This window comes from Streptococcus parasanguinis (genome assembly GCF_901875555.1).
GTDB classification, from domain to species: domain Bacteria; phylum Bacillota; class Bacilli; order Lactobacillales; family Streptococcaceae; genus Streptococcus; species Streptococcus parasanguinis_H.
In genome coordinates, this window is the sequence record NZ_CABFMD010000022.1 from 114246 (window position 1) to 171916 (window position 57671).

The window sequence follows — 57671 nt, forward strand, 5'->3', positions numbered from 1 at the left end:
TTACAAGAACCTTTGTTTGTTCCAGAGACCATTTTTGTGGATGATCTTTTGAAGGAATTGCGCAATACCCAAAATCAAATGGCTATTCTGCTTGATGAATACGGTGGGATGTCTGGTTTGGTTACTCTTGAAGACCTCTTGGAAGAAATCGTCGGTGAAATTGACGATGAGACGGACAAAGCAGAAATTGATGTCTTTGAAATTGCGGACAATACCTATGTCGTACAAGGAGCCATGTCACTAAATGACTTTAACGAATATTTTGATGTTGAGTTGCAAAGTGATGATGTGGATACCATTGCAGGGTATTATCTGACAGAGGTTGGGCGAATTCCAACCTTGAAAGAGCGACTCAGCTGCGAAGTCGATAGTCAAAAGAAACACCTCATTTTGACAAATGACAAAGTAAAAAATGGTCGTGTGACGAAGGTGAAAGTTGAAATTTCTGAAATCGTCGAGGAAGATGAAGAAACCAAATCAAAAGAAGAATAGAAAATAGAGGCCTGGATGTGTTCCAGCCTCTGTTTTTTTCTTGTCAGGACCAGTTGAATTTTCAAAAAATTTCAAAAATTTCTGAAATAGTCTTGACATCAAAAAAAAATTACGGTAAGATAATACCCATAAATAAAGAAAGCAGAAAATAAACATGAAACAACAAGCCATTTCCATTCAAAAATTTTACTTTAGCTACTTTAGATAGTGTTTGTAGACATGATCTCATGGATGCAAACAACCCAAGCAATTTGTTTGTATCTATGTGGCTAAGATTTTTGAAGTTGGTCCATAGAGCTAGTATCTAAATGGACCAAGGTTTTGTAACTTGTTGGAGAATTTCAGGCATCCGTTTAGAGAATCATCTAAGCGGATTTTTTGTTTATTTTGCAGAAAAGGAGTCAAAAAATGAAAGTAGTGAAGAAATTACTAGCACCTGTCCTGGTTGTAGGACTTCTGTTAACATCATTGGTGACTTTACACCATCTAAAGGATGCTAAAAAGGATAATGTCTTTCGAATTGGGATTTCCCAGTACATCACCCATAAGTCGCTCGACGCGACACGAAAAGGATTTATCGAAGAGTTGAAGAAAGAGGGCTATGTGGATGGGAAAAATATCCAGATTGATTTCCAAAATGCCCAAGGGGAGCAACGAAATCTGAAAAATATTTCCAAACAATTGGCGGAAGAAAGTGATCTCGTCTTTGCGATTGCAACCCCTTCTGCACAAAGTTTGGCAAATACCACTAAATCAACACCTATTGTTTTCTCTGCTGTGACCGATCCATTGGCAGCCAAGTTGGTGAAAAACTTGAAAGAACCAGGTGGCAATATCACAGGGACAAGTGACCAGTCAGAAGATGCAATCGCTACACAGGTAGATATGATTAAGCAAGTACTTCCAACGGCGAAAACAGTTGGGATCCTCTATACGCAAAGTGAGCCTAACTCCGTCGTCCAAAAAGACAATGCGAAGAAGATCTTAGAAGCTAAAGGCTATCAAGTGGTTGAAAAAACCATCCTCGATAGTAACAATGTGAAAGCTGCAGCAGACAGTATTATGTCAGAAGCAGATATCGTCTTTGTTCCGACGGACAATATTATCTCTTCTACAATGGACACTGTCAAACAGGTCTCTATCAGCCATAAGGTGCCAGTTTTTGGTGGATCTGCTGAAATGGTGGCTACTGGTGGCTTGTACAACTTTGGTACTGATTATGAGGAATTGGGAAGACAAGCTGCTCGGATGGCCATTCGCATCATGAAGGGTGAGAAACCTGGCAAAGTCGCTGTTGAAACACCTGAAAAATTAGAATTGCATACCAATAAAGAGATGGCAAAAGAGCTTGGAATTGATATTAGCTCGTTGAAGGTAGAAAAATAGGAGGTTTGAGATGAATTTCGTTTTATCAAGTTTATCAGAAGGTTTATTGTGGTCGATCATGGCGATCGGTGTTTACTTAACATTTCGAATTTTAGATATTGCCGATATGACGGCAGAAGGAGCCTTTCCACTTGGGGCAGCAGTCGTTGCTTCACAGATCCAGGCAGGACGCAATTCTTGGCTAGCAACTCTCTTAGCGTTTGGAGCTGGGATGATAGCAGGCTTGGTCTCTGGGATTCTCCATACAAAAATGAAAATTCCAGCCCTCTTGACAGGGATTGTCACTTTGACGGGTCTCTACTCTATCAATATCAAAATTATGGGAGGAGTACCCAATCTCTCTATTGGCGATGCCAGCACCATTTTCAAAAGTGTCATGAAATTGGGCTTGTCCAACGAAGAAGCTGTCTTTTTGATTAGCATTTCTTGCTTGATTATCGTCTGTATCTTGTTGACCCTCATAATGAAGACGCAACTTGGTTTGGTTTTGCGCTCGACTGGTGATAACATTCCAATGAGTGAGGCAAATGGGGTCAATGTCGATCACATGAAGATGTTGGGTTACATGATTTCCAATGGTTTGATTGCCCTTTGTGGAGCGATGTTTGCGCAAAATGATGGTTTCTCAGATGTGACTTCTGGTACAGGGACGATCGTGGTCGGCTTGAGTGCGGTGATTATCGCAGAAGTCTTGATTCACGATTTAACCATTGGTTGGCGCTTGCTTTCCATCGGGGTTGGGGCTATTGTGTACCGTTTGATTATCTTAAATATTTACGAGATCCCAAATCTCGATCAAAATATGGTTCGTCTCTTCAATGCGATCTTACTCGCGATTGTCTTGTTCGCTCCTGAGGCGCAAAAACGTCTTCGGGTTCGCGGATTGAAGTTAGGAAATAAGTAGGAGAAAAGTATGGCAACATTATTATCAATTGAAGGAATTCATAAGACATTTGAAGCAGGAACGGTTAATGAAAACCACGTCTTAAAAGGCTTGGATCTCCAAGTGGAAGAAGGAGATTTCATTTCGGTCATCGGTGGAAATGGAGCTGGAAAATCAACCTTGATGAACATCTTGGCAGGAAATCTGGTCGTGGATGAAGGGGATATCTTGCTAGAAGGTGACTCTATCAAAAATACGAGTGTTCGTAAGCGTGCGAAGGATATTGCGCGTGTCTTCCAAGATCCTAAGATGGGGACGGCTTCTCGTTTGACCATTGAAGAAAATATGGCCATTGCCCAACGTCGTGGTAAATCTCGTGGTTTGGGCTGGGGGGTTCGGGAGAAGGATCGCGAGTTATTCCGTGATGCCTTGAAGGAACTGAATATTGGTTTAGAGAACCGTCTCAAAGTCGATACTCAATATCTATCTGGTGGGCAACGCCAAGCTTTGACTTTGGTCATGGCAGCCTTGGTTAGACCCAAACTCTTGCTTCTGGATGAACATACCGCAGCGCTTGATCCCAAGACCAGTGAAATGGTCATGGAATTGACACAAAAGATCGTGGAAAGCCATGATTTGACAACCTTGATGATTACGCATGATATGAACCATGCTATTGAATACGGCAACCGCTTGATCATGCTCTACCAAGGTAAGATCGTTGTCGATGTCAAAGGAGAAGAAAAGAAAAACCTAACGGTTGAAGATTTGATGCGCCTCTTCCAACAAAACAGTGGTGAAACTTTGGTGAGTGATGAATTGGTCTTAGGATAAAATAAAAGAGAGTGGGACAGAAATCGGTCATTCGTTAGAATTCGATTTCGTCGTCCCACCTCCGCACAGTTGAGTAGGGCTGTAAAAGCTGATGAAATCAGCTTTTACAGCCCACTCAACCACTGCGTCTTGCTCGACAATACAAAGATAACTGAGAGGCTAGGACTTTTGTACCAGCCTCCTTTTTTATTTCCTCCGCTCTGCATAGTCGACAAAATGAAATTTGTCTAATTTGTGTCGGTTTTCGGTGAATTGGAATTGTCGTCCGTCTGCTAGGTGAACTTGTGAGCGGACCGATACCACGTGTTGGTCTTTTCCAAGATCCAGTAAGATCTTATAGCGATTATCGATTGGTGAAATCAAAATTTCTTTTTTGGCATAGCCAATCTGCAAATTCAAGTCTTCTTCTATATATTGGTAGATAGAGCGCTGGGCAATTTTCTTGGTTAGGCCAGGGATCCGCTCTCTATCCAGGTAATCAATATCTAAGACAGAAGAGACGCCATCCACCACTCGTTGCCGGGTCACTTTCCAAACCAAACGGTGAAAGGGAAAGCCAGTTTTTTTGGCTCCTTTTTCATCGATAGTGATCTTTTCAAAACGAATGACATTGGTTTCTGACTGAAGACCAGAAGCTTTGACGATTTCTTGGTAGCTGGTTAATTACGAGACAGGAAAGTCAAAATGGGATTGCCTACAAATTTGCGACCCCATCCCTTGAACAGTCTCGATAAAGCCTTCCTCCTGCAAGAACTTGAGGGATTTGCGGATGGTATCTCGGCTGACCTGGTAGTGTTCTTTTAAGTCTTTTTCGCTAGACAGAAAATCCCCGACTAGATATTTTTCTTCTAATATTTGCTCTTTTAAAATTTGATAGATATGTTGGTATTTTTTCATGATTTGGACTCGTTTGTCCGTTTTTTTTGAAAAATATTTTTGAAAGCGCTTGAAAATGTAAAACCATTCCCTTATAATAAAAGAGGAAAACTTTTTAGGGATGGAGAAAAGCATGAGAAATAACGGTAAAAAGATTCGTTTACTGGGAGTGGCTACCTTATTGGCTAGTCAGTTGGGAGTCTTTAGTAGTGTCTTTACAGTAGTTGCAGACGAGACCACAGCTTCGACTTCAGAGCCAGCGCTGGTAACGAGCACTAGCAGTGAGGAAGGAACGACAAATCATTCGACTTCCGCTACAACAACTACAGAAACTACGACAAGAGCCTCGAGTGATAAAGAAGAGTCAACGAGCAGTTCCTCAGACGATACTGAGGAGAAAACGGTTAAGATTGGGGAAATTCAAGGAGAATCGCAACGCTCTCCACTTGAAGGCCAAAAGGTAGCCATCAAAAATGCGGTGGTGACTAAAACAGACCGCTATGGTTTTTATGCCCAAGATATTGAATCGGATGGTAATAATCGGACTTCAGATGGGATTTATGTAGTTTCTAAATACAAGGTCAAGGTCGGTGACAAGGTAAAAATCACTGGTACTGTCAAGGAAGGTTATATGGAAGAAGTCACCTTGGGAGCTGGGAAGACCTTTAAGGAACCGACGAATAGTTTAACAGTGACCATGTTGGTTGATGCTTGGATCACAAAAGACGGGACAGCTCCTCTTCCAGAAGCTGTGAATATCACTGCGGGGATGCCGGCAGATGTGAAGCCTAATCCAACTGCTTATGCTCCAGAAACCGATGCCCTCGATTATTGGGAAAGTCTGGAAGGCATGCTCACTGTGGTAAAAAAACCTCATGTTCTAGGTCCTCAGTACAAAGGAGATATCTATGTATTGGGAGAAGATTTTACAGGCCTTCCTTTAAACAATATTGGAGGTTTGAATCTACGGCCACATGCGCAAAATACAGCGACAATCCCGGTTTATGTTGGTAATCAGTTTGTCGCAAAAGCCAAAGATTACTTTGCAGAAGATGTGACAGGAGTGGTAACGTATCGGAATAGCTTTTATAAGTTAGAGCCTACTCAACAGTTGACGGTCCAAGATGGTGGCTTGCAGCGTCAAGCAGCTCAAACCCAGCCAAGTGAGGACAAGCTGACCATCGCTTCCTACAATATTGAAAACTTCTCGGCCAACAATGCTAAAAATGAAACCCCAGAGGATAAGGTGACGCTGATTGCCAATTCCTTTATCCATGAGATTCACAATCCAGATATTATCACTTTGATCGAAGTGCAGGACAATAATGGTAGTGTGGATGACGGGACGACCAGTGGTGTTGAAAGTGGACGTAAACTAGCCAATCGGATCAAGGAATTGGGTGGCAAGAGCTATGAGTATACGGAGGTTGCTCCACTAGATGGCGCTGACGGTGGAAAGCCAGGTTCCAATATTCGCTTGGGAATTCTCTACAATCCGGAACGCGTGACCTTGGCCAAAAAAGAGGCAGCGACTAGCAACGAAGCAGCGCAATTTGACAAGGGACACCTGGTTAAAAACCCAGCTCGGATTGCCCCTAGCGATCCATCGTTTGATCATACTCGCAAGTCTTTAGCCGTTGAGTTTGAATTCAAAGGCCAACCAGTTGTGGTGATTGCCAATCACTTGAAATCAAAAATCGGAGATGATGCTATTTATGGGGCAAGCCAACCAGCAGTGGAACATACCTTGCCAACTCGTGAAGCACAAGCTAGTGTCATCCATCAATTCGTCCAAGAAGGATTGAAGCAAAATCCGAAGACTACCTTCGTTTTGACGGGTGATTTTAATGATTACGATTTCTCAACCACAGCACAGATCCTTGCGGGCAATGAACTAACCAACTTAATGTCCCAACATGACGCAGGTGATCGCTATTCTTATTTTTACCGTGGAAGCAATCAAGTTTTGGATAACATTTTTATCTCAAACAACATGGCAGCCAGAGCAAGGTTTGAACCAGTCCATATCAATGCTTCCTTTATGAAGGAACACGGTCGTGCATCAGACCATGATCCTGTCTTGGTCCAAATCGACTTTAGTGGAGCACAAATTTCAGGAACGCCGACGGATGATCAAAAAGGGAATTCAGGCCAACCAACGGAACAAACCAGCCCTTCTTCATCGAATACAGGAACTCAACTAGTCCCTCATCAGGAGCAAGCTAATGAACAAAAGAGTTCAACATCTAAGAACCTAGAGACTACCAAGGACGAAGATGAGAAGCAAGAAGACAAGGAAGAGGCAGCAACAGAAACTAAGACACCAGGCAAACGGAAAATCCTTCCATCTACTGGACAAGAAACAAGCTATCTAGCTCTTTTTGGGGTGGCAGTAGCTACGATGAGTCTGGTCTTGTATAAGAAAAAAAGGATGACTCACTAACGTGTTTCATAAGAAAAATCTAAAAAAGGAGTCGCTAGCTCCTTTTTGTTCCAAAATACAGGACAGATAGTTCCATATTGGAAACTGTACTAGGACAATGAAAAATCCTGAAAAGAACAGTTTCTTTTCAAAAAGAAGCTTAAACTCTTTAAAATAGATGGAATCGTGATATAATAAAATCATAAAACGTTTTCAAGAGAAGAGGTTCCTCAATGGAAAATGAAACAGTTGACTATGGAAAAGTAACAGGAATGGTACACTCAACAGAAAGTTTTGGAGCGGTAGACGGTCCAGGGATCCGCTTTATTGTCTTCCTGCAAGGGTGTCAAATGCGGTGCCAATATTGCCACAATCCAGATACATGGGCAATGGAAACCAACAAGTCCCGTGAACGGACAGTGGATGATGTCCTAGAAGAAGCTCTCCGTTATCGTGGATTTTGGGGCCAAAAAGGTGGGATCACTGTCAGTGGTGGAGAAGCCCTCTTGCAGATTGACTTCTTGATTGCTCTTTTCACCAAGGCTCAAGAGTTGGGCATTCATTGTACCTTGGATACCTGTGCTCTTCCTTTCCGGAATACGCCTCGTTATTTGGAAAAATTTGACCGCTTGATGGCAGTGACTGACTTGGTGCTTCTTGATATCAAGGAAATCAATGATGAACGGCACAAAATTGTGACCAGCCATACCAATAAAACGATTTTAGCTTGTGCCAAGTACCTATCTGATATTGGAAAACCCGTCTGGATTCGTCATGTTTTGGTTCCTGGGCTTACAGACCGGGATGATGATTTGATCGAGCTTGGAAAATTTGTTAAGACCCTGAAAAATGTTGATAAGTTTGAAATTCTACCCTATCATACCATGGGGGAATTCAAATGGCGTGAATTGGGCATTCCCTACAAATTGGAGGGTGTGAAACCACCGACAAAAGAACGGGTTCAAAATGCAAAAGATTTGATGGAAACAGAAAGTTACCAAGATTACCTGAAACGGGTCAAAGGATAAAAAGTATAGACAGTTGGGCCTTCCAGCTGTCTTTTTCTGATGAAAAGCATCACTATTCCCTTTCTTTAAATGGCAAAACGTGCTAAAATAGGGTAAATAGATAAATGAAAATAAAGAGGTAGAAACATGTCAAAAATTCTTGTTTTTGGTCACCAAAATCCTGACTCAGATGCTATCGGTTCATCAGTAGCCTTTGCTTATCTTGCAAAAGAAGCTTACGGTTTGGATACAGAAGCAGTGGCTCTGGGTACTCCAAACGAAGAAACAGCTTTTGTATTGGACTATTTTGGTGTGGAAGCACCACGCGTGATCACATCTGCTAAAGCAGAAGGCGCAGAGCAAGTCATCTTAACAGACCACAACGAATTCCAACAATCTGTTTCAGATATCGCTGAAGTAGAAGTTTACGGTGTGGTGGATCACCACCGTGTGGCTAACTTTGAAACTGCCAGCCCACTTTACATGCGTTTGGAACCAGTTGGATCAGCATCTTCTATTGTTTATCGCATGTTCAAAGAACACGGTGTAGCAGTGCCAAAAGAATTGGCCGGTTTGATGCTTTCAGGTTTGATTTCAGATACTCTTCTTTTGAAATCTCCAACCACTCACCCATCAGATAAAGTGATTGCGCCTGAATTGGCTGAATTGGCTGGTGTAAACTTGGAAGAATACGGTCTTGCCATGCTCAAGGCTGGTACCAACTTGGCAAGCAAATCAGCAGAAGAATTGATTGATATCGATGCCAAGACATTTGAACTCAACGGGAACAATGTCCGTGTGGCTCAAGTCAACACAGTTGATATTGCTGAAGTCTTGGAACGCCAAGCTGAAATCGAAGCAGCTATCCAAGCCGCAAATGCAGCTAACGGCTACTCTGACTTTGTTTTGATGATTACAGACATCGTCAACTCAAACTCAGAAATTTTGGCTCTGGGTGCTAATCTGGACAAGGTAGAAGCAGCTTTCAACTTCAAACTTGAAAACAACCACGCTTTCCTTCCAGGTGCTGTTTCACGTAAGAAACAAGTGGTACCACAATTGACTGAAAGCTTTAATGCATAATGATAGATGGGGAAGCCCATTGTTAAAAAGGAGTTTCGGCTCCTTTTTTGCTAGGAGGAGACCATGTTAGAAACAGGTGATTTGATTTTTGTAAAGGACCCGTCAGATATGGGACAGGCCATTCAGGCTTCAACAGGGAACTACAGCCATGTGGCTATCTTTTTGGACGGCTTGATTTATCACGCAACTGGGGAAGCTGGTGTTGTCTGTCAAGAACCGGTAGATTTCTTTGAGTCAGATCGAGTTTACGATCTTTATCGCTATCCGGGAATTGATCTCAAAGAGGTCAAAAAGAAAGCAGAGAGCCACTTAGGGGCTCCCTATAATGCTTCCTTTTACCCAGATGGAACCGGTTTTTACTGTTCCCAATATATTGCAGAAATCTTACCCATTTTTGAGACTATTCCCATGAAGTTTGGAGATGGGGAGCAGGAGATAGGTCCGTTCTGGGTGGATTACTACAGAGAACTCGGTCTAGCTGTACCTCTGAATCAGCCAGGAACCAATCCGAGTCAGTTATCATCCTCTCCACTGTTGAAATGTAAAGAAAGGAATCTTCATGATTCGGATTTTTAACCCATCTCGTTTGACACGTCAGCCTTTTTTTAAGGACTTGATCAACTATTTGGATCAGCATAACGATGTGATCCTGCGGCAGATCAAGGCTCAATTTCCAGATCAACCAGTGGATAAGCTGATGGAGGGATATATCAAAGCAGGCTTCATCCTAAGGGAAAATAAACGCTACACCCTCAACCTGCCCTTCTTGGAGTCAGCTGATCGGGTTGAACTGGATCAAGAGGTCTTTGTCCGAGAGGACAGTGCAGTTTATCAAGAATTAAAAGCCAAGGTTTTTCAAACGGAACTCTGCAACACGACCAATGAAGCGATTCTCATAGAGGAGACGGACTTTGCGCGAAATGCACAGACACTTTCCAATTACTTCTACAAGGTGAAACACCAATACCCTTTGACAGAGGACCAAGAAAAACTCTATATCATTTTAGGAGATGTCAATCCTGAGTATGCTCTCAAGTATATGACTAGCTTTTTGCTCAAGTTCCTCAAGAAAGAAGAAGTCCAGCAAAAGCGCAGAGACATCTTTGTCGATAGTTTAGAAGTCTTAGGCTATATCCGAAAAAATGATGAAGGCAAATATAAATTAGCAGTGGATTTGGACAAGGAAAGACTGATGTTTAGTAAACAATAGAAAAGGCTAGGAAAAGTTCCTAGCCTCTGATTGAAGACAAAGTCATCTTAAAAACTTTCCTTAGGTGAGTGCGGACGTCAGCGAACTTCTAAGAAGTTCCATGACTTAGTTTTGAACCTAAAGTTTTAAAACTCCCGAGTGCTTGAAACGTAACGTTTCAAGCACTTTTCTCACAGCGGAAAGTTTTGGTGTTTTCTTGATTCATTTTAAAAATTTGAACTGATTTTTTTCTAGAATCGCTTCACTTTTTTTATTTTTAACTAGTTTGTTTACATTACAAGGCCAGGAAAATTTCCTAGCCTTGTTTCGTTTGATTATAGGTACCGTTTAGCAATGGTGGCATCACCTGGATATGCTTCTTTTACGCCATTGACGATTTGGTAGCAGTCAGCTCCTTTTCCTGCGATAATGACGGCATCTTCAGGCTTGCTGGTCGTTGCCATAGCCACTTGAATGGCTTCTTCGCGATCTGCGATTTTCTCTACAGGGCGCGTGATGAAACTGCTAATCTCTTCAGCGATAGCCAAAGGATCTTCATAGTTGGGGTCATCCGCTGTGAGGAAGACTTGGATTTCAGGATGGTCTTCTAAGAGCAAGCCAAAGTCCTTACGGCGGCTCTCACCTTTATTCCCAGTTGATCCGAGGACTAGTGAAATGGTTCCCGTTTGATGGGTTTCGACAACTGAGAGCAGTTTTTTCAAGCTATCACCATTATGGGCGTAGTCGATGAAGACCTTAGCACCGTTTTGCTGAGTCAAGACTTCCATTCGGCCAGGAACCCGCGTCTTGGCAATTCCTTTTTGAATGTCCTCGAGGCTCGCTCCTAGGCGAAGGCAGGCGAGACCTGCTGCTACAGCATTTTCTTGGTTGAAGCGACCAATCAGTTGGATGTCATAGTCTCCAGCTAATTTACCAGTAGCTGAGAAACGAAAGGCTTTGGAGTTTTCAATTTGATTCTCAGACTGGCTACCATAGAAGTCGTGCTTCTGGTCCTCGACTTGTTCTTTCAAGACAGAGAAATGATCCATATCGCTATTGATGACAACAGCTTGGCTATTTTTCATCAAGAGACGTTTGTGGTAGAAATAATCCTCAAAAGTTGGATGTTCAATCGGTCCGATATGGTCAGGACTAATATTCAGAAAAACGCCGACATCAAAGGTAAGACCGTAAACCCGTTTCACCAGATAAGCTTGACTGGAAACTTCCATAATGAGGTGGGTCCGATCATTGGCTACTGCCTGAGCCATCATAGCAAAAAGATCAAAACTCTCTGGTGTTGTCAGAGCTGATTTAAAGAAGTTTTTACCATCCAGTGTCGTATTCATGGTAGACAGCATAGCTGGACGGTGGCTTTGTTCCAAAATATGGTAAGCAAAGTAGGCCGCTGTTGTCTTTCCCTTGGTCCCTGTGAAGGCTAATAATTTTAATTGTTTCTCAGGGTGCCCATAAAACTCCATGGCAATTAAGCTCATGGCTTGCTTGATATCATTGACAAGAATGGCAGGGATACCAACTTCATAATCTTTTTCAGAGACATAAAAGCCGAGCCCATTAGAAATAGCCTGTTCCAGGTATTCTTTTTTGAAGTTCGCCCCTTTGACAAAAAAGAGGGTGCTAGCAGACACCTTACGGCTATCATAGCTAATGGCATCAAAAATTGTTCCTTCTAGATGGTAATGGTATTCTCCATTTACTAGAACTTCTCGGAAATTTTGGTCATGTTTTAAAATGTTGAAGGTTTGTTCAATTGTAATCATAAAACTATTGTAAACCGAAAGTCTGAATTTTACAAGTAACATGGAAAAGTTTATAATGAAGAGAAGAAGAAACGAAAGAGGACGTTTATGAGTCACGAACAAAATGACCAGCAAGCCCAGATGCTACGCGGGACTGCCTGGATGACAGCTAGCAATTTTATCAGCCGTTTGCTCGGAGCCGCTTATATTATTCCTTGGTATATTTGGATGGGAAAATATGGGCCACAAGCCAATGGTCTTTTTACAATGGGATACAATATCTACGCTTGGTTTCTCTTGATTTCGACAGCTGGGGTACCTGTGGCTGTTGCCAAGCAAGTAGCCAAGTACAATACCCGGGACCAAGCCGATCATAGCTTTGCTTTGATTCGAGGATTCTTGAAATTCATGGGAATTCTAGGCCTTGGATTTGCCATTCTCATGTATCTTTTATCACCTGTCTTTGCTAGCCTTTCAGGTGGTGGAAAGGAGCTCGTTCCAATCATGCAGAGCCTTTCTTGGGCTGTCTTGATCTTTCCTTCGATGAGCGTGATTCGTGGTTTTTTCCAAGGTTTTAACAACATGAAACCTTACGCCATTAGCCAGATCGCAGAGCAAGTCATCCGGGTCATCTGGATGTTGCTTACGACCTTCTTCATTATGAAGATTGGCTCAGGAGATTATGTGCAGGCTGTTACGCAGTCAACCTTTGCTGCCTTTATCGGAATGGTAGCGAGCCTTCTGGTTCTCTTTTATTACCTTGGTAAGACAGGCTTGCTCTCATCTATTTTTAGAAAGCAAGAGGAAAGTGAGGAAATCGATACTCGTGCGCTTCTCGTGGATACTATCCGTGAGGCCATTCCTTTCATCATCACTGGTTCCGCCATTCAGCTCTTTCAGATTATCGACCAGATGACCTATAGCAATGTCATGTCTTGGTTTACCAACTTTAGTCGCTCAGAGCTCTTGGTTCAGTTCAGCTACTTTTCTGCCAATCCAAATAAAATCACCATGATCTTGATCGCAGTAGCGACTTCGATTGGGGGAGTAGGGATTCCTCTGTTGACTGAGAATTATGTCAAGGGCGACCTAAAAGCGGCAGGCAAGCTCGTACAGGATAACTTGACCATGTTGCTAGCCTTCTTGCTTCCAGCTACCTTTGGTGCAGTAGCAGTCGCAAAACCACTTTATACAGTATTTTATGGGCAACCAGATGACTTGGCTTTGGGACTCTTTATCGTAGCGATGTTGCAGACGGTGATTTTGGGTCTTTACACAGTCTTGTCCCCAATGATTCAAGCTCTCTTCCAAAACCGCAAAGCTATTCGCTACTTCCTCTATGGAGTAGTGGTGAAATTGGTCCTCCAAATTCCATTTATTCTGGTCTTTCGTTCTTATGGGCCGCTTTTGTCAACAACTATCGCCTTACTGGTACCAATCGTACTCATGTATCGGGAGATCCAAAGCATTACTCAATTTAATCGGACCATCGTCTTCAAGCGCACATTACTTGGCTCCATTCTAACGGTGGTGATGCTACTTGGAGTCTTGATCGCAGGCTTGATTTTGGGCTGGATTTTCCCACCAAATGGCCGTGTATCGAGCATGATTTATATCATCGTCATTGGAGGCTTAGGTGTTGCTATTTATGGAGCTTTAGGATTATGGCTACGGTATTTTGACCGCTTTATCGGAGGGCAAGCAGCACGTCTCAGACAAAAATTCCGCATCAAATAAATCAGAGGTTGGGTAAAAAGAACCCAGACTTTTCTTATAGTTTGAAACTATAGCTGGGTCTTGAAAATGGGAAAACCGCTCTCCTCATAATAGTGATAAAATAGTAAGCAGTTAGATTAATTGATTTTCGGAGGGCAATATGAGTAAAAAACGCAATATCAATACTATTTTAGCACAGGCAGGAATCAAGTCAGATACAGCTACTGGGGCTTTGACCACGCCTTTGCATTTCTCGACGACTTACCAACACCCAGAATTTGGTCAGTCTACAGGTTTTGACTATACCCGTACGAAAAACCCAACACGTGCGACTGCTGAAAAGACCTTGGCAGCTATCGAAAGTGCGGACTATGCTTTGGCGACAAGCTCTGGAATGTCAGCCATTGTGCTTGCTTTTAGCATTTTTCCTGTTGGATCGAAAGTTTTAGCGGTTCGTGACCTTTATGGAGGCTCTTTCCGCTGGTTTAACCAACAAGAGCAAGAAGGTCGCTTCTCTTTCACCTATGCCAATACAGAAGAAGAACTGATCCAACACCTAGAAAAAGATCAAGTGGATTTCCTCTATATTGAAACGCCAACTAATCCATTGATGTTGGAATTTGATATTGCTCATTTAGCCAAATTGGCCCATGCAAAAGGTGCCAAAGTCGTGGTGGATAATACTTTCTACAGTCCTATCTACCAACGCCCAATTGAAGAGGGAGCTGATATTGTGCTCCATTCAGCGACCAAGTACCTGGCTGGTCACAACGATGTCTTGGCTGGTGTTGTTGTGACAAATGATCCAGACCTGTATGACAAACTCTTTTACAATTTGAACACGACCGGTGCTGTTCTTTCACCATTTGACAGCTATCTCTTGATTCGTGGTCTCAAGACGCTCTCTATCCGGATGGAGCGCTCCACAGAGAATGCTCGCAAGGTGGTAGAGTTTTTGAAAACATCCCCTCAGGTCAAAGAAGTCCTCTACACTGGAAAAGGTGGAATGATCTCCTTTAAAATTCAAGATGAGAAAAAAATTCCCAACTTGCTGAATTCCCTTCAAGTCTTTACCTTTGCAGAAAGTCTTGGCGGAGTGGAGAGTTTGATCACTTATCCTACCACTCAGACTCATGCAGACATTCCTGCAGAAGTTCGTCATTCATATGGTTTGACAGATGATCTGCTTCGTTTGTCCATCGGAATCGAAGATGTGAATGATTTGATCGACGATTTGAAACAAGCATTGGAGGCTTAAGATGACCAGATATGATTTCACGACTTTACCCAATCGCTTGACCCACCATACCTACAAGTGGAAAGAAACAGAGACAGAACCAGAGATCATTCCGGCTTGGATCGCGGACATGGATTTTAATGTCATTCCAGAAGTACGAGAAGCTGTTATCGGTTATGCTGACCAAATGGTTTATGGCTACACCTATGCATCGGAAAGCCTCTACCAGTCGATCCTTGATTGGGAAAAAAATGAGCACGGCTATTCCTTTGACAAGGAAACTGTCGTCTTTATCGAAGGTGTTGTGCCAGCTATTTCAACAGCCATTCAAGCCTTCACCAAGGAAGGGGATGCTGTCTTAATCAATACACCAGTCTATCCTCCGTTTGCACGAAGCGTCAAGCTCAATCGTCGAAAATTAATCGAAAATTCGTTGATCGAAAAAGACGGACTTTTTCAAATTGATTTTGATCAGTTGGAAAAAGATATTGTGGAGCAAGAGGTTAAACTCTATGTTTTGTGCAATCCGCACAATCCTGGAGGCCGTGTATGGGATCGTGAGGTCTTGGAAAAAATTGGCCATCTCTGCCATAAACATGGGGTCCTACTCGTTTCAGATGAGATCCACCAAGATTTGGCCTTGTTTGGCCATCGTCATATCAGCTTTAACACAGTTGATCCAAGCTTTAAAGACTTTAGCTTGATTTTAAGTAGTGCCACCAAGACTTTCAATATTGCAGGAACAAAAAATTCTTATGTGGTTATTGAAAATCCAAAGCTTCGCACGGCTTTTAAACAACGGCAATTGGCCAATAATCAACATGAAATCTCAGGCTTGGGTTATATTGCAACAGAAGCAGCTTATCGCCATGGCAAACCTTGGTTGACAGAACTCAAGCAAGTCTTTGAAAAACACATTGACTATATTGTAGATGAATTGCATGAAAAGACCCAAATCCGTGTCATGAAGCCCCAAGGAACCTATCTACTTTGGTTGGACTTTTCAGCCTATCCTTATACCGATGATGAGCTACATGCTAAAATCCATGACCAAGCCAAATTGATTTTGAACCGTGGAACAGATTTCGGAAAAGAAGGAACCTTGCATGCCCGCCTCAATGTAGCAGCACCCTTCACCCTCATTGAAGAAATTACCAAACGATTGGTGGAAACTTTTCACAAATAGGTGTTGACTTTCTGCTCATGAAGGAGTACAATAAACTCGGAAAAACGGTAGGTGAGGCTACCACAAGGATACGGATGACTACCGCAAAGCAGTGGAGACACTACTCGTTGGTCAACAGTCCTGATCGCAAAGGTCAAGACTAAGCTCATTTCATCGCCTTGCGGAGCTAAAGCTTGGACGGTCAGTTTTTTGAGAGTTTTGATTGAAAAATAAATGACGAGTTTCATGAGTCCTACCGATCGAGGGTAGGACTCTTTTTTATGCCTTACCAAGAAAAGTGAAAGGAGAGAGCTATGATACAAATCGACGATCATCCCGAACCGCACCGAACCAGCCAATCGCTGATTTGTGTCCTAGGGACTCCAAAAGTGATTGGCTCCTGATTGAAAAAGGAGATACCAATGCAAACAAATAAAGAAAGACTCATTGCTGCTCTTCAAGAACCACTTGAGAGCACCTTTGCTACCTATAAAACCAGTGCCTATGGTTTAGTTGACGATCAAGTGGAAGAAAACCGCGATATTTATGGCGAAAATGTCATCACAAAAGGTCAAGAAGATTCCATGATCAAAAAGATCTACGAATCCATCATCAATCCTTTTACGGTGATTTTGTTGGTCATTGCGCTGGTTTCCTTCATCACCAATGTCTGGCTAGCGAAGCCAGGTGAGCAAGATCCAACGACCTCCATCATCATTGTGACCTTGGTCTTGATTTCTGGTGGAATTCGCTTTATTCAAGAATTAAGAAGTGACAAGGCTGCAAGTAACCTGTCTCGTATGATTGTCAATACAGCGACCGTTCTGCGTGATGAATCAGAACAAGAAATTCCGATCGATGAAATCGTTGTCGGAGATGTGATCAAACTGAGTGCCGGCGATATGATCCCAGCAGATGTGGTCTTGATGGATTCTCGTGACTTCTTTGTCCAACAATCTGGTCTCACAGGAGAAAGTGATGCTGTTGAGAAGATTTGTCTCAGAAAAGCCGACAGTCAAAATCTAGATAGTCTCTTGGAGAGTGAAAGCTTGGCCTTCATGGGGACCAATGTCATCTCCGGACGTGCGACTGCCTTGGTTCTGGTAGTGGGTGATGAGACGATGATGGGCGCGATTGAGCAAACCATCAACACCTATGACGAACCAACCTCATTTGAGAGAGAAATGAATACTATTTCTTGGCTTTTGATTCGGCTCATGTTAGTCATGGTGCCCGTCGTCTTTGTGATCAATGGCCTAACAGACGGTGACTGGTTAGAGGCAGGTGTCTTTGCCCTCAGCGTTGGGGTTGGTTTGACTCCTGAAATGCTACCGATGATTATTACAGCGAGTCTTGCTAAGGGCTCTATCATCATGGCCAAGGAAAAAGTCGTTATCAAAAAACTCAATGCGATCCAAGATCTGGGTGCGATTGATATTTTGTGTACAGATAAGACAGGAACCTTGACCCAAGATGAAATCGTTTTGGAGTATCCGCTTGATATCCATGGAGATTTGGATCTATCAGTCCTTCGCCGGGCTTACTTGAATTCCTATTTCCAAACTGGACTAAAAAATTTGATGGACCGGGCGATTATTAACCGGACACAAAAAGAAGCCAAGAAACATGAGATCGTTCGCGATCTAGATCAAACCTTCCATAAGATAGATGAATTGCCCTTTGATTTTGAACGTCGTCGTATGAGTGTCATCGTTAAGGATGAAGATGGTGTGGTCAGCATGGTGACCAAGGGGGCCTTGGAAGAAATGCTTTCTGTATCGACTTATGTTGAGTACAAGGGGGAGATTAAACGCCTGACAGATGAAGTCCGTCAAGAAGTTCTCGTAGAAGTTGCCCAGTTAAATGAACAAGGCCTTCGTGTACTTGGCGTCAGCTACAAAACCGACTTAGACGAAAATGACATCTTTAGTGTGGAAGATGAACGAGATATGATCCTAACCGGTTACCTTGCCTTTCTTGATCCACCAAAACCTTCAGCAGCTCCTGCTATCAAAGCTCTTGCAGAATATGGGGTCACAACTAAGATCTTAACTGGGGACAATGAAAAGGTCACCCAAGCTGTCTGTGAAAAAGTAGGACTAGATGTCGAGCGGATTCTACTAGGAAGTGAAATCGATACGATGACAGACCAAGACTTAGCGCAAGTTGTGGAAACAACAACGGTCTTTGCCAAACTGTCACCCGATCAAAAAGCACGGATCATTCTCTGCCTCAAGAACAATGGCCATAAGGTGGGTTACATGGGAGATGGGATCAACGATGCTCCATCCATGAAGGTGTCAGATGTTGGGATCTCTGTGGATACCGCTGTGGATATTGCCAAAGAAACGGCAGATGTCATTCTTCTGGATAAGGACTTGATGGTCCTTGAAAAAGGCTTGGTCGAAGGCCGCAAAGTCTATGCCAATATGACCAAGTACATCAAGATGACGGTATCTTCTAACTTCGGGAATATCTTTTCTCTTCTCTTTGCCAGCATCTTTTTGCCCTTCCTTCCAATGGCGCCCGTTCATTTGATTGTGCTCAATCTGGTTTATGATATTTCCTGTATTGCTCTTCCATTTGACAATGTCGATAAGGAATTTCTCAGAGAACCTCGGATTTGGGAAGCCAATTCCATTATGCGCTTCATGGCATGGATCGGTCCAATATCATCTGTATTTGATATTCTCACTTATATGCTCCTTTACTTTATCGTTGTCCCAATGATTCTAGGACATGGGTATGTGCATGGAGCAGCAGATGCGGCAGCCTTTATCATGGTTTTTCAAACTGGATGGTTTATCGAATCCATGTGGTCTCAAACCATGGTGATTCATATGTTGCGCTCACCAAAACTGCCATTTATCCAAAGTCGTCCAGCCTTCTCAGTTGTGGTGACCACCTTAGTCGGAGCCTCTTTTGTGACCTTCCTTCCATACAGCCCTTTGGCTTCTATCTTGAAGCTGAGCCAACTAAATGGATTGTACTTTGTTCTGTTGTTTGCTATTATTGTCCTCTACATGCTGAGTGTGACGGTTGTCAAACGTATCTATATTAAGAAATACAAAGAGTGGTTGTAATTTATTTGTAGAAAGAATGAGTCCTAACTTAAAAAATTAAGTGTAAGGGCTCTCTTTTTTTTGTAAAATTTGGTATAATAAGACGACTATAAAGTTGGAAATGATGGTTTCCAATGGTAACTTGTTTTCAAAGACGGAGTGAAAACGAAATGGGTTAGGGTTAGACACATTTCTTGCTCTTATTTGAAACAGAATGATTAGAAAGAAGGATCTCAAAAATGGGAAAACTAGAAGTTATTAAACACCCCCTCATTCAACATAAATTGTCTATTCTTCGTCGTACAGATACCTCTACAAAGGCATTTCGTGAATTGGTAGATGAAATTGCTATGTTGATGGGCTACGAAGTGTTGCGTGAATTGCCTCTTGAAGATGTTGAGATTGAAACTCCTATTACCAAAACCGTTCAAAAGCAAATCGCGGGTAAGAAATTGGCCATTGTTCCTATTCTTCGTGCAGGGATTGGGATGGTTGATGGTCTCTTAAGTTTGGTACCAGCTGCTAAGGTTGGCCATATCGGGATGTACCGTGATGAAGAAACCTTGAAACCTGTTGAATACTTGGTGAAATTGCCAGAAGATATTGATCAACGTCGTATCTTTGTAGTGGACCCGATGCTTGCTACGGGTGGATCCGCTATTCTAGCTATTGATTCCTTGAAAAAACGCGGCGCTAGCCATATCAAATTTGTCTGCTTGGTATCAGCGCCAGAAGGGGTGAAAGCTCTTCAAGAAGCTCACCCAGATGTTGATATCTTTACAGCAGCCCTCGACGATCATTTGAATGAACATGGTTACATCGTACCTGGTCTTGGGGATGCAGGTGACCGTTTATTCGGTACCAAATAAAGAAACCATTCATGATTCGTCCAAAAGGTGCTTTAGATTTGACCTTTTTTGACCATTGGTTTATAATAGCACATATACTTTGAACCTCACGAATCGTGAGAATGAATGGATACTAAAGGAGAAGAATAGATGATTCCAGTAGTTATTGAACAAACCAGTCGTGGAGAACGTTCTTACGATATTTATTCCCGTCTGTTGAAAGATCGAATTATCATGGTAACAGGACCAGTTGAGGACCAAATGGCTAACTCCATTATCGCTCAATTGCTCTTCTTGGATGCCCAAGATAATACAAAAGATATCTATATGTATGTCAATACACCAGGTGGCTCTGTCTCTGCAGGTCTCGCCATTGTGGATACCATGAACTTTATCAAGTCAGATGTCCAAACCATTGTCATGGGGATGGCAGCTTCTATGGGGACTGTCATTGCTTCAAGCGGTGCTAAGGGCAAACGCTTCATGTTGCCAAATGCAGAGTACATGATTCACCAACCAATGGGTGGTACTGGTGGTGGTACCCAACAAACGGATATGGCCATTGCAGCAGAACACTTGCTCAAAACACGGAATAACTTGGAAAAAATCCTTGCGGAAAATGCAGGTCAATCCATTGAAAAAGTGCATGCAGATGCGGAACGTGACAATTGGATGAGCGCGCAAGAAACTCTTGAATATGGCTTTATTGATGAAATCATGGCCAACAATAATTTGGGCTAAACCATCCTCTGGAATGGTCCAACAAGGCTAGGCACTGTCTAGCCTTTTTTGCTCTCATAAAAGAGTAGTTCTTTTTCTTGAAATTTGATATACTAGTAGTAGAACTAGAAAGGGATTGACCATGTTTGAGAAACAAGAAAGAACAGGCTTGATTGTCAAGTTGTATTACAATCGAGATGGGAAAAAATTACAATCTGTCGGAGATGTCTTGTACCATTCTAAGAAATGCCGTTATGTCCAATTGTATGTGGACAGTGACAAGGCCGATCAAGTCATGGAAGACTTAAAGAAAGAACATTATGTCAAAAAGGTCTTGCCTTGCCATCTCAAAGATTTAGATACGGATTTTGTGGGGAGTTTGCAGCGATTGGAGGCCCCATCCGTGGTCACAGAAGGATAGAAAACGCAATCATTTGGTAGATTGCGCTTTTTTTATTGACAATTGTCAGATAATTCGGTATATTCTTAATGTATTTATTTTAAGATTCATTTAAGGAGATCAAAACAAATGAAGAAAAAATTTGCTCTTTCATTTTTAACCATTGCAAGTGTCGCTCTTCTTGCGGCTTGTGGTGAAGTTTCTACTTCAGGTTCAAACACAACTGGTAACGAAATCGGCAAGGAACTAAAAGTCGGTTTTAACTTTGAAAAAACTGGTGAAGTAGCAGCCTATGGTAGTGCTGAACAAAAAGGTGCCCAATTGGCCGTTGATGAAATCAACGCTAAGGGTGGAGCCGACGGTAAGAAGATCGTTGTCACAGACAAAGATAACAAGTCTGAAACAGCTGAAGCAGCTACCGTTACAACTAATCTTGTAACCCAATCAAAAGTAAACGCTCTTGTAGGACCTGCAACTTCTGGTGCTACTGCAGCAGCCGTTGCCAATGCTGGTAAAGCAGGTGTTCCATTGGTAACACCATCTGCAACACAAGATGATTTGACAAAAGGTCAAGATTACCTTTTCCGTGCAACCTTCATCGATAGTTTCCAAGGAAAAATCATTTCAAAATATACAACGGATAACTTGAAAGCGAAGAAAGTCGTTCTTTACTACGATAACTCATCTGACTATGCGAAAGGGATTGCTGAAGCCTTCAAGAAATCTTTCAAAGGTGAAATCGTAGCAACAGAAACGTTCCAATCTAAGGATACAGACTTCCAAGCTGCCCTTACAAAAATCAAAGATAAAGACTTCGATGCCATTGTTCTTCCAGGTTACTACACTGAAACTGGTAAAATCGTAAACCAAGCGCGTGGTATGGGAATCAAACAACCAATCATTGGTGGTGATGGATTTAGCGATGAGAAATTCGTTGAACAAGCAACACCTGCTGCAGCTACAGACATCTACTACGTAGCTGGATTCTCTACTGAAGGTGAAATGACTGATAAAGCCAAGAAATTCGTAGAAGCATACAAAGCGAAATACAACGAAGAACCTTCAATGTTTGCAGCTTTGGCTTACGATTCAGTTTACATGATTGCTGATGCATCTAAAGGTGCTAAGAACTCTGTTGAATTGAAAGACAACCTTGCGAAGTTGAAAGACTTGGAAGGTGTGACTGGTACAATGTCCATCGACAAGAACCACAACCCGGTTAAATCAGCTCTCATGATTGGCTTGAAAGATGGTAAAGTTAAATCCGTTGAGTCTGTTAAACCTTAATTATCATTTGTTGTTTGTACAAGAGGCTAGGAGAATAAAGAATCCTGGCCTCGCTCTTTATTGTTAGAAAGGATGGTTCATATGCTTCAGCAATTAGTGAACGGTCTAATCTTGGGAAGTGTCTATGCACTCTTGGCCCTAGGTTATACCATGGTGTATGGAATTATCAAATTGATCAACTTTGCCCATGGGGATATCTACATGGTAGGTGCCTTTATGGGATATTTCTTATTGAATTCATGGAAAGTGAACTTCTTTGTAGCCTTGCTTCTAGCCATGGTTGGGACAGCTATTTTAGGGGTTGTGATTGAATACCTGGCTTATCGTCCGCTTCGTCATTCGACTCGGATTGCTGCCTTGATCACAGCCATCGGTGTCTCCTTTTTGCTCCAATATGGGATGGTCTTCTTTGTAGGAGCCAATACCCGTTCCTTCCCCCAAGTTATTCACACGGTTCGTTACAACTTCGGTCCGATTTCTATCTCCAACATTCAGTTGATGATCTTGGGAGTGTCTGTTTTCTTGATGGTCGCTCTTCAATTTATTATCCAAAAGACAAAGATGGGGAAAGCCATGCGGGCTGTATCTGTCGATAGTGATGCGGCTCAATTGATGGGGATTAACGTAAACCGGACCATCAGCTTTACCTTTGCTTTGGGATCAGCCTTGGCAGGTGCTGGTGGGGTTTTGATCGGTTTGTACTACAACTCGATCGAGCCTTTGATGGGGATGACACCAGGGATCAAAGCCTTTGTCGCAGCCGTTCTTGGAGGAATTGGAATCATTCCAGGTGCAGCCCTAGGTGGATTTGTTATCGGTTTGTTGGAAACCTTCGCTACAGCGATTGGTCTTTCAGACTTCCGTGATGCCATTGTATATGCCATCTTGATTGTGATCTTGCTTATCCGTCCAGCAGGTATCCTCGGTAAAAATGTGAAAGAGAAGGTGTAAGCCATGAAACAAAATTTAAAAGTGAATATAGTCTGGCTTGGTCTTTTGGTCGCAGGTTTTGCCTTGATCCAAGTCTTGGTTGCAGCGGGTGTGCTCAACCTCTTCTATATCCAAATTTTGGAACAAATCGGGATTAACATTATCCTTGCAGTTGGCCTGAACCTCATTGTTGGTTTCTCAGGTCAATTCTCACTCGGTCATGCCGGCTTTATGGCAATTGGTGCCTATTCTGCAGCCATTCTCGGTTCTAAATCGCCAACCTACGGTGCTTTCTTTGGTGCTATGGTTTTAGGTGCTTTGATTGCTGGTGTCGTTGCCTTAATCGTTGGGGTTCCAACCCTTCGGTTGAAAGGGGACTACCTCGCGATTGCGACACTTGGGGTTTCTGAAATCATCCGGATCTTGATCGTCAATGGTGGTACTCTAACAAATGGTGCCGCTGGTATCCTTGGTTTACCAGCTTTTACAACTTGGCAATTGGTTTACCTCTTTGTCGTGATTACAACGATCTTTACGATTAACTTCTTACGCAGTCCAATTGGGCGTTCTACCCTTTCTGTTCGTGAAGATGAAATCGCAGCAGAATCTGTTGGGATCAATACGACCAAAGTGAAAGTCATTGCCTTTGTATTTGGTGCGATCACAGCTGCGATTGCGGGATCTCTTCAAGCTGGCTTTATCGGTTCTGTTGTTCCTAAAGATTACTCTTTCACTAATACCATTAATGTCTTAATCATTGTCGTGTTTGGTGGTTTGGGATCGATGTCAGGAACAGTTGTAGCAGCTATCGTCTTGGGTATCTTGAACATGGTGCTTCAAGACTTCTCAAGCGTTCGTATGATCATTTACTCATTGGCTTTGATTCTCGTGATGATCTTCCGTCCAGGTGGTCTTCTTGGAACATGGGAATTTAGCTTGAAAAAACTACTCTCAAAAAAGGAGGCTAACTAATGGCACTTCTTGAAGTAAAAAATTTAACAAAAAACTTTGGTGGTTTGACAGCCGTTGGGGATGTGACCATGGAACTCAATGAAGGGGAATTGGTTGGTTTGATCGGACCCAACGGTGCTGGTAAAACAACCCTCTTCAACCTCCTAACAGGAGTATATGAGCCAAGTGAAGGAACCATTACTTTAGATGGGCACCTATTAAACGGTAAAGCACCTTATAAAATCGCTGCTGGTGGTCTGGGACGGACTTTCCAAAATATTCGTCTCTTTAAAGACTTGAGCGTTTTGGACAATGTCTTGATTGCCTTTGCCAATCACCACAAACCACATGTCTTTGCTAGTCTGTTCCGCTTGCCAAGCTATTATAAGAATGAAGAAGCTTTGAAAGCAAAAGCTCTTGAATTGTTAGCCATTTTTGGTTTGGAAAAAGAAGCAGATACCTTGGCCAAGAATTTAGCTTACGGACAACAACGTCACTTGGAGATCGTTCGTGCCCTTGCTACAGAGCCAAAAATCCTCTTCTTGGATGAACCTGCTGCAGGGATGAACCCTCAAGAAACAGCAGAATTGACCCAATTGATCCGTCGCATTCAAAAAGAATTCAATATTACGATCATGCTGATCGAACACGATATGAGCTTGGTCATGAAAGTAACAGAGCGGATTTATGTATTGGAATATGGTCGCTTGATTGCCCATGGTACGCCAGATGAAATCAAGACCAACAAACGCGTAATCGAAGCATATCTAGGGGGTGAAGCCTAATGTCTATGTTAAAAGTTGAAAATCTTTCTGTACACTATGGCATGATCCAGGCTGTCCGTGATGTCAGTTTCGAAGTCAATGAAGGGGAAGTTGTTTCTCTTATCGGTGCCAATGGTGCTGGGAAAACCTCTATTCTTCGTACCATTTCAGGTTTGGTGCGTCCAAGTGCTGGGAAGATCGAGTTCTTGGGTCAGGAGATTCAAAAGGTTCCGGCTCAAAAGATTGTAGCAGCAGGGCTCTCTCAAGTTCCAGAAGGCCGCCACGTCTTTCCAGGCTTGACCGTTATGGAAAACTTGGAAATGGGAGCTTTCTTGAAGAAAGATCGAGAAGAAAATCAAGCCAACTTGAAGAAAGTCTTCTCTCGTTTTCCACGATTGGAAGAACGGAAGAACCAAGATGCAGCCACCCTATCTGGTGGGGAACAACAAATGCTCGCAATGGGTCGTGCCCTCATGTCGACGCCAAAACTCTTGCTTTTGGATGAACCTTCTATGGGATTGGCCCCAATCTTCATCCAAGAAATCTTTGATATCATCCAAGATATCCAAAAACAAGGAACAACCGTTCTCTTGATTGAACAAAATGCCAACAAGGCCCTTGCCATCGCAGACCGTGGTTATGTTCTCGAAACAGGGAAAGTCGTTCTTTCCGGAACAGGAAAAGAACTCTTAGCCTCAGAAGAAGTCCGTAAGGCTTATTTGGGTGGATAAGATTTCTAAAGTTTGTTTGAAAGAAAAAGATAGCTAAATCTTTCTTCGTATTGATGACAAAGAAAATTTAGAAACTTTCCATAGGTGAGTACGGACGTCAGCGAACTTCTACGAAGTTCCATGACTTAGTTTTGAGCCCCTTCGCTTTTTAATTTCTAAGCTCAGGCTAAAACAGTTCCCCGAACTGTTTTACTCTCAAAACTCCCGAGTGCTTGAAACAATCTTGTTTCAAGCACTTTTCTCACGGCGGAAAGTTTCAATATACTCCCAAATGATTCAAAAAATAGCATAATTTCTATTATGAAGAATTATTAATCTTATATTATAGGAAAGATAGTTTTACAATATTCAAAAGAAAGGTCCTGGAGACCTTTCTTTTTTCATTTTTACTGGCTGAGATTTTTTCTTAGTAAAATAATTTAAAATATATAATTTCCTTTATTAATTTGGTAAAATAAACGTAATTACTAATGACTGAAATGGATTATAAGATATGCGCATAGATCGTAAAGTTCAATTGGGTGAATTATATAAGGAACTAAGAATTGCCAGAGGCTTAAAACAAAAGGATGTTGCTAGAAAAGGATTAAGCATAGCACAATTGTCTAAATTTGAAAATGGGCAAACGATGTTAAGTGCTGATAAATTATTAATAGCGATAGAATCAATCCACATGACTTTTGAAGAGTTTGGCCATAAATTAAATAATTATGAATTACCTAAAGATATTATTTTAGGTAAGAAGATATCCACTTTATTTTTGAAACAGGATATTAAAGGATTAGAGTATCTATTAACCGAAGTATTACAGAGTGAAGAGACGGATCGTTATCAAAGAATTCAGTCATTCATTATTGAAAACGCGATACATTCATTAGACCAAAACTATGAAATAAATATTGAAGATAAAAAAGTATTGGTAGATTATCTATTTTCAATTGAATCTTGGACATGGTTTGAATTATATGTATTTGGAAATACAATGACTTTAATTTCAGATGAAGATCTATTATTTTTTGGAGATCAGCTTGCGGAAAGGACTAAAGATTATAATTTTCTTAAACACAATTTAAGTTCTTTAAAATTAACGTACATAAATTTAATTGGCGAATTAATTTTAAGAAAAATTGATACTCAAGTTCCATTGTTTATACTCGAGCTAGAAAAACTTCTTTTCCCATATGATATGCTAGAAATCATGTTGTTAAAATTTTTAAAATTAGTAAATGGTTATTTAAAGTCAAAAAATTCTAAAAAGGAAATTAAACAATTTATAGAGTCTCTTCGAGTTGTTGGTGATAGTCAACTGATTAATATTTTAGAGGTAAAATTGGACCAGTTTGGGATACATATAAATTAGGAAAAAGATTAGATGTATGAGATAGGATATTTCATATTTGAAACTCTGTTAAATATTTAAAATTTAGTAGTAAACTATATTTAGATATAACAATTAAATTCTTCGATATTTTGTTAATTCATATAGAAGAATAAAATAATTCTAATAATAAATATTTTTATTAGAATTTAAGTCATGTCTATTAAGTATCTACTAGGAAGGTATTGCAGATGAAAGTCTTTTTTAGAAATATATTTTTTAGGAATCTAGTGTTGTCTAGTTTCTTTGATGATTTAGGGTCAACTATTTATAATCTTGTTTTTGTGGTTTTTGCAGCAAGTATGGCGAATAGTAAATTGGCAGTTGGTGTAGCGAGTTTTATACAATATATTCCAACGATTTTTGCTCTTTTTATTGCAATGCAGGCTGACAAAACAAAGAATAAGAAATTGTGGTTGCTATTATTAGGATATATACAAGCAGTATTATTTATTATAGTTGCGTTCTTATCGAAAGAAAATTCATGGCTAGTTTTCTCAATTGTATGTTTCATTAACATCCTATCAGATTGTATTGCAGAGTACAGAAGAGGCCTAGTGTTACCTATGTTTCAGTCCCACATTCCTGAAGAAGAACTGATGGAAGCATACTCTTTTGATCAAGTAATTAGTCAAATAACTTTGATTTCTGGTCAAACTTTGGGTGTTTGGTTACTAACGATTTCTCATAATAATTTCTTCTTTTTAGCTACAATAAATGCTATAAGTTTCTTATTATCATCGATGGTGTTGCTTAAAATTCAAAGACAATTGACACATCCAGAAGTTAATTATTCACCAGAAAATGGGTTTATCTCCCAAATTAAGAACCTTTACAAAAATAGTAAAAGTATATTTAAATATCAAGAGAAAGTACGTTTTGGTCTAATGATTTTTTCAATTTTAGGATTAAATTCGCTAGGCGGTGCTATTTTAATAATGTACAATTTGAAATTTACAGAAATAACTCCCTTTGGTTTATCTTTTGCTCAGTCGGTGTTTTTACTTCAAACAATATTATTTGTTTCAGCCCTAATTGGTGGAATGACCCCTAATGATTATTTTTCTAAGCTTTCACTTATTAAAATACTTCAAATAGATAGTGGATTATTAATTTTAATAGGAATATGTGGTTGGATAAATGGTTTGGAAATTATTTCCTTTAGTGTGTTGGCATTCATGATGTATCTTAGCAGTAAGGTAAATCCCAAATTAAATAGTCTATTAATGGCAAAACTTCCACCGGAAATTCTTGCACAAACTAGTAGTTTTTTTAAGGTTATATCAGTATTATCAATGCCATTAGCAACTATTTTGTTTACAAGTTTATCCATTTGGAACTTTCAGTTTGCTTGGGGTGCATTCTTATTATTATCTATTGTGGTATTTGTACTTTCCTTATTTTCTAATAAATCGGTTACTAGTGACTAAGATTAGTTTGCAAGATTTAAATGTTGAATAAAAAGGTACGTGTGTTTGATTTTTCTAAATTTTGAAAACAAGAGAAAACTGCTGAAAGCGTTTGAAATCATTCTTAAAATCAAGTATAATAAAACTAGTAAAAGCATAGGAGAACTTGTTATGGCTGTTAAAGATTTTATGACACGTAAAGTGGTTTACATTAGTCCAGATACTACAATTGCCCATGCGGCAGATTTGATGCGCGAACAAGGTTTGCACCGTTTGCCGGTTATTGAAAATGACAAATTGGTCGGCTTGGTGACAGAAGGTACGATTGCAGAAGCCAGTCCATCTAAAGCAACCAGCTTGTCTATTTTTGAAATGAACTATCTCTTGAACAAGACCAAGGTCAAAGATGTCATGCTTCGTGATGTCATTACTGTCTCAAAATTTGCAAGTCTAGAAGATGCGACCTACCTCATGTATAAGAACAAGGTGGGAATTCTTCCAGTCGTGGACAATGAGCAAGTATCCGGTGTCATCACGGATCGTGATATTTTCCGTGCCTTCCTTGAAGTTTCCGGTTATGGAGAAGAAGGAGTCCGTGTTCGCTTTGTGACAGAAGATAAGGTTGGCGTTCTAGAACAAATCATTCACTTGATTGTAGAAGAAGGGTATAACATCGCCAATACAGTCAATATCCCAACCAAAGACGATCGTGTCGTCATCGAAGTTCAAATTGATGGGGTGACAGATCTAGAAGGAATCCGTACTAAATTTGAAGCCAACGGTTTGAAAGTCGATGAAATCATTCGAACTAGCGCAAAAGCTATTTAATAAAAAATCAGGCTGGATGAACATCCAGTCTGGTTTTGTATAAAGTAATCTAATAAATTCTATAAAAATATTTATGATTTTATTAATTACCACGTGTATTCTAAGATTTTCCGCCGTGAGAAAATAGCATGAAACATACTTGTTTCATGCTTTCGGAATTCTTGAGACATTAGGCTCAAAAATTAGTCATGGAACTTTGTAAAAGTTCGCTGACGTCCGTACTCACCTAAGGAAAATCATAAATAGAAAAACAAAGCTAGATGAAAATCTAGCCTTTTTTTTATTAACGGGTAATGGGTTGTTTTTCTTTATCTAAAGTGAAGCCTTCGCCGAGAATTTCATGGGCTTCGGAAATCGTGATAAAGGCGAATGGATCAATACGATTGATGATGTCTTTCATTTGTTTCATCTCATTCCGCGAAACGACACAGTAGACGATATCCAGGTCCTTACGGCTGTAATAGCCCATCCCACGGATAAAGGTAATCCCGCGCCCCAGATCGTCAGATACCTTTTGGGCAATCTCTTCTGGTTTAGCTGTAACGATGAGGAAGCCTTTTCCAGCGAAACCACCTTCTCCAATCAAGTCGATCACAAGGGTGTCAATCAGGATGAAGAAGAGAGTATACATGGCGGTACGGACATCTTGGAAGACTACGACAACAGTTGTCAGAACAATGGCATCTACAATCAACATGAGTTTTCCCATACTGAGGGAAGTGTATTTATTAAAGATGCGAGCGAGGATATCTGTTCCTCCAGTGGTTCCTCCAGCATTGAAGATGATCCCTAGCCCCAAACCAAGGACAACCCCTGAGGTGATACAGGCAAGCAGAATATCTCCTTTAAAGGCGTCAAAGATGAAATGATGGTAGCGGTGGCTGAGGGGCATAGCTTCAAAAATAGCCATCCAAGCCGAAACCGAAAAGGTCCCCAGCAAGCTCAGATAAAGAGATTTCTTGCCCAGCAGCTTCCAAGCTAAAACGAAGAGAGGGATATTGATCAGCAAGTTCATGATGGATACAGGGATTTTGAAGAGGTAGTAGGTGATCAAGGTAATCCCTGTTGCTCCTCCTTCATAGAAGTGAAAGGGAATGACCAAAAAATAGATCCCAAACGAAAAAATGCCGGCCCCAAAAATGATAGCCAGAATATCTTTAAATTTAAACATGATAGGTTGTCTCCTAAAACTTTATAAGATCATTGTAACAAAAAAGTGAAAAAATGAAAATGACTTTGAAAAATTTTCTCTCCTAAAATACAAGATTTTTACCCTTATTTTTGGTAAAATAAAAAGAAGAAAAACAGAAAGAGGATACTATGGTAAACGGTACATTAATTTCATTTGAAGGTCCAGAAGGAGCGGGAAAATCATCGGTCCTAGAAGCCATTTTACCTCTACTTGAAGAAAAAGGAATTCCTTTCATTACAACCCGTGAACCAGGTGGTGTCGACATTGCCGAAAAGATCCGCCAAGTCATTCTGGATCCAGACCATACTAGTATGGATGCCAAGACCGAGTTGTTGCTCTATATTGCTAGTCGCCGGCAGCATTTGGTGGAACGTGTCTTGCCAGCTCTTGCAGCTGGGAAGGTTGTCTTGATGGACCGCTTTATTGACAGCTCGGTGGCTTATCAAGGGTATGGTCGCGGTCTGAGTGTGGAAGACATCGAATGGCTCAATCAATTCGCGACAGATGGTCTGAAGCCAGACCTAACCCTTTACTTTGATCTGGATGTCGAAGAAGGGCTTGCACGAATTGCGAAAAACCAAGAGCGGGAAGTCAATCGTTTGGATTTGGAAGGATTGGAACTTCACCAAAAAGTCAGACAAGGTTATTTGGCCTTGTATGAAAAGGAACCAGAGCGCATTGTGAAAATCGATGCCAGTCAATCCTTTGAAGCAGTCTTTACGGATGTCTTGGCTGTTTTAGAAAATCGCTTGGGGACATTGAAATGAATCTAGGAGAGATCCAACAGCTCCAGCCAGAATTGGTGGAGCGCTTCACCCATATCTTAGAGAATGGACATCTTAGCCATGCCTATCTCTTTACAGGCTCTTTTGCTAGTTTTGAGATGGCTCTCTTGCTAGCTCAAAGTCAGTTTTGCGAAGATTTGCAAGGAGTCTGGCCTTGTGGCAAATGTCGATCCTGTCGCTTGATTGCTGAAGAAGAATTCTCAGACGTGAAGATCGTGCGTCCAGTCAACCAGATCATAAAGACTGATCGTATTCGCTCGTTGGTTCAAGACTTTTCTCAATCCGGGTTTGAAGGAAGTCGGCAGGTCTTTATTGTCCAAGATGCGGACAAGATGCATACTAATGCGGCCAATTCCCTCCTGAAAGTTATGGAAGAACCTCAGAGTGAGATCTATCTCTTTTTGTTGACCGCTGATGAAAATCTAATCCTCCCCACCATCAAGAGTCGGGCCCAGCAGGTCCATTTTCCAAAAAATCAAGCCTATTTGACAGAGCTTTTGGAAAAAGAAGGTTTGGTCAAATCGCAAGCAAGGTTGGTGGCTCGATTTAGTTTTAGTCTTGAAGAGGCAGAACTACAAAAAAAGAATGCCTTATTTTTTGAATTGGCAAAAGTTTGCGAGCAGTTCATAGACCGTTGCCAATCTAGTCGCAATCGTGCTTATTTGGAAGTGACCCGCCTAGTGAGCTTGGCAGATGATAAGGAAAAACAAAGCCAGTCCTTTCGATTGATGGAGTTGGCTTTAGAAGAGCAGTTGCGCTTGAGAAGATCCCAGCAGCTGCTGGAAAAATTGAGTCTTGCTCGCACCATGTGGAAGGCCAATGTTTCGTTCCAAAATGCTCTGGAATATATGGTTTTGAGCTTAGAAAGTTAAGGAGACAGAATGAATAAAAAAGAATTATTTGATGCTTTAGACGGCTTTTCACAGAATTTGCTGGTCACCTTGGCTGAGGTCGAAGCTATCAAGAAAAATTTAAAAGAAGTGATCGAAGAAAATACAGCTCTTCGTCTAGAAAATGACAAATTGAGAGAGCGCTTGGGAGAAGTAGAAAAGACTTCATCGGCTAAATCTCAACACCATGGTCGTGAAAATTTGCAACGCATATACAATGATGGTTTTCACATTTGTACTTATTCCTACGGCCAACGTCGTGAGAACGATGAAGAGTGTATGTTTTGTGACGAGTTGTTATTTAGGGAGTAAGCATGCAGATCCAACGAAGTTTTAAAGGGGAAAAGAAAACAGGGGTGCTTTACCTGGTCCCAACACCGATCGGCAATCGCGAGGATATGAGTTACCGCATGGTCCAAACCTTAAAGGATGTGGACTTGATCGCAGCTGAGGATACCAGAAATACAGGCCTCTTGCTCAAGCATTTTGAGATTAGGACACCCCAGACTAGCTTTCATGAGCATAATGCCCAGGAGAAAATTCCAGATCTAATCGCCCATTTAGAATCTGGAAAAGATTTGGCACAGGTCTCAGATGCAGGACTCCCTAGTATCTCTGATCCTGGTCATGATTTGGTTAAGGCAGCGATTGAACGCGAGATTCCTGTCGTAGCTGTTCCTGGTCCAAGTGCAGGGATTACAGGCTTGATTGCCAGTGGCCTAGCACCACAACCCCATATTTTTTATGGATTTCTACCTCGCAAAGAAGGGCAACAAAAAGCCTTTTTCCAAGAAAAAGTGGCCTATCCGGAGACGCAGATTTTTTATGAGTCGCCTCATCGGGTGAAGGCGACCTTAGAGAATATGTTGGCTGTCTATGGGGATCGTCTGGTTGTCTTGGTTCGTGAATTGACCAAGATCTACGAAGAATATACTCGCGGCAGCATTTCAGAGTTAGTCGCATTTCTTGAAGAAAATCCCCTCAAAGGTGAGTGCCTCTTGATCGTCGAAGGAGCCAAGGAAGAAGATCTAGATCTAGAAGAGGTAGACTTAATCCAAGAGATCGATGCTTTGGTCAAAGACGGCATGAAGAAAAATCAAGCCATTAAACAGGTCGCCAAACAATATGGCCTACAAAAGAGTGAGCTCTATGCTCAGTACCACCAAGAATAGGAAAGGACAGGTGCAGGATGGAAATTAGAATGGCTTATCCAAATGAGATCCAGCGAATTATGGAAATCATCCAAGATGCTAAGGAAAACCTAGCGCAAAGACAGGTCGATCAGTGGCAGGATGGTTATCCAGATGAAGAGATCATTTTTGAGGATATTCTAGAAAGTCGTGGTTATGTGGCTGTTGAAGATCAGGAAATCGTTGCCTATGCAGCCGTCCACAAGGGAAATGAAGCAGCCTATAATGAGATTTACGATGGCAAGTGGGAGCATGACAACTATATGTATGTTACCTTTCACCGCGTCGCTGTGGCCAAAGAAGCTGCTGGCAAAGGGGTGGCTCAGACCTTCCTTCAAGGCTTGATCGAAGGAGAAAAAGGGCCTGATTTCCGTTGCGATACGCATCCGGATAATCTGGTCATGCAACATTTGCTTGAAAAATTAGGCTATCATTATTGTGGAAAGGTCCCAATTGATGGCGTCCGTCTGGCTTATCAAAAGATCAAACGAAAAGCAGAAACTAGTCTATTCCAAGTGGTATCAGAAGAGGACCGCTGGGACCAAAGAGCAGAAGCAGCCTCCAATGACTCTTTATCTTAAACAGTTCTATGAAAGCCCTATGGGACTTCTTTCGATCATTGTCAGTAAAGAAGGCCTTGTAGAACTTGATTTTTATGATCCGAAAGAAGATGCGCCTGATCCTTTTGGGGCGCTGGAGCAGTTCCATCCCTACCATGAGAAGGTGAAGGAGTGGTTGGACCATTATTTTGCTGGGGATCCGATTGCCATCAGCTTTCCACTAGCGCCGCAAGGGACAGCCTTTCAAGAGCGGGTATGGCAGTTATTGCGAGAGATTCCCTATGGTGAGACCAAGACCTATGGGCAGCTTGCCCAGGATCTTTCTTGTGGCTCAGCCCAAGCAGTGGGACAAGCTGTTGGACGCAATCCCTTGACAATTTTAGTCCCTTGTCACCGTGTGATGGGAAAAAATGGAGAATTGACAGGCTATGCGTCTGGACTCGATCGTAAACGCTGGCTCTTACAACACGAAGGAATTACCTGGAAGGAGAAATGAAATCGATGTATACCTTTATTGAATACCCAAAATGTTCGACTTGTCGAAAGGCTAAATCAGAATTGGACGGTCTCCAATGTGAGTTTCAAAGCCAAAATATTGTTACAGAAACACCGACTAGCAAAGAATTGCAAGACTGGATCAAAGCATCTGGACTGCCAATCAAGTCTTTCTTTAATACTAGCGGGATAAAATATCGGGAACTCGGTTTGAAAGATAAGGTGGATCAACTGACAGTGAAAGAAGCAGCGGATCTTTTGGCTAGCGACGGTATGCTGATCAAGCGCCCCCTACTTGTCAAAGACGGAAAAGTGGTTCAAGTAGGCTACCGGAAACCATACGCAGACTTAGATTTGTAAAAGAAAAGGGAGTTGGACTCCCTTTTCATTTTGAGTTGAAGATGATATAATCATACGAGTGAAATCAATGAAAGAGAGTCAAGCATGAGTATTTTAGAAGTGAAAAATTTGAGCCACGGTTTTGGGGATCGTGCGATTTTTGAGGATGTGTCCTTCCGTTTGTTAAAGGGAGAGCATATCGGTCTGGTCGGGGCCAATGGTGAAGGAAAATCGACCTTTATGAGCATCGTAACTGGTAAAATGCAACCAGACGAAGGAAAGGTCGAGTGGTCTAAGTATGTGACCGCTGGTTACCTAGACCAACACGCTGTCCTAAAAGAAGGACAAACGGTGCGCGATGTCTTGCGGACAGCTTTTGATGAGTTGTTCACAGCAGAAGCTCGGATCAATGACCTCTATATGGCCATGGCAGAAGACGGAGCTGATGTCGATGCTCTCATGGAAGAGGTAGGAGAACTCCAAGAGCGTCTAGAAAGTCGTGATTTTTATACCTTGGATGCCAAGATTGATGAAGTGGCGCGCGCTCTTGGGGTCATGGATTTTGGGATGGAGACGGATGTGACCTCCTTGTCAGGTGGGCAACGGACCAAGGTCCTCTTGGCCAAACTCTTACTAGAAAAACCTGATATCTTGCTACTAGACGAGCCGACCAACTACTTGGATGCAGAGCACATTGATTGGCTCAAGCGCTATTTGCAAAATTATGAAAATGCCTTTGTCCTCATTTCCCACGATATTCCTTTCTTGAACGATGTGATCAACATCGTCTACCATGTGGAAAATCAGCAGTTAACCCGCTATTCAGGAGACTATTACCAATTCCTTGAAGTCTATGAAATGAAGAAGTCGCAATTAGAAGCGGCTTATGAGCGTCAGCAAAAGGAGATTGCTGATTTGAAAGATTTCGTAGCCCGTAATAAGGCACGTGTGGCTACTCGGAATATGGCTATGTCTCGTCAGAAGAAGCTGGACAAGATGGAACTCATTGAACTGCAAAGTGAGAAACCAAAACCCTCCTTTGAATTCAAAAATGCCCGGACTCCAGGACGCTTTATCTTCCAGGCAAAGGAGCTCCAGATTGGGTATGACCGTCCTTTGACCAAGCCTTTGAACCTAACGTTTGAGCGCAATCAAAAAGTAGCCATCATTGGTGCCAACGGGATCGGGAAAACCACTCTCTTGAAGAGTCTTTTAGGAATCATCCAACCGATCGCTGGAGAAGTAGAACGTGGAGATTACCTAGAACTTGGCTATTTCGAGCAAGAGGTTGCAGGAGGCAATCGTCAGACACCGCTTGAAGCAGTATGGAATGCCTTTCCAGCTCTCAACCAAGCAGAGGTTCGTGCAGCCCTTGCCCGCTGTGGCTTGACCACCAAGCATATTGAGAGCCAAATCCAGGTCTTATCCGGTGGAGAGCAAGCCAAAGTACGTTTCTGTCTCTTGATGAACCGTGAAAACAATGTCTTGGTACTAGACGAGCCGACCAACCACTTGGATGTGGATGCTAAAGATGAATTGAAACGGGCCCTGAAAGAATACAAGGGATCGATCCTCATGGTTTGCCACGAGCCAGACTTCTATGAAGGCTGGATGGATCAAATCTGGGACTTTAATGAATTAACGTAAACACAAAAAGAGAAACTTGTCTCGCTTTTTAGAATGAAGAAATTTTGTTGTTTACATAAAGCGGCACAAGTAATTCAAAAAATCAAAATGATTCTATTTTTAAATTTAGTCGAGTAATGACCGAAACTTTCCGCCGTGAGAAAAGTGTCTGAAACCGATTTGTTTCAGGCACACGGAATTATTGAGACCTTAGGCTCAATAATTAGTCATGGAACTTCTTAGAAGTTCGCTGACGTCCGTACTCACCTAAGGAAAGTTTTTAAGAAGAATCTAAAAAGAGAACCGCGCGGTTCTCTTTTGTTATTTTTTGAAATTATAGTCTTTTAAGATCTCGATTTTTTCAATCTTGATATCTGTTTTTGGTTTGTCCTTATCATCGGTTTCAACAGCTGCGATTTTATCAACTACATCCATGCCATCGATCACTTGGCCAAAGACAGTGTAGTTGCCACCATCAAGGGTTGGATTTCCACCATTTTTATAAGCATCGATGATCTTAGCTGGGAAGCGGTCAGTCGGGAGCTTGCTAGAAATATCTTCCTTATTTTGGTTGATATAGAATTGACTACCGTTGGTATTTGGACCAGAATTGGCCATGGCAAGGGCTCCACGAAGATTGTAAAGGTATGGAGAATACTCATTCTCAAAACCAGTACCTGAATCTTTAGATTTGTCTTTGCCCTTCCAGATGGATTCGCCACCCGTACCGTCTCCTTTAGGGTCACCCGTTTGGATCATAAAGTTGTTAATGACACGATGGAAAAGTAAGCCATTGTAGTAACCTTCTTTTGCATGGGTCAAGAAGTTCTCAACTGCAAGTGGGGCATATTTAGGGAAGAGCTTCACAGTAATATCCCCTTCAGTTGTCGTGATTTTAACCTCTGCTTCGTCTTCAGCCACGTCAGTTGATAGTTGTGGGAAGACCGCATTTTCATTTGTCATGGCATCGTTAAAATCTTTGCGCAGTTGTTCTAATTTCTTTTGATCTTTTTCACTAGAGCTAGAAGTTGATGTCTGCTCGGTCTTTTCTTTGCTTGAGCTTGAAGAGCTAGCGTCTGTCTTATTGGACGAACAAGCTGTCAAAGCCAAGCCAGAAAATAATAGTAGGGCGATTAATTTTTTCATATTCTTCCTTTCCAACATCGTTGTCTTCCTCTATTGTACCTTAATTTTGCGATACTTTCAAATTTAGATGGAAATCTCTATTCACTAGAATTGGTTAAAGATTGACAACGCTTGATAAATCACTAATTAAGAAGGAAGTTGCATATAGGGATGAAATCGGGTATGATGGGAGATAAGTTGTTTAGTTTATGAAAGAAACGATTAGTTTTGTAGAGGAAAAGAATGAAAAAATGTTTAAAGAGTAAAATGGCAGGGATGCTATTAAGTTTGCTACTTATTTTAGGGTGTGTATTCGTATTGGTTCATCCTAAATCGAATCAGCACAAGAAAACTGAACCTGCTTCAAAATATGTAGAGTCAGGGAATATTAAGAATGTTTCATACTGGGGCGATCATAACGAGTATATTCTAGCTAAAGATTTTTATTTTGTAGGGAATCGTTATTTAGTCAGTTTTAATTATAATGAAAAACAAGATCAAAACAAGATACAGAAAGAGTACACTGGATTTCGATACTATGATATAAGCAGAGATATGGCAGAAACGAAAGTTGATTTCATAAAAAATATTCAAAAAGAATTTCCAAAGGCTTATTCAAAAAATTTTGATGTAATAAATAATAAAGGTCAAAGTCTTGTATGGTTGCGCTATAATGAGTCAAAGAATTCAGAAAAATCATATGAATTATTTTATGATATAGATCATCATAAATATATTGAACCCGAAAGTATAGATACAGAAGTGACAACTATTGACGCAATCCTTACTTCCTATACTAATTTAGGTGGTTTGGTAGTGAAAAATTCAGGGTATCGTATTGGGTCAAGAATAGAGCTTAATGGGTATAGAGATAAAAATATCGTAAATCTAAATATTTTTAAAGAACATCCTGAATTGAAAGAAAAACTTTCAAAGGAAGGTTATACTTTATACCCACGTCAAGACTCTATTTCTAATGCGGAGTATTTTGATCAACTACTTCACTGGTTTGCTCCTACTGGTCAAGATCGAATCTCTGGAGTAAAGATAGATGCTTACTACTCAAAAGATGGACAGGAGCATGAAATCCATTCTTATGAAGAGTTTAAACAATACTACAATGGAAAAGGTGGCGAATTACAGGATTGAATCTAGCCACATTGAAAACAGGAATAGAAAAGAGTGATGTGTATGAATTATTGTCAAATGCGCAAAAACTATAGACTCTATATTAGATCTGCTGGCTTGTTGGCAATGCTTCTCATTATTTGCATTGGCTTCGTGGTCAGAGATACTCTTCTTCAGACTACTGCCCTCTTTTTGGTTCTTGCTGCCTTATTTCTATTCATCCAATGGCTCAAGAAGAGTTATACCAACAAGTGCAGCACCTTGCTTCATGTAGACTTAGATTTAGCTTTTTGGCAGCAATACCTTCAGTTGAACAAGAATGTGAAAAAGCCCATTTTACAGATAGATATGAAGCTAACAACGGTCGCCTATTCTTTTATGATGGGAGATTTCGATGCTGTCATAAAGGAAGCTAGGGAGGCACTTAGTCAGAAGGAACTACCGCAGAAATATAAGAACTTTTTTGAGAGTTATCTAATGAGATCAATCGTCCTTACAGATCCTGATTTGACTAGAGAAGAACTGGAGGGTAGGTTGAATGAATTGACCATAACAGACCCAACATTGGCTGAGAAAACAAAAGAGGTCTGTCTCGCTCTTTATGATTTAACCATTGCGCACCAAAGCAATGATTATTTCGAAGGCTTAAGCAATGACTTCAAGTACCAACAGTTGGAAATGATCTACTACCAAGCCTTGAATGCTAATCTTAAAGGAGATACAGATAGAGCAAGTGAGCTCTTTCGCAAGTTAGTCTCAGAAGATGAATCGCTCTATATCGTTCGAAAGGCTAAACAATATTTGGAGGATGAAGAAAATCATCTGTAAATTCGATAATCGAAATAGGGATCAAGGGAGCTTGGGATGAACTAACAGGACTGTCTCGGTGGAAAAAAAGGATGTTAAAATGAAAAAATGGAAAATTGTAGCTTTGCTTCTAGTATCGATTCTATCTATCTCAATGATTGTCTATCAGAAAAGTATAGACCTTCAAAAGAATGAACATAAAATTAAATGGGAAAAGTATGATGCAGGATCGATTAAAGAATTACACTATCTAGATGAAGAGAAACGAATAATTTCCTTTCGAGGCTCTGAAGATTTCACTTCCCTTAATGGATGGGCATCAATTGGTGATCGTTATTTAGTTTTAGGAACACGGACTGCAAGTAATGAAGGAATAGACGAGGAACCCAAAAAAGGTTGGACTTGGCATGCGATTGTTTATGATTTAGATTATCTAGATAAGAAACCTGAAAAGGTTGATCTTTACCAAGTTGTTAAGAATTATGATAAAAACTTTTATTTGTTATTTCAAGGAAATATAGTGATTGAGGATGACAAGGAATATTTATTGTTGACACTCCAACAATATGAAAAAAAGAACAGAATCACCGTTAAAATGGACTTGGATTCCAATAAAATAGTGGGTGAAACGACAGAGAAATTACTCAAAAGCAATTATCCCAATAGTCATAACTTAACATCACTTGGAGACGCCATTTATAATAGCAATGTATATAACCGAAACGATTTCTTTATCTTCTCTTATCCGTATTGTGACTGTATCAACTTTGAAAAGGACTACCCTAAGTTTATTCAGTTAGGAAAGGCTAATAAAGAAGATAAAATGGTAGTAGCATTTCGGAAGAAAAAAATATCGGTAGAAGAATCCTATCAATTACTGAGACATTGGTTTGCGCCACTTGGTCAAGATAAATTAGAAGTGATTGAAACAGTTGAAAGTAATGATGGGGAGAAGCAAACCAAAGTATTGGAGACTTATCAAGAGTTTGCAGAATGGACTCATCTTGAAAGAGATTGGTAAGGAGCTATCTAGGCTTGTTTTTAAGAGAAAGACAAAAAAGGTGACCACTATTTCAGAGATATTAGAAAAATTTTACGCAGACCATGAGATGAAACCCTACATTTCGCCTGAGAGGGATTTGGAAGCTTGGCTGTTGGACACAAAGCCCGTTTCGAAGAGAAATATGGAGCTCCTGCACGATGTTCTGGTCGCTGGGGATATTATTCTCTTGTGGCGGATTAACTTTGGAACCTTTACGACAGAGACGTGGTTTCCTAAGTACTTCGAGTACACCTATGGGATTCATGCACCGGAACACTTGAAGGCTTTAGTAGATAAGGATTATGCCTATATTGAATCTGCTTTTGGTTCATTGGACCACATCAATGCGACCATGAAAAAAGCCATTCTCAAAAAGAAGGGAGTCGCTGGCTTGTCCAAGATGAAAGCGGCCGATTTGAACCAAGCTTTGGCTGATCACTTCACAGAAGAAGAGCTAGCCCAACAGTTCACGGTTCGGGGCTATCAGTTGATGGACAAAGGAAAACAAGCGTTGAAAGAACATCAAGCCATCATTGACCGCCACCCAAAGAAAAATCTATAAGTAACAGTGCCCACTCGGTGCTGTTTTTCTGCTTTCTGCTCTAGATTTTCGGAAATGATTTTACTAGGGAACTAGCTTGGAAATGTGGTATAATAAAGGTTATGGCAAACAATAATCAATCAAAAAAAACACGGTCGACAAGACGACTGTCCAAAGCAGAATTAGAAAGAAAAAAAGCAATTCATCGCATGATTGCGACCATTCTGATTAGTCTGGTCTTAATTTTTGCGGCCTTGAAATTGGGGGCAGTAGGGGTCTTAGCCTACAATTTGATCCGGCTATTTGTTGGGAGTTTGGCTTACTTGGCTATTTTAGCGACCTTTTTCTACCTCTATGCCTTTAAATGGCTGGATAAACACGAAGGGGTTATTTCGGGATTCCTAAGTTTCTTTGCTGGTGTTCTCCTGATGTTTCAGGCCTTCTTTGTATCCTCTCTTCATTTAGACAATAATGGGATCAAGGTCACTTTTTCAAGAATCATGGCAGACTTGATTCATCTGCGGGTGGAGAGTTTTGCCGGTGGTGGTATGATCGGTGCCCTTCTTTATGCTCCAATTTCCTTCCTCTTTTCAAATATTGGCTCTTATTTTATCGGTCTTCTCTTTATCGGATTGGGGATCCTCTTGATGAGCCCTTACTCCATCTATGATTTGTTTGAAAAGGGCTCCGAAGCTTTCCATGCTTCTATGGAAAAACGTAAAGAGCGTCGCGAACAGAAATTCCTAGAAAAAGAAGCAAGAGCTGCTGAGGAAGCTGCTGCAGCTGAAAGAGAGCAAGAAGAAGCAAGAGCTGTTCTTCCAACTCCCCTTTCTATGGAAGGGCACCCTGTAGATCCTGAAACGGGAGAGGTGTTGGCGGAAGAGCCGTTTACAGAGTCCTTCCCAGAAGCTGAGATTGTTGCACCAGCAACACCAGAAATCTACCTGCCAGATGAAGAATGGCCGGAAGAGCCTGAAGAATATGAAGAGCTTCCGGTAGCTGAAGAATTCGAAGACGATGGGGAGGAAGTTCAGGTGGACTTCACACCTAAGGAACTCCTTCAGTACAAACTCCCAACGATTGATCTCTTTGCGCCTGATAAGCCCAAAAATCAATCCAAAGAGAAAAACATCGTTCGTCAGAATATCCGCATTTTGGAAGAAACCTTTGCTAGCTTTAACATCAAGGCGACAGTGGAGCGGGCTGAGATCGGTCCTTCGGTTACCAAGTATGAAGTCAAGCCAGCTGTCGGTGTGCGGGTTAACCGCATCTCCAACCTTGCAGATGATTTGGCCCTAGCCTTGGCAGCCAAGGATGTGCGAATCGAAGCGCCGATTCCAGGGAAGTCTCTGGTCGGGATTGAAGTTCCCAACTCTGAGATTGCGACCGTTTCCTTCCGTGAGTTGTGGGAGCAGTCGAAGACAGACCCCGCTAAACTCCTTGAGATTCCACTTGGGAAGGCTGTAGATGGTTCAGCTCGGACCTTTGATTTGGCTCGGATGCCCCACCTCTTGGTAGCGGGTTCTACCGGATCTGGTAAGTCAGTAGCGGTTAATGGGATCATTTCGAGTATCTTGATGAAGGCCCGTCCGGACGAAGTCAAATTTATGATGGTCGATCCAAAGATGGTGGAGCTTTCTGTTTATAATGATATTCCTCATCTCTTGATTCCAGTGGTGACCAATCCACGCAAGGCTAGTCGGGCCCTGCAGAAGGTTGTCGATGAGATGGAAAATCGCTACGAGCTCTTCTCAAAAGTGGGCGCTCGCAACATTGCTGGCTTTAATGCCAAGGTTGCGGAGTACAATGCCCAGTCTGAGATGAAGCAAGTACCACTTCCATTGATTGTGGTCATTGTCGATGAGTTGGCAGACTTGATGATGGTCGCAAGTAAAGAAGTGGAAGATGCCATTATTCGTCTGGGACAGAAGGCGCGTGCGGCCGGGATCCATATGATCCTTGCGACCCAACGGCCATCGGTTGATGTTATTTCAGGTTTGATCAAGGCCAATGTGCCTTCTCGTGTCGCTTTTGCGGTATCATCCGGAACCGACTCACGGACCATCTTGGATGAAAATGGAGCAGAGAAATTGCTCGGTCGCGGAGACATGCTCTTTAAACCGATTGATGAAAACCACCCGATTCGTCTGCAAGGCTCCTTTATCTCAGATGATGATGTGGAGCGGATTGTCAACTTTGTCAAGGAGCAGGCAGAAGCCGATTATGATGATGCCTTTGATCCAGGCGAAGTATCCGAATCGGACTTTGATGGAGGCATGGGTGGCTCTGACGAAGGCGATCCTCTCTTTGAAGAGGCCAAGGCGCTCGTGGTTGAAACTCAAAAAGCCAGTGCGTCGATGATTCAGCGTCGCTTGTCAGTTGGCTTTAACCGAGCGACTCGCCTCATGGAAGAGTTGGAAGCAGCCGGTGTGATCGGTCCTGCTGAAGGAACCAAACCTCGGAAAGTACTGCAACAATCAGTCTAGGGGGAAGAGGGCACTTGCCCCACTCCCTTTTCTTTTTATAGAAAATAGAAAGTAGGACCAGATGAAGTTAGACATGATTCATCATATTGCCATCATTGGACGGGATCGCGATGCCATGTTGCATTTCTATGTGGACCAGTTGGGCTTTGCGATTGTCAGTGAATATGACCGTCCTGAACGCGGAGATATCTTGATCAATCTCCGTCAGGGGCAATTGACTTTAGAACTTTTTATCAAACCAACGGCTCCAGAACGACCTAAGATCCCCTTGCCAGAGCATGCGGGGCTTCGTCATCTGGCCTTTAAAGTGGAGGATGTGGAGGCGTATCTAGCTAGATTGGATCAGCTAGGTATTGCAAACACAGGCCTTCGCTACGATGACTTTGATGGCAAGAAAATGGCATTTTTCTTCGATCCAGAAGGACTGCCCTTGGAAATACATGAGTGAGGAAAGCAATGAATAAATTAGAAGGACTCAGTCAGGAAGAAGTAGCAAAAAAGATCCAAGAGGGCAAGCAAAATAAGGTCACAATCAAGACAGAAAAAAGCCTAGGACAGATCATTCGAGACAATGTCTTTACCTACTTTAATCTGATATTTTTGATTTTGGCTATTTTGCTGGTAGCAGTGAAGTCTTGGAACAATCTCTTGTTTGTCCCGATTGTCGTGGTCAACTCCTTGGTAGGAATTGTACAAGAAGTTCGCTCTAGACGGATCTTGCGTCAGATGCAATTTCTGCATATGAGTGAGGCGGTTGCTATTCGCGAGGGCAAAGAAATTGCCCTCCCTATCGATCAGCTGGTGGAGGGCGATCTGGTTCGTTTTCAAGCTGGAGACCAAATCTATGCGGATGGGGTCTTATTGGAGGGCGACTTAAAAGTCGATGAATCGCAATTGACCGGTGAAGCGGATGAGGTCAAAAAAGGAGCGAAAGATGCGCTCATGTCAGGTAGTTTTGTGATTGCTGGTCAAGGACTGGCACGATTGGAAAAAGTGGGGAATGACTCCTACATCAACCAATTGAGCTTGGAAGCCAAGCAGGTCAAGTCCCATGAGGAGTCTGATATGGTTCATGCGGTTAACCGCATCGTAGGGATCATTGGTCTCCTGATCATTCCGCTAGGTTCCCTCCTTTTTCTTCGTAGCTATATCAGCCTAGGTGACAGCCTTAAGCTCAGTGTGACTTCAACAGTCGGAGCCTTGATCGGGATGATTCCAGAAGGTTTGTACCTCTTGATGACCTTGGCGCTGGCTCTGGGTGCTGTCAGATTGGCCAAGGAAAAGGTTCTACTCAATAGCATGAAGGGGATTGAGACCTTATCGCGTGTGGATGTCCTTTGTGTTGATAAGACAGGGACCATTACAGAGCCTGGTATGGAAGTGACAGAGATTCGTCCAGTTAAAGACGCTCAAGACATGGAAGCTCTAGCTCAGTATGTCAAGGCTAGTATGGATCAAAACGATACCATGGATGCGATCCGAAAATTTCACAAGACGCCTGTCAGCCAGCCTTGGAAGGCTTTTGACGTTCAGCCCTTTACGTCCAAGAAAAAGTATGGGGCGATTGCCTTTGAATCTGGGATCTATGTATTAGGCGCACCAGAATTTGTTTTACGAGAGTGCTTCTCTGAGCTTGAAAAAGAGATCACCCCAGCTACGCAGGCAGGTAATCGGGTCTTGGCCTTTGGAAAGTATAGGGGAGAAGACCTTGGAGAGACGTTAGAGGCTCCTGTAGATTTGATAGCCTGGATCATTCTCTCCAATCCTTTAAGAAAAAATGCCAAAGAAACCTTCGCCTACTTTAAAGAACAAGGTGTAACCATTAAGGTCATTTCAGGGGACAACCCTGCTACCGTCTCAGCTATTGCACAAAAAGCAGGCATTGAAGGAGCAGAATATCTGATTGATGCCAGAACCTTACGGACGGAAGAAGACTTGCACCAAGCGGCGAGCCAGTATACGGTCTTTGGTCGGGTGACACCAGAGCAAAAGAAAAGCCTTGTAGAAGGCTTGCAGGCAAAAGGACACAAGGTCGCTATGACCGGAGATGGTGTCAACGATATTTTAGCCTTAAAAACAGCGGATTGTAGTATTGCGATGGAATCTGGAAATGATGCGACCAAAAAGATGGCACAAGTGGTCTTACTGGATTCTGACTTTGGGAAGATGCCGTCTATCGTGGCAGAAGGTCGGCGGGTGGTCAATAACATTCAACGATCAGCTAGTCTCTTTTTGATCAAGAATATCTTCTCCATTTTGTTGGCCATCTCAGTGACGCTCTTAGCCTTTACCTATCCCATCATGCCCTCGCAGATGTCCTTGATCAGTGGCTTTACGATTGGGATTCCAGGATTCTTCTTGGCGCTTGAGCCTAACAGTGAGCGCATCAAGGGACGCTTTATCGAAACGGTCTTTAAACATGCCTTGCCTGCAGCCTTGACGGATTTTATACTGATCTTTAGTCTGGTTTTATTCTCTTCAGCATTTGGTATGAAATCGGAAGAGCTCTCGAGTGCAGCCATCTGCTTGATGGCCTTCGTCGGTTTTGCCATCATCTATCAAGAATCTCAGCCTCTCAATCACTACAAGAGACTGGTTCTTCTAGGAAATATCCTGGCTTTTATGGTATCAAGTAGTATCCTAGGAAAATTCTTTAACATGAGCCCCTTGAGGCTTCAAACGCTGCTTATCTGCGCCATCATGGCAGTTCTTGCTCTCGTCTTGATTCAGGTCTTCAAGAAGTTAGTAGGCTGGTTTTTTCATCGGAAGAAATAAAAGAAAAGAGCAAAACAGATAAAATAGTTTCGATTGGATGACGATATTTTTACTGTTCAGTTAGTTCTAGAAAATAGGCATCCCATTCTTGTGCTTCGGCTTTTGAAAGTAACAATGAAACCGAATGGATAACATTATCATGGAGAGATCTCCCTTGCTTTGGATCTTCCCAAATACTTTGATAGATGGCCTTTAATTCTAGTAAGTATAATTTTTGAAATGCAAAATAGTTAGGGAAATGTTTTTCGAATAGAAGTGTTAGCAGTTGTTTGCTAGCACTTTTTTCTTTTCTACTGATTAAGACAGATACCAAATTTAAAATCGTATCGATTTTGATTCGATCTAGATTGTTCTTAAGTTTGTCCGGTGTATTTTCCAAAATTGTATCCGTAAAGAGAACAATAGCCTCAGTTGTGAAATAGGAGACCACACTTCCCATTAACCCAATGTCAAGATTGGTCCAATAATCTAATGAAAAAAAGTAATCCGTCAGTTCATTTATTGCCTGCTGTGAAACGGTTTTGTGCTGTTTTTCTGCAATGATAATCTCTAAAACGAGGGAGAGGATGTGGTAAATGTATTGATGCTTTGAGATCGCTAATTCTTGCAAATCATTTTTTATTTGAAGAAGTGATGGCCAATCCGAGTTTTCCATTGCTTCATCCATTCGTTTTTTCAAGGTTAAAAACTCAGCACTATGGAAATCACTCCAATCAAAGATCTCATTAATCTCCACAATCATGTACCCCAATAATTGAAGCAATATATCATTGGATAGATTGGTTTTCCCATTTTCAAAATCAGAAATACTCGAAGCAGAACCAGCGATATTCCCAAGTTCTCTTAAGGAGATTTTTCTTTGTTTTCGAATCAATTTAAATTTTTCTCTAATGTCCATTTGTTCGGATTTCCGTAATTTTTTATATACTATTTTTTTATATTATATACTATATCTATAAAAAGGGAAAGGAGAAAAATAAGATGCAAGTCATTCTAAAAAGTTTATCTAAATGGAAATTGATGTTGTATGTTCTATTTGCTGTTTTGTACTCACTTCAAGGGCTTTTGTTATCGTTTATTATTCAGTTTGCAGGTGAAATTAATCCGCGAGATAAGGGAGCCTTACTTGTCTTTGGTATAGGAGGAATTGCTCTATTTGTATTGATCTATGCATGTATGTATATCGATAATCTTCTAGTTCGATCGATCATCAAAGAATTCAACATATTGATCTCGGAGAAAACTTTAACCTACTTTCATCTAAAAAAATTAGAGTATACAGAGGCAGAGTTAAACTCATTTTTAACACAGGATATTCCGATGTTTTGGCAAGAATTTTTGACTCCTATGCTCATTTATCCAGTATTTGGCTTATCCATTCTAGCATCTATAGTCTATCTCATCATGCAGAACTTTTTTATTGGTTGTCTCTTTACAATAGGTGGTTTCTTGATGATCATTCCTCAGTTTGTATTTAACAAACTCCTACAAAAACGTGGGGAAGAGCTAAGTAAGGCAAGAAAGAAAAGTTTATCAAGTATCACCGATTTCAGCAAAGGAATTCAAACCATCCAAAGCAATCAAGCCGGAACTGAATTTTCTCAACATGTTCTGAAAGAAATTAGTGAAACGGAGCATCAACAATATACCTACTATACAACACACAATTTAGTCATGTTTTGGACGGGTCCCTTAAAAGGATTAGGACTGATTGCCCCCTTGTTAACAGGTTTGTTGCTTCTTCCTTCTACGACCCTGTCTCTGACAACCCTCATCGCCATGATGACGGCTTCTATGAATCTAATCTCCCCTTTGCAACAATTATTAGAAATGACCTCTAATTTGCAAGGATCAATGGTTGTCAAAAAGAAAGTTGTGTCGATTTTGAAAATGCCTGAAGTGGATGAGACGACAACCATTTTAGAACCTTTTGCAGAAAAGCTCAGTATTCAGATCGATGATTTAACAAAGACATTTGGAGATCATTTGATCTTTAGAAATACAAACCTGACGATTGCTGCTTGTCAGAAAGTACTTCTCACAGGTACCAGTGGTAGTGGTAAAACTTCTATGTTTCACTTATTATGTGGAGAAGATAAGGAATATAGTGGAAGTATTGAGTTGATAGATAGAAAAGGAAAATCTTGCTATCCTTCTTACGACAGGGTCAATCTCATTCATCAAAAACCTTATCTATTTAAGGGGACTGTAAAAGAAAATTTGACCCTGTTTCAGGAGTTTTCAGATGACCAACTTCAAAAAGCTTTAGAATCTGTTCATCTTTGGGACGAATTAGCTGGTGATTTAGAGTATCAAGTAGATCCACAGAATTTATCTGGAGGACAAATGATGAAACTAGAAATTGCAAGGTGTATTCTCCGACCAAAACCCATTTTATTAGCCGATGAGGTGACAGCAGCATTGGATCAAACAAATGCAAGAGAGATTCGAAAAATATTGGCTCAACAAAAGTGTACCTTGATAGAAATAGCTCATAAATACCAGAAAGAAGATTACGATTCTATTTATCAGATTGTCGATCATAAAATTGTAAAAATGAATCATTAACAATGGTAAAGACTTACTAGTTCATTCAAATCGTCGTAGTTGGTTAAAAAAAGATACCACCTTGAAATGAAACAAGATGGTATTTTTTCAGTATTAGATAAACAAACTAGCAGTTAGGATCAGATAGAGCAAGAAGGTAACCAAAAATCCAGCGCGCCAGAAGTATTTGATAAATTTAGGGTAGTAAAAACTCTTTTTCTTTTTTAAGAAATAAATCGTTAGCCCCAAGGCTAAAAGCGAAAGGCTTAAAGCTAGCAGTGGTAAGAGGCTGTGATAAAAGGCGCTGTCTGAGATCAGGTAGTACTCTAAGGCAAATAAAGGAAAGGCAATATCGGTCGATCGCCATCCTCTTTTTTGAAGCTTAAAAAGGTGGACAATGATACCGCTCAGAATCAACGTTAAAAAAATAAATAATACAGAAGCAACTTTGATTAACATAGCTTCATTCTATCATAAAACGGAAAAAAAGTTTACTATATTTTGATTTTTTCTTGCAAAAAATAAGAAATCGTGTATAATAGAAAGGTATGCACAAAGCATACTTGTGGGAGGTAAAAATCTGTAATTACCGCCAAAACCACAAAGGAGGATTTAAGAAATGGCTAAAAAAGTCGAAAAACTTGTAAAATTGCAAATCCCTGCTGGTAAAGCTACTCCAGCTCCACCGGTTGGTCCAGCGCTTGGTCAAGCAGGTATCAACATCATGGGATTCACTAAAGAGTTTAACGCTCGTACAGCTGATCAAGCTGGTATGATCATCCCAGTTGTCATCACTGTTTATGAAGACAAATCATTCGATTTCGTTACAAAAACACCACCAGCTGCTGTTCTTTTGAAAAAAGCTGCAGGTGTTGAAAAAGGTTCAGGTACACCGAACAAAACGAAAGTTGCAACTGTAACTCGTGCACAAGTACAACAAATCGCTGAAACTAAGATGCCAGATTTGAACGCTGCAAACATTGAGTCTGCAATGCGTATGATCGAAGGTACTGCTCGTTCTATGGGATTCACTGTTACTGACTAATTGTAACAATCCTATTTGCCCGCAATACACTTGATCAAATGACGAGTGACGTGGGAGATGAAAATCGATATGACCACATTACAAGGAGAAAGATAAAATGGCTAAAAAAAGCAAACAACTTCGTGCTGCTCTTGAAAAAATCGACAGCACAAAAGTCTACAGCGTAGAAGAAGCTGTAGCTCTTGCAAAAGAAACTAACTTTGCAAAATTTGACGCAACTGTAGAAGTTGCTTACAACTTGAACATCGACGTGAAAAAAGCTGACCAACAAATCCGTGGTGCAATGGTATTGCCAAACGGAACTGGTAAAACTGCTCGCGTTCTTGTATTTGCACGTGGTGCAAAAGCTGAAGAAGCAAAAGCTGCTGGCGCAGACTTCGTAGGTGAAGATGACCTTGTTGCGAAAATCAACGATGGTTGGTTGGACTTCGACGTAGTTATCGCTACACCTGACATGATGGCTCTTGTTGGACGTCTTGGACGTGTCCTTGGACCTCGTAACTTGATGCCAAACCCTAAAACTGGTACAGTAACTATGGATGTTGCGAAAGCAGTTGAAGAGTCTAAAGGTGGTAAAATCACTTACCGTGCGGATAAAGCAGGTATCGTTCAAGCCATCATCGGTAAAGTTTCATTCGATGATACTAAATTGGTTGAAAACTTTAAAGCTTTCAACGATGTTATCCAAAAAGCAAAACCAGCTACAGCTAAAGGTACTTACGTAACTAGCTTGACTTTGACAACAACTCAAGGTCCTGGTATCAAAGTGGATGTTAACTCACTTTAATGTAAATGAAAAGCTACCTTCGGGTAGCTTTTTTTATCCAAAAAGTTTTAATAAAACGAGTAGAAAACGCTTACAAAACAAAAGTAAAATGTTATACTAGATCTATCAAAAAATAAGGAGATCTATTATGAAGAAAGATCACAACCAATTGAATTGGCTCATGGTCTCACTCATTGCTTTTAATATGGTGTGGGGATTGGGTAATGTCGTGAATAACTATTCGACCCAAGGTATTTCTGTTATTGTTTCTTGGATCTTGATTTTGGCTATCTATTTCATCCCCTATGCCTTGATTGTTGGTCAACTGGGTTCAACCTTTAAAGAAAGTGGAGGTGGTGTCAGCGAGTGGGTTGAAAAGACCTCTACAAAACGTCTTGCCTATTTTGCGGCCTGGACCTACTGGGTTGTACACATTCCCTATTTAGCCCAAAAACCTCAACGAATTTTGATTTCTCTCGGTTGGGTTCTTCAAGGAAATGACAAATTTGTGAGTGGCTTAAGCATCCAATGGGTGGTCATCCTCTGCTTGATCATTTTTGGAATGTTCCTCTACCTCTCTACCAAAGGCTTGACGACCTTGAAAGTCATCGGTAGTTTGGCTGGTAGTGCCATGCTGATCATGTCCTTCCTTTTTGTCCTTTTAGCAGTTGGAGTTCCTTTCCTCAATCCGGGTATAAAGTTTGCAACCCAACATATGGATCAGGTGAGTACCTATATTCCAAATTTTGACTTTTCATATTTCACGACCATTTCTCTTTTAGTCTTTGCAGTAGGTGGGGCTGAGAAGATCTCGCCTTATGTCAATCAAACCCGTAATCCTGCGCGTGAATTTCCGAAAGGAATGATTGTCATGGCGATCATGGTTGGACTTTCTGCCATCCTTGGTTCCTTGGCTATGGGGATGCTTTTTGACAGTGGACATATTCCAGAAGATTTGATGCGAAATGGTGCCTTCCAAGCTTTCCAAATTCTTGGAAAACACTGGGGAGTTGGCAATGTCTTGGTAGTTATCTATGCCTTGACGGACATGATTGGACAAATTGCAGCCCTAGCCTTTTCAATCGATGCTCCTCTTCAAATCTTGCTCCATAATGCAGATGAAGAATATATTCCTTCTTGGCTTCGTAAACGCAGCAAGAAAGGCATCTTGACAAATGGTTACCTCTTGACAGGGATTTTGGTCAGTCTTCTCATCGTTGTTCCCCTCTTTGGGATTCAAGAAATCGATGGTTTGGTAAAATGGATGACCAACCTGAACTCTGTTGTGATGCCAATGCGGTATCTCTGGGTATTCTTTGCCTATATCATGCTCAATCGTGCTTGGAAGAAGTACAAAGATGCAGAATACAAGATGACCAAGAGTCCAAAACTTGGCTTTATCATTGGGGCTTGGTGCTTCCTGTTTACGGCCTTTGCCTGTATTTTAGGGATGGTGCCAAAAGTGGACTTTAAGGTAGACCCAGTCGCTTGGCAATTCTCACTATTGACCAATATCTTGACTCCGCTTGTCTTGATTGCATTAGGCATTATCTTACCATGGATTGCCCGTTGCGAAAAGAAAAAAGTATAATTGAAAATCTCAGTCTTCGGACTGGGTTTTTCACTTGTCAAAGGGCTTTGGAAAAATGAAAAATTTTGATGGATATGACTATATAAAAAGCGTAATTTATGGTAAAATAATACAGATCAAAAAAGGAGAGAGAAAATGGTAGAACCTAAGTATAAACGTATCTTAATCAAGCTATCTGGTGAAGCCCTTGCCGGCGAACGTGGTGTCGGAATTGATATCAAAACAGTCCAAAATATGGCGCAAGAAATCAAGGAAGTTCATGAACTTGGAATTGAAATTGCCTTGGTGATCGGTGGTGGAAACCTTTGGCGTGGAGAACCTGCTGCTGAAGCAGGGATGGATCGCGTCCAAGCAGACTACACAGGAATGCTTGGGACTGTCATGAATGCTCTTGTGATGGCTGATTCACTTCAACAAGTTGGCGTGGATACTCGTGTTCAAACAGCGATTGCCATGCAACAAGTCGCAGAACCTTATATCCGTGGTCGTGCCCTTCGTCACCTTGAAAAAGATCGGATCGTGATCTTTGGCGCAGGGATCGGTTCTCCTTATTTCTCAACAGATACGACCGCAGCTCTTCGTGCAGCTGAGATTGAAGCAGATGCTATTCTTATGGCGAAAAATGGGGTTGATGGTGTTTACAACGCCGATCCGAAGAAGGACAAGACAGCTGTGAAATTTGAGGAATTGACTCACCGTGATGTCATCAACAAAGGTCTTCGCATCATGGACTCAACGGCCTCCACGATCTCCATGGACAACGACATTGACTTGGTTGTCTTTAATATGAACGAACCAGGCAATATCAAACGAGTTGTCTTTGGTGAAAATATCGGTACAACCGTATCAAATAACGTAGAAAAATAATAGAAAATAGAGGAACATTATGGCAAACCTAATCGTAGAAAAAGCAAAAGAAAGAATGACCCAGTCTCACCAAAGTTTGGGACGTGAATTTGGTAGCATCCGTGCTGGACGTGCAAATGCTAGTCTTTTGGACCGTATTTTCGTAGAATACTACGGAGTAGAGACTCCATTGAACCAATTGGCATCTATCACGATTCCAGAAGCGCGTGTCTTGTTGATCACACCATTTGATAAATCATCTTTGAAAGACATCGAGCACAGCATCAATGCTTCTGACCTTGGAATCACTCCAGCCAACGATGGATCTGTTATCCGCTTGGTCATTCCCGCTTTGACAGAAGAAACTCGTCGTGACTTGGCAAAAGAAGTGAAAAAAGTGGGCGAAAGTGCCAAAGTAGCGATCCGTAATATCCGCCGTGATGCGATGGACGAAGCCAAGAAACAAGAAAAAGCAAAAGAAATCACAGAAGATGAATTGAAAGGTCTTGAAAAAGAGATCCAAAAGGTTACGGATGACGCTGTGAAACACGTTGATGAAATGACAGCGCACAAAGAAAAAGAATTGATGGAAGTTTAATCCATCTCAACTACTACAGGAAAGAAAGACTCAGTTAGCACTGCTGGCTGGGTTTTATTTCCATTATTCTTGTGAAGAGGCAAGAGGAAAGAAGGAAACATGAATACGAATCTAGCAAGCTACATCATGGGAATGGTCATTGATGAAAATGATCACTTCTATTTTGTTCAAAAAGATGGCCAGACCTACGCGCTTGACAAAGCAGAAGGCCCGCATCAAGTTGGAGAAAGTGTCAAGGGGTTTGCCTACACCGATATGAAGCAAAAGCTCCGACTCACGACGCTTGAAGTCACAGCAACTCAAGAAAGCTTTGGCTGGGGGACGGTCACAGAAGTACGCAAGGATCTGGGAGTCTTTGTGGATACAGGGCTACCAGATAAGCAGATCGTTGTCTCATTAGATATCCTACCGGAGATCAAAGAACTATGGCCTAAAAAGGGCGATCGTCTCTATATTCGCTTGGAAGTTGATAAGAAAGATCGCATTTGGGGGATCTTAGCCTATCAGGAAGATTTCCAGCGTTTGGCTCGTCCAGCCTACAACAATATGCAAAACCAAAACTGGCCAGCCATTGTCTATCGCCTAAAGCTTTCAGGGACCTTTGTTTACCTTCCAGAGAACAATATGCTGGGCTTTATCCATCCAAGTGAGCGGTATGCAGAACCCCGCTTGGGACAAGTCCTAGATGCCCGTGTCATTGGTTTTCGCGAAGTGGATCGGACCTTGAATCTGTCTTTGAAGCCACGTTCGTTTGAAATGTTGGAAAACGATGCCCAAATGATTTTGACCTATTTGGAAGCCAATGGAGGCTTTATGACCTTGAATGATAAATCCTCTCCAGAAGACATCAAGGCGACCTTTGGGATTTCAAAAGGCCAGTTCAAAAAGGCTTTGGGTGGTTTGATGAAGGCGAAAAAAATCAAGCAAGACCAATTTGGAACAGAGATCATCTAAGAGGAGGCTTATGAGAAAATCATTTTATACTTGGCTGATGACAGAGCGCAATCCCAAAAGCAATGCGCCTAAGGCCATTTTAGCGGATTTGGCTTTTCATGAGTCTGCTTTTCCCAAACATACAGATGACTTCGATGAGGTCAGTCGCTATCTGGAAGAGCATGCTAGTTTTTCCTTTAATCTTAGTGATTTTGATGCGATTTGGGAAGAATATCAAGCCCATTAGAAAAGGACAGGTCGAGGATGGTTTTTTCTCGGCCTCTTTGCTATAATAGAAAAAAACACAGGTAGAGAGGTTCTTTTTTTGCAAGAACATTCAGTTGAAATTACATTAACGCATCCAGACGATCTCTTTCATTTGTTTGGATCCAACGAGCGCCATCTTCGTTTGATGGAGCAAGAATTTGGGGTGACTATTCACGCCCGGACAGAAATCGTCCAGATCATTGGGAAAGAAGAAAGCTGCGAGCAGGTTCGTCAAGTCATTCAGGCTCTCTTGGTCCTCGTCAACCGTGGCATGACCATTGGAACGCCAGATGTGGTGACCGCTATTACCATGGTGAGAAATGGGGAATTGGATAAGTTCATCGCTCTCTATGAAGAAGAGATTATCAAGGATAGTTTCGGCAAGCCCATTCGGGTTAAAACACTTGGCCAAAAGATCTATGTCGATAGTGTCAAAAATCATGATGTGACCTTTGGAATCGGACCAGCGGGGACAGGGAAAACCTTCCTAGCTGTGACCTTGGCCGTCACAGCTCTCAAGCGTGGTCAGGTCAAGCGCATTATTTTGACTCGTCCAGCCGTTGAAGCCGGAGAAAGCCTTGGTTTCCTTCCAGGAGATCTCAAAGAAAAAGTCGACCCTTATCTCCGTCCAGTCTATGATGCTCTTTACCAAATCCTGGGGAAGGACCAAACCACTCGGATGATGGAGCGCGAGATTATCGAGATAGCGCCTTTGGCCTATATGCGGGGGCGGACCTTGGACGATGCCTTTGTTATTCTCGATGAAGCGCAAAATACTACCATCATGCAGATGAAGATGTTTTTGACCCGTCTTGGTTTTAACTCCAAGATGATTGTCAATGGGGATACCAGTCAGATCGACCTTCCGCGAAATGTTAAATCCGGTTTGATTGATGCTCAGGAGAAATTGAAGAACATTTCTCAAATTGACTTTGTGCATTTCTCTGCCAAGGATGTTGTGCGCCATCCAGTCGTCGCAGAAATTATTCGGGCCTACGAGCCAATCCCAAATCCAGTGCTCAAAGAAAAACCGGATGTGGAAGAAGAAACGGAATAAAAGAAGAGGCAAAGATCAGAGGATCTTTGCCTTTTGAATGTTAGACATTAAACCAATTCATCAATTGGTGTGAGATTTCTCTCTTGACTCAATGACCTTTTTACTCCTTATCCGATTGTTTTAATTGATTTTATTGTATAGAAAAGTTGGTTAAAAAGCAGGAAAAATTTGAGCTTGCATTCCTTTAGGTTATTTGCTAAACTAATCCCTAAAGAAGGAGTGTCAAATGGAAAATTTATATGTGAAGTTAGCGGCTTATCGTGAAATGGAGACAGAGCGTTTACGTTTGCGTCCGGTCACTCTTGAGGATGCACCGGCTATGTTTGAGTATGCTTCTGATGAAGCTGTTACGCGCTATACTTTTCCAACCAATCAAAGTCTTGAAGAGACACGTAATAATATTGCCCTCTTTTACCTAGCCAGCCCACTTGGAAGATGGGGGATCGAGCTCAAAGAAAATGGAAAATTTATTGGGACGATTGATTTACTGGATTTGGATCTTTGTCTGAAAAAGGGGAGTATCGGCTATGTTCTGAATAAAGACTATTGGAACCAAGGTCTTGCGACAGAGGCTACCAAGGCAGTCATTGCCCTAGCTTTTGAACAGTTAGGGATGAACAAGCTCATTGCCGTTCATGACAAGGACAACCCAGCTTCTGGCCGGGTGATGGCCAAAGCAGGGATGCAATTTTCCCATGAAGAAGCTTATGCGATGCTAGACCCGCATGAAGAGGGGCGAATGGTGACGAGAGTCCATTATGTCCTTACTAAGGAAGAATATTTGGCAGAAAAATGAGTCAAGATATTGACAAAAGGCCTATCTCCATGATATAGTAGATAGGTACTGCTGGTTTAGCTCAGTCGGTAGAGCGCATCCATGGTAAGGATGAGGTCGCCGGTTCAATCCCGGCAACTAGCATAGTAGAAGAGAGAAGCTTAGAGAGATCTAAGCTTCTTTTTCTTGTCTTTAAATATTCAAAAAACTTAATGGCTACTTTAAACGTCTTTATAGGCTATCGAATTAAGGGTTAGTTAATAGGTTTTAAATTTGCTATATCAGAACCAATTCCCATACCGTATTTATCAAATTTTTTGGAAACAGTACAATGATACAATTCCTATTTTAATTTACACTAAGTTAGTCTTGAAAATATTATAACTTTTATTTTAAGGAATGAAAGTCATATGGATATTAAACTTATTAAGATCAGTTATTTATTGGACAAAGAAATCTATATTATTAGATTGGAGAAAAGCTCTTCTTAAAAACTTTCCTTAGGTGAGTACGGACGTCAGCGAACTTCTACGAAGTTCCATGACTAATTATGGAGCCTAAGGTCTCAATAATTCCGAGTGAGGCTGGGACAAAAGTCCTAGCCTCTCAATTGTCTTTGGATTTTCGAGCAAGACGCAGTGGTTGTGTGGGCTCTATTACGCTGATTTCATCATCTTATACAGCCCTACTCAACTGTGCGGAGGTGGGACGACGAAATCGAATTCTAACGAATTACCGATTTCTGTCCCACTCTCACTTTTCTCACAGCGGAAAGTTTCAGTAGATGATAGAATTTATTAGATTTGTAAAACAGAACAGTTTTTCTACGCCCTGTATTATATATCCTGTTTTAAGACATGGGTACAGAATTTCTGTGCGAACTATTTAAAATATAAGAGTTATTATT

The 57671-nt window shown here is 41.4% G+C and carries 54 protein-coding genes, 1 tRNA gene, 2 pseudogenes and 1 riboswitch (2 of these 58 cut by a window edge); of the genes and pseudogenes, 50 read left to right on the top strand and 7 right to left on the bottom strand.

The window, feature by feature from the left end; translation table 11 throughout:
• From JX304_RS05550 to JX304_RS05565, 4 genes are all read left to right on the top strand, one after another.
• Positions 1 to 492 carry the 3' portion of a hemolysin family protein gene (locus JX304_RS05550; RefSeq protein WP_205011611.1) on the top strand. Its footprint begins 858 nt before the window's first position, so only the last 492 of its 1350 coding nucleotides appear in the window; its start codon lies off the left edge, out of view; it ends in the stop codon at positions 490 to 492.
• Between the two features lie 408 nt (positions 493 to 900).
• Entirely contained in the window at positions 901 to 1878 is a 978-nt protein-coding gene (locus tag JX304_RS05555; RefSeq protein WP_205011612.1) for an ABC transporter substrate-binding protein, read from the top strand.
• Positions 1879 to 1888: 10 nt separating this feature from the next.
• Positions 1889 to 2782: an ABC transporter permease gene (locus tag JX304_RS05560; RefSeq protein ID WP_205011614.1), complete on the top strand. Its 894-nt coding sequence runs from the start codon at positions 1889 to 1891 to the stop codon at positions 2780 to 2782.
• Between the two features lie 9 nt (positions 2783 to 2791).
• On the top strand, positions 2792 to 3595 hold the full coding sequence (locus JX304_RS05565; RefSeq protein ID WP_205011615.1) for an ABC transporter ATP-binding protein: 804 nt from the start codon (positions 2792 to 2794) through the stop codon (positions 3593 to 3595).
• Between the two features lie 186 nt (positions 3596 to 3781).
• On the opposite strand, the pseudogene treR reads toward JX304_RS05565, so the two are convergent.
• Positions 3782 to 4492, bottom strand: a pseudogene (gene treR, locus JX304_RS05570) (trehalose operon repressor).
• Positions 4493 to 4604: 112 nt separating this feature from the next.
• Here treR and JX304_RS05575 point away from each other — a divergent pair.
• The 5 genes from JX304_RS05575 to JX304_RS05595 all read left to right on the top strand — a co-directional run bounded on the left by JX304_RS05575 (position 4605) and on the right by JX304_RS05595 (position 10193).
• On the top strand, positions 4605 to 6914 hold the full coding sequence (locus JX304_RS05575) for an endonuclease/exonuclease/phosphatase family protein (protein WP_205011616.1): 2310 nt from the start codon (positions 4605 to 4607) through the stop codon (positions 6912 to 6914).
• Positions 6915 to 7126: 212 nt separating this feature from the next.
• Positions 7127 to 7921, top strand: coding sequence for a pyruvate formate-lyase-activating protein (gene pflA / locus JX304_RS05580; protein WP_003008306.1), 795 nt, complete (start codon positions 7127 to 7129; stop codon positions 7919 to 7921).
• A 126-nt stretch (positions 7922 to 8047) separates the two neighbouring features.
• On the top strand, positions 8048 to 8983 hold the full coding sequence (locus JX304_RS05585; RefSeq protein WP_205011618.1) for a manganese-dependent inorganic pyrophosphatase: 936 nt from the start codon (positions 8048 to 8050) through the stop codon (positions 8981 to 8983).
• Positions 8984 to 9046: 63 nt separating this feature from the next.
• Positions 9047 to 9559 (top strand): YiiX/YebB-like N1pC/P60 family cysteine hydrolase, encoded by a 513-nt coding sequence (locus JX304_RS05590; RefSeq protein WP_205011619.1) that lies wholly within the window; start codon positions 9047 to 9049, stop codon positions 9557 to 9559.
• A complete protein-coding gene (locus tag JX304_RS05595) occupies positions 9543 to 10193 on the top strand; it encodes a DUF1803 domain-containing protein (RefSeq protein ID WP_205011621.1) in 651 nt (216 codons plus the stop codon). The genes JX304_RS05590 and JX304_RS05595 overlap by 17 nt, the downstream gene beginning before the upstream one ends.
• Before the next feature lie 314 nt (positions 10194 to 10507).
• Here JX304_RS05595 and JX304_RS05600 read toward each other — a convergent pair whose 3' ends face one another.
• A complete protein-coding gene (locus tag JX304_RS05600) occupies positions 10508 to 11953 on the bottom strand; it encodes a UDP-N-acetylmuramoyl-L-alanyl-D-glutamate--L-lysine ligase (RefSeq protein ID WP_205011622.1) in 1446 nt (481 codons plus the stop codon).
• Positions 11954 to 12040: 87 nt separating this feature from the next.
• Here JX304_RS05600 and JX304_RS05605 point away from each other — a divergent pair, with 87 nt between their 5' ends.
• From JX304_RS05605 to JX304_RS05680, 15 genes are all read left to right on the top strand, one after another.
• Positions 12041 to 13669, top strand: a complete 1629-nt coding sequence (locus JX304_RS05605; RefSeq protein ID WP_205011623.1) for a putative polysaccharide biosynthesis protein — start codon at positions 12041 to 12043, stop codon at positions 13667 to 13669.
• A 139-nt stretch (positions 13670 to 13808) separates the two neighbouring features.
• Positions 13809 to 14906, top strand: coding sequence for a cystathionine gamma-synthase (locus JX304_RS05610; protein ID WP_205011625.1), 1098 nt, complete (start codon positions 13809 to 13811; stop codon positions 14904 to 14906).
• Position 14907: 1 nt separating this feature from the next.
• Complete coding sequence (locus JX304_RS05615; RefSeq protein WP_205011626.1) at positions 14908 to 16071, top strand: MalY/PatB family protein; 1164 nt, start codon at positions 14908 to 14910, stop codon at positions 16069 to 16071.
• Positions 16072 to 16107: 36 nt separating this feature from the next.
• A riboswitch (M-box (ykoK) riboswitch) is annotated at positions 16108 to 16265 on the top strand.
• 207 nt (positions 16266 to 16472) lie between these two features.
• The gene (mgtA, locus tag JX304_RS05625; RefSeq protein ID WP_205011629.1) at positions 16473 to 19133 is read left to right on the top strand and encodes a magnesium-translocating P-type ATPase; all 2661 of its coding nucleotides are present in this window, start codon (positions 16473 to 16475) and stop codon (positions 19131 to 19133) included.
• A gap of 218 nt (positions 19134 to 19351) precedes the next feature.
• Positions 19352 to 19981: a uracil phosphoribosyltransferase gene (gene upp / locus JX304_RS05630; RefSeq protein ID WP_205011630.1), complete on the top strand. Its 630-nt coding sequence runs from the start codon at positions 19352 to 19354 to the stop codon at positions 19979 to 19981.
• A gap of 129 nt (positions 19982 to 20110) precedes the next feature.
• Positions 20111 to 20701, top strand: coding sequence for an ATP-dependent Clp protease proteolytic subunit ClpP (gene clpP, locus JX304_RS05635; protein ID WP_205011631.1), 591 nt, complete (start codon positions 20111 to 20113; stop codon positions 20699 to 20701).
• Positions 20702 to 20822: 121 nt separating this feature from the next.
• Complete coding sequence (locus JX304_RS05640; protein ID WP_205011633.1) at positions 20823 to 21101, top strand: DUF2129 domain-containing protein; 279 nt, start codon at positions 20823 to 20825, stop codon at positions 21099 to 21101.
• Positions 21102 to 21209: 108 nt separating this feature from the next.
• Positions 21210 to 22367, top strand: coding sequence for an ABC transporter substrate-binding protein (locus tag JX304_RS05645; RefSeq protein ID WP_205011634.1), 1158 nt, complete (start codon positions 21210 to 21212; stop codon positions 22365 to 22367).
• An 81-nt stretch (positions 22368 to 22448) separates the two neighbouring features.
• Positions 22449 to 23318: a branched-chain amino acid ABC transporter permease gene (locus JX304_RS05650; protein ID WP_205011635.1), complete on the top strand. Its 870-nt coding sequence runs from the start codon at positions 22449 to 22451 to the stop codon at positions 23316 to 23318.
• Between the two features lie 3 nt (positions 23319 to 23321).
• Entirely contained in the window at positions 23322 to 24269 is a 948-nt protein-coding gene (locus tag JX304_RS05655) for a branched-chain amino acid ABC transporter permease (protein ID WP_205011637.1), read from the top strand.
• On the top strand, positions 24269 to 25033 hold the full coding sequence (locus JX304_RS05660; protein WP_205011638.1) for an ABC transporter ATP-binding protein: 765 nt from the start codon (positions 24269 to 24271) through the stop codon (positions 25031 to 25033). Before JX304_RS05655 ends, JX304_RS05660 begins: the two co-directional genes overlap by 1 nt.
• On the top strand, positions 25033 to 25743 hold the full coding sequence (locus JX304_RS05665) for an ABC transporter ATP-binding protein (protein WP_003008277.1): 711 nt from the start codon (positions 25033 to 25035) through the stop codon (positions 25741 to 25743). Before JX304_RS05660 ends, JX304_RS05665 begins: the two co-directional genes overlap by 1 nt.
• A gap of 493 nt (positions 25744 to 26236) precedes the next feature.
• Positions 26237 to 27103, top strand: a complete 867-nt coding sequence (locus tag JX304_RS05670; protein WP_205011639.1) for an Rgg/GadR/MutR family transcriptional regulator — start codon at positions 26237 to 26239, stop codon at positions 27101 to 27103.
• Between the two features lie 209 nt (positions 27104 to 27312).
• Positions 27313 to 28551 carry an MFS transporter permease gene (locus tag JX304_RS05675; protein ID WP_205011640.1) on the top strand — a complete coding sequence of 413 codons (1239 nt, stop codon included), beginning with the start codon at positions 27313 to 27315 and terminating at the stop codon, positions 28549 to 28551.
• Positions 28552 to 28701: 150 nt separating this feature from the next.
• Positions 28702 to 29358 carry a CBS domain-containing protein gene (locus tag JX304_RS05680; RefSeq protein WP_205011641.1) on the top strand — a complete coding sequence of 219 codons (657 nt, stop codon included), beginning with the start codon at positions 28702 to 28704 and terminating at the stop codon, positions 29356 to 29358.
• A 283-nt stretch (positions 29359 to 29641) separates the two neighbouring features.
• Here JX304_RS05680 and JX304_RS05685 read toward each other — a convergent pair whose 3' ends face one another.
• The gene (locus JX304_RS05685; protein ID WP_205011642.1) at positions 29642 to 30529 is read right to left on the bottom strand and encodes a YitT family protein; all 888 of its coding nucleotides are present in this window, start codon (positions 30527 to 30529) and stop codon (positions 29642 to 29644) included.
• Positions 30530 to 30678: 149 nt separating this feature from the next.
• Here JX304_RS05685 and tmk point away from each other — a divergent pair, with 149 nt between their 5' ends.
• From tmk to JX304_RS05725, 8 genes are all read left to right on the top strand, one after another.
• Positions 30679 to 31317: a dTMP kinase gene (gene tmk / locus JX304_RS05690; protein ID WP_205011643.1), complete on the top strand. Its 639-nt coding sequence runs from the start codon at positions 30679 to 30681 to the stop codon at positions 31315 to 31317.
• A complete protein-coding gene (locus JX304_RS05695; protein ID WP_205011644.1) occupies positions 31314 to 32207 on the top strand; it encodes a DNA polymerase III subunit delta' in 894 nt (297 codons plus the stop codon). Before tmk ends, JX304_RS05695 begins: the two co-directional genes overlap by 4 nt.
• Positions 32208 to 32216: 9 nt before the next feature.
• The gene (gene yabA / locus JX304_RS05700) at positions 32217 to 32537 is read left to right on the top strand and encodes a DNA replication initiation control protein YabA (protein ID WP_187540340.1); all 321 of its coding nucleotides are present in this window, start codon (positions 32217 to 32219) and stop codon (positions 32535 to 32537) included.
• A gap of 2 nt (positions 32538 to 32539) precedes the next feature.
• A complete protein-coding gene (rsmI, locus tag JX304_RS05705) occupies positions 32540 to 33397 on the top strand; it encodes a 16S rRNA (cytidine(1402)-2'-O)-methyltransferase (protein WP_205011645.1) in 858 nt (285 codons plus the stop codon).
• A 17-nt stretch (positions 33398 to 33414) separates the two neighbouring features.
• Positions 33415 to 33996 (top strand): GNAT family N-acetyltransferase, encoded by a 582-nt coding sequence (locus JX304_RS05710; protein ID WP_205011646.1) that lies wholly within the window; start codon positions 33415 to 33417, stop codon positions 33994 to 33996.
• Entirely contained in the window at positions 33980 to 34471 is a 492-nt protein-coding gene (locus JX304_RS05715; protein WP_205011647.1) for a methylated-DNA--[protein]-cysteine S-methyltransferase, read from the top strand. The genes JX304_RS05710 and JX304_RS05715 overlap by 17 nt, the downstream gene beginning before the upstream one ends.
• Positions 34472 to 34476: 5 nt before the next feature.
• Entirely contained in the window at positions 34477 to 34830 is a 354-nt protein-coding gene (locus JX304_RS05720; RefSeq protein ID WP_187540685.1) for an arsenate reductase family protein, read from the top strand.
• Positions 34831 to 34914: 84 nt separating this feature from the next.
• Complete coding sequence (locus JX304_RS05725; protein ID WP_205011648.1) at positions 34915 to 36456, top strand: ABC-F family ATP-binding cassette domain-containing protein; 1542 nt, start codon at positions 34915 to 34917, stop codon at positions 36454 to 36456.
• Between the two features lie 300 nt (positions 36457 to 36756).
• Here JX304_RS05725 and JX304_RS05730 read toward each other — a convergent pair whose 3' ends face one another.
• Complete coding sequence (locus JX304_RS05730; RefSeq protein ID WP_205011649.1) at positions 36757 to 37581, bottom strand: peptidylprolyl isomerase; 825 nt, start codon at positions 37579 to 37581, stop codon at positions 36757 to 36759.
• Between the two features lie 222 nt (positions 37582 to 37803).
• Between JX304_RS05730 and JX304_RS05735 the strand changes: the two genes are divergently transcribed.
• From JX304_RS05735 to JX304_RS05765, 7 genes and pseudogenes are all read left to right on the top strand, one after another.
• Entirely contained in the window at positions 37804 to 38709 is a 906-nt protein-coding gene (locus JX304_RS05735) for a hypothetical protein (RefSeq protein WP_205011650.1), read from the top strand.
• A gap of 42 nt (positions 38710 to 38751) precedes the next feature.
• Positions 38752 to 39516 (top strand): hypothetical protein, encoded by a 765-nt coding sequence (locus JX304_RS05740; protein WP_205011651.1) that lies wholly within the window; start codon positions 38752 to 38754, stop codon positions 39514 to 39516.
• 79 nt (positions 39517 to 39595) lie between these two features.
• A complete protein-coding gene (locus JX304_RS05745; protein ID WP_205011652.1) occupies positions 39596 to 40516 on the top strand; it encodes a hypothetical protein in 921 nt (306 codons plus the stop codon).
• An 88-nt stretch (positions 40517 to 40604) separates the two neighbouring features.
• Entirely contained in the window at positions 40605 to 41099 is a 495-nt protein-coding gene (locus JX304_RS05750; protein WP_205011653.1) for a hypothetical protein, read from the top strand.
• A gap of 1007 nt (positions 41100 to 42106) precedes the next feature.
• A pseudogene (locus tag JX304_RS10960) lies at positions 42107 to 43564 on the top strand (DNA translocase FtsK); the annotation flags it as partial.
• 61 nt (positions 43565 to 43625) lie between these two features.
• A complete protein-coding gene (gloA2, locus tag JX304_RS05760; RefSeq protein WP_200772597.1) occupies positions 43626 to 44012 on the top strand; it encodes an SMU1112c/YaeR family gloxylase I-like metalloprotein in 387 nt (128 codons plus the stop codon).
• 8 nt (positions 44013 to 44020) lie between these two features.
• The gene (locus JX304_RS05765) at positions 44021 to 46339 is read left to right on the top strand and encodes an HAD-IC family P-type ATPase (RefSeq protein ID WP_205011655.1); all 2319 of its coding nucleotides are present in this window, start codon (positions 44021 to 44023) and stop codon (positions 46337 to 46339) included.
• Between the two features lie 49 nt (positions 46340 to 46388).
• On the opposite strand, the gene JX304_RS05770 is transcribed toward JX304_RS05765, so the two are convergent.
• Complete coding sequence (locus tag JX304_RS05770) at positions 46389 to 47237, bottom strand: helix-turn-helix domain-containing protein (protein WP_205011656.1); 849 nt, start codon at positions 47235 to 47237, stop codon at positions 46389 to 46391.
• An 83-nt stretch (positions 47238 to 47320) separates the two neighbouring features.
• Here JX304_RS05770 and JX304_RS05775 point away from each other — a divergent pair, with 83 nt between their 5' ends.
• Positions 47321 to 48907, top strand: a complete 1587-nt coding sequence (locus tag JX304_RS05775; RefSeq protein WP_205011657.1) for an ATP-binding cassette domain-containing protein — start codon at positions 47321 to 47323, stop codon at positions 48905 to 48907.
• Positions 48908 to 49000: 93 nt separating this feature from the next.
• Here JX304_RS05775 and JX304_RS05780 read toward each other — a convergent pair whose 3' ends face one another.
• Positions 49001 to 49345: a DUF3397 family protein gene (locus JX304_RS05780; protein WP_013903943.1), complete on the bottom strand. Its 345-nt coding sequence runs from the start codon at positions 49343 to 49345 to the stop codon at positions 49001 to 49003.
• 160 nt (positions 49346 to 49505) lie between these two features.
• Between JX304_RS05780 and rplK the strand changes: the two genes are divergently transcribed.
• The 10 genes from rplK (at position 49506) to JX304_RS05830 (ending at position 56908) form a co-directional block, all read left to right on the top strand.
• On the top strand, positions 49506 to 49931 hold the full coding sequence (gene rplK / locus JX304_RS05785) for a 50S ribosomal protein L11 (RefSeq protein ID WP_003005369.1): 426 nt from the start codon (positions 49506 to 49508) through the stop codon (positions 49929 to 49931).
• A gap of 97 nt (positions 49932 to 50028) precedes the next feature.
• Positions 50029 to 50718, top strand: coding sequence for a 50S ribosomal protein L1 (rplA, locus tag JX304_RS05790; RefSeq protein ID WP_187540372.1), 690 nt, complete (start codon positions 50029 to 50031; stop codon positions 50716 to 50718).
• Positions 50719 to 50845: 127 nt separating this feature from the next.
• Positions 50846 to 52288, top strand: coding sequence for an APC family permease (locus JX304_RS05795; protein ID WP_205011658.1), 1443 nt, complete (start codon positions 50846 to 50848; stop codon positions 52286 to 52288).
• 135 nt (positions 52289 to 52423) lie between these two features.
• The gene (pyrH, locus tag JX304_RS05800) at positions 52424 to 53155 is read left to right on the top strand and encodes a UMP kinase (protein ID WP_187540374.1); all 732 of its coding nucleotides are present in this window, start codon (positions 52424 to 52426) and stop codon (positions 53153 to 53155) included.
• 19 nt (positions 53156 to 53174) lie between these two features.
• Complete coding sequence (gene frr / locus JX304_RS05805; RefSeq protein ID WP_205011659.1) at positions 53175 to 53732, top strand: ribosome recycling factor; 558 nt, start codon at positions 53175 to 53177, stop codon at positions 53730 to 53732.
• Between the two features lie 99 nt (positions 53733 to 53831).
• Positions 53832 to 54686, top strand: coding sequence for an RNA-binding virulence regulatory protein CvfB (cvfB, locus tag JX304_RS05810; RefSeq protein WP_205011660.1), 855 nt, complete (start codon positions 53832 to 53834; stop codon positions 54684 to 54686).
• Positions 54687 to 54696: 10 nt separating this feature from the next.
• The gene (locus JX304_RS05815) at positions 54697 to 54912 is read left to right on the top strand and encodes a YozE family protein (protein ID WP_049507495.1); all 216 of its coding nucleotides are present in this window, start codon (positions 54697 to 54699) and stop codon (positions 54910 to 54912) included.
• 78 nt (positions 54913 to 54990) lie between these two features.
• The gene (locus tag JX304_RS05820; protein ID WP_205011661.1) at positions 54991 to 55989 is read left to right on the top strand and encodes a PhoH family protein; all 999 of its coding nucleotides are present in this window, start codon (positions 54991 to 54993) and stop codon (positions 55987 to 55989) included.
• A gap of 226 nt (positions 55990 to 56215) precedes the next feature.
• Positions 56216 to 56785 carry a GNAT family N-acetyltransferase gene (locus tag JX304_RS05825; RefSeq protein ID WP_205011662.1) on the top strand — a complete coding sequence of 190 codons (570 nt, stop codon included), beginning with the start codon at positions 56216 to 56218 and terminating at the stop codon, positions 56783 to 56785.
• Between the two features lie 50 nt (positions 56786 to 56835).
• A tRNA-Thr gene (locus JX304_RS05830) sits at positions 56836 to 56908 on the top strand.
• A gap of 758 nt (positions 56909 to 57666) precedes the next feature.
• Here JX304_RS05830 and JX304_RS05835 read toward each other — a convergent pair.
• On the bottom strand, positions 57667 to 57671 hold the end of the coding sequence (locus tag JX304_RS05835; protein ID WP_205011663.1) for a helix-turn-helix domain-containing protein. Its footprint extends 841 nt past the window's final position; 5 of the gene's 846 nt are visible here — the last part of the coding sequence; its start codon lies off the right edge, out of view; the stop codon is at positions 57667 to 57669.

Excerpts from the sequence above, each read along its gene's own strand:
- JX304_RS05665 (WP_003008277.1), top strand. The coding sequence starts at position 25,033 with ATGTCTATGTTAAAAGTTGAAAATCTTTCTGTACACTATGGCATGATC.
- upp (WP_205011630.1), top strand. The coding sequence starts at position 19,352 with ATGGGAAAACTAGAAGTTATTAAACACCCCCTCATTCAACATAAATTG.
- JX304_RS05720 (WP_187540685.1), top strand. The coding sequence starts at position 34,477 with ATGTATACCTTTATTGAATACCCAAAATGTTCGACTTGTCGAAAGGCT.
- JX304_RS05645 (WP_205011634.1), top strand. The coding sequence starts at position 21,210 with ATGAAGAAAAAATTTGCTCTTTCATTTTTAACCATTGCAAGTGTCGCT.
- JX304_RS05595 (WP_205011621.1), top strand. The coding sequence starts at position 9,543 with ATGATTCGGATTTTTAACCCATCTCGTTTGACACGTCAGCCTTTTTTT.
- JX304_RS05565 (WP_205011615.1), top strand. The coding sequence starts at position 2,792 with ATGGCAACATTATTATCAATTGAAGGAATTCATAAGACATTTGAAGCA.
- gloA2 (WP_200772597.1), top strand. The coding sequence starts at position 43,626 with ATGAAGTTAGACATGATTCATCATATTGCCATCATTGGACGGGATCGC.
- JX304_RS05655 (WP_205011637.1), top strand. The coding sequence starts at position 23,322 with ATGAAACAAAATTTAAAAGTGAATATAGTCTGGCTTGGTCTTTTGGTC.
- JX304_RS05775 (WP_205011657.1), top strand. The coding sequence starts at position 47,321 with ATGCAAGTCATTCTAAAAAGTTTATCTAAATGGAAATTGATGTTGTAT.
- JX304_RS05680 (WP_205011641.1), top strand. The coding sequence starts at position 28,702 with ATGGCTGTTAAAGATTTTATGACACGTAAAGTGGTTTACATTAGTCCA.
- JX304_RS05600 (WP_205011622.1), bottom strand. The coding sequence starts at position 11,953 with ATGATTACAATTGAACAAACCTTCAACATTTTAAAACATGACCAAAAT.
- JX304_RS05745 (WP_205011652.1), top strand. The coding sequence starts at position 39,596 with ATGAAAAAATGGAAAATTGTAGCTTTGCTTCTAGTATCGATTCTATCT.
- rplK (WP_003005369.1), top strand. The coding sequence starts at position 49,506 with ATGGCTAAAAAAGTCGAAAAACTTGTAAAATTGCAAATCCCTGCTGGT.
- JX304_RS05605 (WP_205011623.1), top strand. The coding sequence starts at position 12,041 with ATGAGTCACGAACAAAATGACCAGCAAGCCCAGATGCTACGCGGGACT.
- rplA (WP_187540372.1), top strand. The coding sequence starts at position 50,029 with ATGGCTAAAAAAAGCAAACAACTTCGTGCTGCTCTTGAAAAAATCGAC.
- JX304_RS05780 (WP_013903943.1), bottom strand. The coding sequence starts at position 49,345 with ATGTTAATCAAAGTTGCTTCTGTATTATTTATTTTTTTAACGTTGATT.
- JX304_RS05735 (WP_205011650.1), top strand. The coding sequence starts at position 37,804 with ATGAAAAAATGTTTAAAGAGTAAAATGGCAGGGATGCTATTAAGTTTG.
- JX304_RS05615 (WP_205011626.1), top strand. The coding sequence starts at position 14,908 with ATGACCAGATATGATTTCACGACTTTACCCAATCGCTTGACCCACCAT.
- JX304_RS05560 (WP_205011614.1), top strand. The coding sequence starts at position 1,889 with ATGAATTTCGTTTTATCAAGTTTATCAGAAGGTTTATTGTGGTCGATC.
- JX304_RS05670 (WP_205011639.1), top strand. The coding sequence starts at position 26,237 with ATGCGCATAGATCGTAAAGTTCAATTGGGTGAATTATATAAGGAACTA.
- JX304_RS05575 (WP_205011616.1), top strand. The coding sequence starts at position 4,605 with ATGAGAAATAACGGTAAAAAGATTCGTTTACTGGGAGTGGCTACCTTA.
- pflA (WP_003008306.1), top strand. The coding sequence starts at position 7,127 with ATGGAAAATGAAACAGTTGACTATGGAAAAGTAACAGGAATGGTACAC.
- JX304_RS05660 (WP_205011638.1), top strand. The coding sequence starts at position 24,269 with ATGGCACTTCTTGAAGTAAAAAATTTAACAAAAAACTTTGGTGGTTTG.
- JX304_RS05695 (WP_205011644.1), top strand. The coding sequence starts at position 31,314 with ATGAATCTAGGAGAGATCCAACAGCTCCAGCCAGAATTGGTGGAGCGC.
- JX304_RS05715 (WP_205011647.1), top strand. The coding sequence starts at position 33,980 with ATGACTCTTTATCTTAAACAGTTCTATGAAAGCCCTATGGGACTTCTT.
- tmk (WP_205011643.1), top strand. The coding sequence starts at position 30,679 with ATGGTAAACGGTACATTAATTTCATTTGAAGGTCCAGAAGGAGCGGGA.
- yabA (WP_187540340.1), top strand. The coding sequence starts at position 32,217 with ATGAATAAAAAAGAATTATTTGATGCTTTAGACGGCTTTTCACAGAAT.
- JX304_RS05640 (WP_205011633.1), top strand. The coding sequence starts at position 20,823 with ATGTTTGAGAAACAAGAAAGAACAGGCTTGATTGTCAAGTTGTATTAC.
- mgtA (WP_205011629.1), top strand. The coding sequence starts at position 16,473 with ATGCAAACAAATAAAGAAAGACTCATTGCTGCTCTTCAAGAACCACTT.
- pyrH (WP_187540374.1), top strand. The coding sequence starts at position 52,424 with ATGGTAGAACCTAAGTATAAACGTATCTTAATCAAGCTATCTGGTGAA.
- JX304_RS05650 (WP_205011635.1), top strand. The coding sequence starts at position 22,449 with ATGCTTCAGCAATTAGTGAACGGTCTAATCTTGGGAAGTGTCTATGCA.
- JX304_RS05555 (WP_205011612.1), top strand. The coding sequence starts at position 901 with ATGAAAGTAGTGAAGAAATTACTAGCACCTGTCCTGGTTGTAGGACTT.
- JX304_RS05765 (WP_205011655.1), top strand. The coding sequence starts at position 44,021 with ATGAATAAATTAGAAGGACTCAGTCAGGAAGAAGTAGCAAAAAAGATC.
- JX304_RS05730 (WP_205011649.1), bottom strand. The coding sequence starts at position 37,581 with ATGAAAAAATTAATCGCCCTACTATTATTTTCTGGCTTGGCTTTGACA.
- JX304_RS05795 (WP_205011658.1), top strand. The coding sequence starts at position 50,846 with ATGAAGAAAGATCACAACCAATTGAATTGGCTCATGGTCTCACTCATT.
- JX304_RS05675 (WP_205011640.1), top strand. The coding sequence starts at position 27,313 with ATGAAAGTCTTTTTTAGAAATATATTTTTTAGGAATCTAGTGTTGTCT.
- JX304_RS05815 (WP_049507495.1), top strand. The coding sequence starts at position 54,697 with ATGAGAAAATCATTTTATACTTGGCTGATGACAGAGCGCAATCCCAAA.
- JX304_RS05770 (WP_205011656.1), bottom strand. The coding sequence starts at position 47,237 with ATGGACATTAGAGAAAAATTTAAATTGATTCGAAAACAAAGAAAAATC.
- JX304_RS05585 (WP_205011618.1), top strand. The coding sequence starts at position 8,048 with ATGTCAAAAATTCTTGTTTTTGGTCACCAAAATCCTGACTCAGATGCT.
- JX304_RS05725 (WP_205011648.1), top strand. The coding sequence starts at position 34,915 with ATGAGTATTTTAGAAGTGAAAAATTTGAGCCACGGTTTTGGGGATCGT.
- cvfB (WP_205011660.1), top strand. The coding sequence starts at position 53,832 with ATGAATACGAATCTAGCAAGCTACATCATGGGAATGGTCATTGATGAA.
- frr (WP_205011659.1), top strand. The coding sequence starts at position 53,175 with ATGGCAAACCTAATCGTAGAAAAAGCAAAAGAAAGAATGACCCAGTCT.
- JX304_RS05610 (WP_205011625.1), top strand. The coding sequence starts at position 13,809 with ATGAGTAAAAAACGCAATATCAATACTATTTTAGCACAGGCAGGAATC.
- JX304_RS05825 (WP_205011662.1), top strand. The coding sequence starts at position 56,216 with ATGGAAAATTTATATGTGAAGTTAGCGGCTTATCGTGAAATGGAGACA.
- JX304_RS05740 (WP_205011651.1), top strand. The coding sequence starts at position 38,752 with ATGAATTATTGTCAAATGCGCAAAAACTATAGACTCTATATTAGATCT.
- clpP (WP_205011631.1), top strand. The coding sequence starts at position 20,111 with ATGATTCCAGTAGTTATTGAACAAACCAGTCGTGGAGAACGTTCTTAC.
- rsmI (WP_205011645.1), top strand. The coding sequence starts at position 32,540 with ATGCAGATCCAACGAAGTTTTAAAGGGGAAAAGAAAACAGGGGTGCTT.
- JX304_RS05590 (WP_205011619.1), top strand. The coding sequence starts at position 9,047 with ATGTTAGAAACAGGTGATTTGATTTTTGTAAAGGACCCGTCAGATATG.
- JX304_RS05710 (WP_205011646.1), top strand. The coding sequence starts at position 33,415 with ATGGAAATTAGAATGGCTTATCCAAATGAGATCCAGCGAATTATGGAA.
- JX304_RS05685 (WP_205011642.1), bottom strand. The coding sequence starts at position 30,529 with ATGTTTAAATTTAAAGATATTCTGGCTATCATTTTTGGGGCCGGCATT.
- JX304_RS05750 (WP_205011653.1), top strand. The coding sequence starts at position 40,605 with ATGAAACCCTACATTTCGCCTGAGAGGGATTTGGAAGCTTGGCTGTTG.